The sequence below is a fragment of the Pseudomonas sp. DE0010 genome (assembly GCF_007680745.1).
Classification (GTDB): domain Bacteria; phylum Pseudomonadota; class Gammaproteobacteria; order Pseudomonadales; family Pseudomonadaceae; genus Aquipseudomonas; species Aquipseudomonas parafulva_B.
On sequence record NZ_VEJQ01000002.1, the window covers coordinates 172,361 to 228,217 of the forward strand.

Sequence of the window (55,857 nt, forward strand, 5' to 3'; positions counted from 1 at the left end):
CATGATCGAAAACGGCCGGGCCAGCCTGGGCGCCGTGCTGGTGCCGACCCCCGCAGGCCTGCACGCCCTGCGCAACCAGGGGCGGCGGGCCTTGGTCGACGCCCTGCGCAGCCACCTGGCAGGCCACTGCGAGGCGCTGGCACTGCCACGCCGTTGGCGCCTGGTGCAGCACTTGCCGCTCAACAACCAGGGCAAGCTGACCCAGGCTGCGCTGCAGGCATTGCTGCTGGCGCCTCGCAGCATGGCCCCGCATGTGCTGGAGCAGCACCGCGAAGGTGACGAGCTCCAGCTCAAGCTCGGCGTGCCCCTGGACCTTGCCTGTTTCCCAGGGCATTTTCCCCGCACGCCGGTGTTGCCCGGTGTGGTCCAGATCGACTGGGCCGTCGCGCTGGCCGCTGAGCTGACCGAGTCGCCGCTGCGCTTTGCAGGCATGGAGGTGCTCAAGTTCCAGCAGTTGGTGCGGCCCGGCGATGAGCTGGCGCTGAGCCTTCGCCTGGACACGTCACGCGGCAAGCTTTACTTCGCCTTCACCTGTGCCGGTCAACCGTGTTCGAGCGGCCGGGTTCTGTTGGAGAACGCCTGTGCATAAGCCCTGCGCGGTGATCCCGGTCTACAACCACGAACAGGCCGTCCCGGCGGTGGTGGACGATTTGCTGCGCGCGGGCCTGCCCTGCGTGCTGGTCGACGATGCCAGCGATGCAGGCTGCGCGCAGGTGCTCGCCCGGCTGGCCGAACAGAGGGATGTGTTCCTGGTCACCCTGCCTGTCAATCAGGGCAAGGGCGGCGCAGTCATGGCCGGCCTGCGCGAGGCGGCGCGACTGGGCTTCAGTCATGCGTTGCAGGTCGATGCCGATGGCCAGCACGACCTGGGCGATGTGCAGACGTTTCTGGAGCATTCCCGCCATGCCCCCCAGGCACTGGTGTGCGGTTATCCACAATACGACGCCAGTGTGCCCAAAGGGCGGCTGTACGCGCGTTACCTGACCCACGTCTGGGTGTGGATCAACAGCCTGTCGTTGCAGATTCCCGATTCCATGTGCGGGTTTCGGGTCTATCCGCTGCCAGCCACGCTGGCCCTGATCGACAACGTGCGCCTTGGCAAGCGCATGGACTTCGACCCGGAAATCCTCGTGCGCCTGGCCTGGCGCAACCAACCGATGCGCTGGTTGCCGACGCGGGTACATTATCCACAGGATGGCCTGTCACATTTTCGCCTGGTCCATGACAACGCACTGATCTCCAAGATGCACGCCAAGCTGTTCTTCGGCATGCTGGTGCGAGCACCTGCGATTCTCTGGCGACGGTGGCGGTCATGAGCACACCGTCACAGCACTGGGCCGACCACCAGGAGCGGGGCAGCTTCTGGCTGATGAAGCTGACCGCCACCCTGGTACGGTTGCTTGGCCGCCGTGTGCTCAGCCCATTGATCCACCTGATCGTCGCGTACTTCTTCCTGTTCGGTCGCCGCGCCCGCCGCAGCGCGTGGCAGTACCAGCAACGCTTGCACCAATGGAACGCCGGGCAGACGCCTGCCCCAAGCTCATGGCAGGTCTTTCGTCAGTTCATGGCCTTTGCCGAGGCCCTGCTGGACAAGCTTGACGTGTGGAACGGCAAGCTGCGCATCGAGGATATCGAAATCCACGACCCGGCCGGCTTGCGCCGGCAACTGCGCGGCGCTCGCGGGCAGATGCTGGTGGGTGCCCACCTGGGCAACCTGGAAGTCTGCCGGGCCCTGGCCGAAATCGGCGAGCAGGTGACCATGAACGTGCTGGTGCACACCCGCCATGCCGAGCGCTTCAACCGCCTGCTGGGCGAGGCTGGAGCCACCAACCTGCGACTGATCCAGGTCAGCGAGCTGGACCCTGCGGTGATGCTGCAACTGTCCGAGCGCCTGGAGCGCGGCGAATGGCTGGCAATCGCTGGGGATCGCGTGCCGCTGCATGGCGGGCGCACTGTCGAGGTGGACTTTCTAGGCCATCGCGCCGCCTTCCCGCAGGGCCCATGGTTACTGGCAGGCATGCTCGAGTGTCCGCTCAACCTGCTGTTCTGCCTCAAGCATGACGGCCGCTATCACGTCACCCTCGAGCCCTTTGCCGAACGCCTGCAATGGCGACGTGGCCAGCGCGATCAAGTCATCGCCCAATGGGCCGCCCGCTACGCCGATCGCCTGGGCCACTACTGCACGCGCGCGCCCCTGCAGTGGTTCAATTTCTACCCTTTCTGGAAGACCGATGACGATGCAAGCGCATGAACCTGTCACGTTCGGCGAATCGCCGCTGGCTATCGAAGACGTCGTGGCGCTGGCCGAAGGCCGTGCCACGGCGCACCTGCAGGACGATGCTGCCTACCGCGAGCGCATTGCCCGCGGGGCGCGCTTTCTCGACACCCTGCTCGACAAGGAAGGGGTGATCTACGGCGTGACCACCGGCTACGGTGACTCCTGTGTCGTGGCCGTGCCGCTTGAACACGTCGAGGCGCTGCCACGCCACCTCTACACCTTCCACGGTTGCGGCCTCGGCAAGCTGCTGGACGCCTCGGCCACTCGCGCAGTGCTGGCTGCACGCCTGCGTTCACTCAGCCACGGCGTATCGGGTGTTCGCCTGGAACTGCTCGAGCGCCTGCGCGACTTCATTGCCCACGACATCCTGCCGCTGATCCCCGAAGAAGGTTCGGTAGGCGCCAGTGGCGACCTTACCCCGCTGTCCTACGTAGCCGCGACGCTCTCGGGCGAGCGCGAGGTGATGTTCCAGGGTCAACGCCGCCGCAGCGCCGACGTGCACCACGAACTGGGCTGGCAGCCCCTGGTGCTCAGGCCCAAGGAAGCCCTGGCCCTGATGAACGGCACGGCAGTGATGACCGGCCTTGCGTGCCTGGCATTTGCCCGCGCCGATTATCTTCTGCACCTGGCAACCCGGATCACTGCATTGAACGTGGTTGCCTTGCAAGGCAACCCCGAGCACTTTGACGAGCGCCTGTTCGCCGCCAAGCCGCACCCTGGCCAGGCGCAGGTCGCCGCCTGGCTGCGCCAGGACCTGGCGATCGACGCCCCCCTGCCGCCCTTGCACCGCCTGCAGGACCGCTATTCGCTACGCTGCGCGCCGCATGTCCTGGGGGTGCTGGCCGACAGCCTGGGCTGGTTGCGCGGTTTCATCGAGACCGAGCTCAACAGCGCCAACGACAACCCGATCATCGACGGTGATGCCGAGCGCGTGCTGCACGGTGGGCATTTCTACGGCGGGCACATCGCCTTTGCCATGGACAGCCTCAAAACCCTCGTCGCCAACGTGGCCGACCTGCTCGATCGACAGCTCGCGCTGGCGGTGGATGTGCGTTACAACCACGGCCTGCCGAGCAACCTGTCGGGCGCACCGGCCGAGCGCGCCATGATCAACCATGGGTTCAAGGCTGTGCAGATCGGGGCCAGCGCGTGGACCGCCGAAGCGCTCAAGCAGACCATGCCCGCCAGCGTGTTTTCGCGCTCAACCGAATGCCACAACCAGGACAAGGTGAGCATGGGCACCATCGCCGCCCGCGATGCCCTGCGGGTCCTGGAGCTGACCGAGCAAGTCGCCGCCGCGGCACTGCTGGCCGCCAATCAGGGCGTTTGGTTGCGCAGCCAGCAGGCTCAGGCACACGCGTTGCCCCCTGCGCTGGCGCAGATGCACGAGGCGTTGCTGCAGGAGTTCGCGCCGGTCATCGAAGACCGCGCCCTTGAAGGCGACCTGCGCCACTGCCTGGTGCGCATCGGTCAACGTCACTGGAGGCTGCATGCGTAACCCTGGCGTTTTCCACGTCGACACCGAGGTCATCGTGCCGTTTTTCGATGTCGACAGCATGCATGTGGTCTGGCATGGCCATTATGTGAAGTACCTGGAAGTGGCACGATGCGCCCTGCTCGACCGCCTGGCGCACAACTATGTGCAGATGCAGGCCAGCGGCTATGCATGGCCGGTGATCGACCTGCAGCTGCGCTACATGCGCGGCGCCACCTTCGGCCAGCGCCTGATTGTGAGAGCCAGCCTGGTGGAATGGGAAAACCGCCTGAAGCTGCATTACCTGATCAGCGATGCCGTGACCGGGGAGCGCATGACCCGTGCCAGTACGGTTCAGGTGGCCGTGCACATCGACAGTGGCGAGATGCAGCTGGCCTCGCCGCAGGCCATGCTCGATGCCGTGCAGCAGGTGTTGCCATGACCCCTGCGCTAAAACGGCTGGCCCGCGTGCTGGCAACGTTGGCGGTGCTGATCGTCAGCCCCTTGAGCGCAGCCTTCGACCTGGACGACCTGCAACGCCAGCTCAGCGCACCTGCGGTGGTCAAGGGCCCATTCATTCAGGAAAAACACCTGCGTGCCCTGCCCCAGCCCTTGCTGAGCGAGGGTGAGTTCGTGCTTGCCCGTGATCATGGCCTGCTCTGGATGCTGCATACCCCCTTGCGTCAGGACTACCGGATCGACGCCCAGGGCATTGCCCGGCGCGACCCGAGCGGCTGGCAAGTGCTGCCAAGCCGCAGCGCCGGTGCGCAGCAAAACCAGCTGTTCTTTGCCGTGCTGCAAGGTGACAGCACCGGGCTGCAGCGTGATTTCGAACTGGCGTTGAGCGGCGATGCAACCCAGTGGCAGCTGCGTCTGACCCCACGCTCGTTGCTGCTCAAGCAAATCTTCAGCCGCATCGACATCAGCGGTGGGCGTTTCGTGCAGCGCATCGAGCTGAGCGAGACCCAAGGCGACAGCACGGTATTGCGCCTGCCTGAAAGCACCGGCGCGGCCGAGCTGAGCGACATGGAGCGCAGTGACTTTGCCGACTGAACGCCAGTTGCCACGCCTGTTCGTCTTCGTGCTGCTGATCATGCTGGCCATGGCCGGCTGGCAGTGGCACCGCGGCGCGCCCTTGTCTGCCGACTTGATGGCGCTGGTGCCCGGCGCGACCCAGGATCCTCTGGTGCAACAGGCCGAGCAGCGGATGCAGGAGCCACTGAACCGCGAGTTGCTGCTTCTGGTCGGCCACGCTCAGCGACCACAGGCAGTGGCGCTGGCACAACGGTTGGCGGATCAGTGGCAGGCCAGTGGCCTGTTCGAAAAGGTGCAGTGGAGCCTGGACACCGACCTGCAGGCGGTGCGAGACCAGTTGCTCAAAGGTCGCCTGGCCATGCTGCCGGCATCTGACCGGCAACAATTGCAGCAGCAGCCGGACGCCTTCGTGGCGCAGCGCGTCCAGAGCCTGGTCGACCCCTTCGCAGGGTTTAGCCTGGTGCCGGGCCAGGACGACTGGTTAGGGCTGACCGGGCGCATCCAGAATGCCCAGCCCAAGCCCGCGAACGTGGAACTGGACACCGCCAGCGGTGCCTTGATTGCCCAGGCCGAAGGGTATTACTGGGTGCTGGTGCGCGCGCGCACCCTGGGCAATGCCTTCGACATGCATCTGCCCCTACAGGTGGCGGATTTGCTGGCACAGGGGCGTGTGCAGGCAAGCGCCGTCGATGCGCGGTTGCTGGCCGCCAGCGGCCTGCTGCACGCCGCCGCCGGCCAGCAGCAAGCCAGCCGGGAGATCACCTGGGTAGGCGGCGGGGCAACGCTGGGTATCTTGCTGTTGCTATTGCTGGCCCTGCGCAGCGTGCGCGCGCTGCTGGCGTTCGTGCCCGTGCTGGTCGGCATGCTGTTTGGCTCAGTGGTGTGCGTGGCAGTGTTCGGCCAGATGCACGTCATGACCCTGGTCCTGGGCTCCAGCCTGATCGGCGTCGCGATAGACTATCCGCTGCATTATCTGACCAAGAGCTGGAGCCTCAAGCCCTGGCAAAGCTGGACGGCCGTGCGCCTGACCCTGCCAGGCATGAGCCTGAGCCTGGCCACCAGTTGCATCGGCTATCTGGCATTGGCCTTCACCCCATTCCCGGCGCTGACCCAGATTGCCGTTTTCTCCGCCGCTGGTCTGATGGGCGCCTACCTTAGTGCGGTGTGCCTGGTTCCGGCCCTACTGACCAGGGCTCAACTGCAACCCGCGGATTGGCCGATGCGTATCGCCCAGGCGCTCACCCGCTGGCGTGAGGCATTGCTGCGCAAAGTGCCGAGCGCAGCGTTGCTGGCCCTGCTACTGCTGTTCTGCGCCAGCGGCCTCTGGCACCTGCAGACCCACAACGATATCCGCCAATGGGTGGGCACGCCGCCGCAGCTGTTGCAGCAAGCCCAGGCAGTAGCACGCATCACCGGTTACCAGCCCACCAGCCAGTTCTACCTGGTGCGGGCTGCCGACCAGCAGCAATTGCTCGAACGCACCCAGCAGCTGGGGGCCAAGCTGGACGAGTTGGTGGCGCTGGACAAGCTCAAGGGCTACATGAGCCTCGGCCAACTGGTCGCTACCCCTGCCGAGCAAGCACAGGTGCGCGAGGCCTTGGCTGCGCTACCGGAGCACTGGCAGCCGCTGCTGGCGCTTGGCGTTCCCCAAGCGGCCCTAGAGGCTGAAGTCGCGCAACTGCGCGCACTGCCACTGCAGCGCATCGACGACGTGCTGGCAGGCCCGTTGGGCGAGGCATGGCGACCCTTGTGGCTGGGCAGCGCAGGTGACGGCGTTGCTGCCATCGTCAGCCTGCAAGGCTTGTCTGACGCCGCCCTGTTGCGGTTGCAGACGCAGGACCTGCCCGGTGTGCAGCTGGTTGATCGTCTCGGCGAGCTGAACCAGTTGTTCGCCGCCACCCAGGTCAGCGCAGCGGAGCTCAAACTGCTTTCGTGCGCGTTGATCTTGATGCTGCTGGCCGTGCCTTTCGGGTTGCGGGGCTCTTTGCGCATCGTGGCCCTGCCGCTGCTGGCTGCTCTGTGCAGCCTGGCGAGCCTCGGCTGGCTGGGCGAGCCGTTGACACTGTTCAGCCTGTTCGGGCTACTGCTGGTGACAGCCATCAGCGTCGACTACGCCATCCTCATGCATGAGCGCATCGGCGGCGCCGCGGTGAGCCTGCTCGGAACCTTGCTGGCTGCATTGACCACGTGGCTGTCGTTCGGCCTGCTGGCCCTGTCCAGCACGCCGGCCGTCAGCAACTTTGGCGTGGCGGTGAGCCTGGGGCTGGTGTTCAGCTTCCTGCTGGCGCCTTGGGCAGCGCCCCGCGAGGGAGCGCACGACCGCTCATGATGATCGTTATCTTCTGGGCGCTGGCGCTGGCGCTCTTCACCCTGGCCAACAGGCTGGGCAAGCGCCTCGGGTTGATCCCGATCGTCAGCCATCTGTTGCTGGCAGCGCTGGTGCTCCCTGCCTTGATGGGCCTGTGGGTGACGCCGCATTGGCGCTTGGAGGGCACTGCGCTGATCGCACCGGCATGGGTAAAAACGCTCTACGGCGGTAGTTTCGCCCTGTTGCTCGGCCACATTCTGATCGACGTGCTGGCGCTGCGCCCGGACCGCCAGGCGCTGAAACTTGCCGCACCCAGTTTCCTGCTGCCGTTCGCCTGCGGTATTGCCTGTGCCTTCTGGGTGATAGGGCTGAGCGGTGTCGGTGCACTGGCACTGGGGCTGGTGTTCGCGATCACCGCCATACCGGTGCTCTACCTGTATCTCCAGGCAATCGGTTATCCCCCGGCGGCCAGCCGGCGGTTGTTGCAGGCTGCCATCCTGATCGACCTGGCATGCTGGCTGTTGCTAGGGGTAGGCCAGGGCAGCCTAGACCCCGGCACACTGGCCTTGCCGCTATTGGCGGCACTGCTGCCGTGGCCGTTGCACGCACTGGGTTTGCGTGCGCCTTCGCTGTATGGCGCGTTGTTCCTGGTGCTGTTGTTCATTGCCGAACACTACAAGCTCAACGCACTGGTGCTGGGGGTTGGCTATCTGGCGTGCCTGGCCTGGCTGAAGGTGGCGGCGGCATTGCCGCTGCCAGAGCGGTACAATCGCCGCGTGCAGCAGGGTTTGGCGGTACCCATGATCCTGACCTACGGCGTGGTGCAGATCGATGCCCATCAAGCCTTGGGGCAGTTGGACGCGTGGCAGCTAGTTGCCCTGCTGGTGCTTCCGATCGTCAGCAAGTTGCTGGGCAACTGGCTGGGCCTGTGCTGGGCTGCTCCGTCGCCCGGCGCTGCCGGCAAATGGCGCGAGAGCCTGCTGCTGAACATTCGCGGCCTCAGTGAAATCGTTTTCCTCAACCTGCTGCTTTCCCAGCAGTTGATCACCCCAGCGGTGTACTTCGCGCTCATGCTGATGAGCCTGGTCGCCACCCTGATGCCGGCGCTGGCCGGCCTTCATCGCCTTCCACTCAACACAGAACCCATGGCAAGGAGCCCGCATGCCAAACCTTGAAACCCAACAACGCGAGGTCCTGGTCATCGGCGCCGGGCCTTCCGGCGCCATCGCGGCGGCCTTGCTCAAGCGCAGCGGGCACGACGTACTGGTGATCGAGCGTCAGCGTTTCCCGCGTTTTTCCATCGGCGAAAGCCTGCTGGCGCACTGCCTGGACTTCGTCGAAGATGCGGGCATGCTGGACGCCGTGCAGGCGGCAGGTTTCCAGTACAAGAATGGCGCTGCATTCGCCTGGGGCGACGAATACACCGCCTTCGACTTCGGGCAGACCTTCACGCCAGGCAAGACCAGCACCTTCCAGGTGCAGCGTGCCCACTTCGACCAGATACTGGCCGACCAGGCCCAGGCTCAGGGCGTGGAAATCCGCTACGAGCATGAAGTTGTCAGCGCCGACATGGGCGGGCCACAGCCGCAGGTGGTGGTGCGCCGGCCCGATGGCAGCGAGTACCTGCTCCAGGCCCAGTTCGTCCTGGATGCCAGCGGCTACGGCCGCGTGCTGCCGCGCCTGCTGGACCTTGAAGCCCCGTCCGCTTTCCCAGTGCGCAAAGCGGTCTTCACGCATATCGAAGACCGCATCGACCACCCCGGCTTCGATCGCGACAAGATCCTCATCACCACCCACCCCGAGCACCGTGACGTCTGGTTCTGGACCATTCCCTTCAGTGATGGCCGCACCTCGTTGGGGGTAGTGGCTGCCGCTGAGCGCTTTGCCGCTGCCCCTGACGACCTCGATGCGTGCCTGAAGCACTTCGTGGCGCAAGCGCCTGGCCTGGCCAAGGTGCTGGCCAATGCAGTCTGGGACACCCCGGCTCGCACCATCGGCGGCTATTCGGCCAACGTGAAGGCGCTGCATGGGCCGGGCTACGCCCTGCTGGGCAATGCAGCGGAATTCCTTGACCCGGTGTTCTCCTCCGGTGTCACCATCGCCATGCGCTCTGCCAGCATGGCTGCCGGCCTGCTGCACCGCCAACTGCAAGGGGAGGCAGTGGACTGGCAGAGCGCGTTTGCCGAGCCGCTGCAGCGTGGCGTGGATACCTTCCGTGTATACGTGGAAGGCTGGTACGACGGCAGTTTCCAGGATGTGATCTATCACCCCGGCAGCTCACCGGAGATTCGCGCCATGATCAGCTCCATACTGGCCGGGTATGCCTGGGATACACGTAACCCGTTCGTCGCCGAGCCGCGGCGCCGGCTGCGTACCCTGGCCGAACTGTGCGCAAGGGACACCCCATGACCCAGCGCCCGTTCTTGAGCGAGACTTATGTGGAAGAAACCCGCATCGGGTTTCGCTTCCTGAGCAGCCACACCTGGCAGCATCACGTGCTGCGGGTGGCGATCGATGACCTCGCCCGGCTCTTCGCAGGCGCCCTTCCCCAGGCGCCGGTTCTGCTCGATGCCGGCTGCGGGCAGGGCAAGTCGTTCAAGCACCTGCAGCGGGTATTCGCCCCCTCCAGGCTGCTGGGCACCGACGCCGATCCGCACAGCCTCGACCTCAGCGCAGCCGAGGCCAAGCGCCTCGGCATCGAGGTGGAGTTGTCAGGCGGTGACTGCGCCAACCTGCCCTACCCCGATGCCAGCATCGATGTACTGTTCTGCCACCAGACCTTCCATCACCTGGTCGAGCAGGAAAAGGCCCTGGCCGAGTTCTACCGCGTACTTAAACCAGGCGGCTACCTGCTGTTCGCCGAATCCACGCAAGCCTATATCGATACCTGGGTCATCCGCTGGTTCTTCCGTCACCCCATGCATGTGCAGAAAAGCGCCGAGGGCTATCTGCACATGCTGCGCGTGCAGGGGTTCGCGTTCGGGCCCGACAACGTGTCCTATCCCTACCTGTGGTGGAGCCGGGCCAAGGACTTCGGCCTGCTGGAGCGCCTGGGCCTGCGCAAGCCTCCACCGGTCGGCGAACGCGATGAAACGCTGGTCAATGTAGTGGCTCGCAAGCCCCTGGAGCACGCATGAAACCCTGGATGGCGCTTGCCGTTTGCCTGATGCTCGGTGCCTGCGCCGCCAGGGCACCACTGCCCGCATCCCTTCCGCCGCTTGCCCTGCCGCAGCAACTGCATGTTGAGCGCACCCAGGCCGGGCAGCGCCAGGACTGGCTACTGGTGATCCAGGATGAGGGCGGCCGTCTGCGCTGGTCGCTGCTCGACCTGCTGGGTATTCCCCAGGCGCGACAAGTGCTGGACGGCCAGCAATGGCAGGCCGACGGCTTGCTGCCACCCAACCCGGCGGCCCGCGAGTTGTTCGCCGCCATGCTGTTCGCCCTCACGCCCCAGGACCAGCTGGCCCGGTTGTATCCCCAGGCCCGGGAGCAGCAGGGGCAGCGTTGGCTGGGCGCGCGCTGGCGGGTAACCTACCGCACGGCCCACGCGTTTGACTTGCACCTGGACCAAGGCCTGCGCTATGTAATCGACCCCCTGCCCCGTGAGCACACACCATGACCGCCTACCTCAATGCCCTGGGCCTGATCTGCGCCCTGGGCCATGGCCAGGCCGACGTCGCCGCACGCCTGTTTGCCGGCGACTGTTCAGGGATGCGGCCCGCCGCAGGCTGGATTCCCGAGCGCCAGCCTCCGGTGGGCGCCGTGACGCAGCCGCTGCCAGCCGTCCCCTTGCCGGAGCAGCACAGCCGCAACAACCAGCTGTTGTACGCCGCCGCGCTGCAGATCGAGCCCGCCCTGCGCCAGGCGATCACGCAATACGGTGCCCACCGTGTCGGGGTGGTCCTGGGTACCAGCACCTCGGGCATCGCCGAAGGCAGTGCCGCCATTGGCCACTTCCTGGCGAGCGATCACTTCCCGGCCGATTATCACTATGCCCAGCAAGTGTTGAGCGCGCCGGCCGACTTTCTCGCCGACTGGCTGCAACTCGGCGGGCCGGCCTATGTGATTTCAACCGCGTGCACCTCCAGCGGCCGCGCGCTGCTGAGCGCTCGGCGTCTGCTGGACCTGGGCGTATGCGATGCGGTGTTGTGCGGCGGTGTGGACAGCCTCTGTCACCTCACGCTCAACGGGTTCAGCGCCCTGGAGGCGATCAGCGACCGCCGCTGCAATCCGTTCTCGGCCAACCGCGACGGCATCAATATCGGCGAGGCTGCCGCCTTGTTCTTGATGACCCGCGCGCCCGAAGCGCAAGGCGAGCGCATCGCCCTGCTGGGCGCAGGCGCCAGTTCCGACGCCCACCACATCTCCGCGCCCGACCCAACTGGCGCCGGTGCCTTGCAGTGCATGGGCAAAGCGCTGGACAATGCCGGGCTTGAGCCCGCGCACATCCATTACCTGAACCTGCACGGCACCGCCACGCCCCATAACGATGCCATGGAAAGCCTGGCCGTCGATACCCTGTTCGGCGCCGGCCTGCCGTGCTCATCCAGCAAGCCGATGACGGGCCATACCCTGGGCGCTGCCGGTGCGCTCGAGGCGGCGTTCTGCTGGCTGAGCCTGAGCAGGCACAACCCGTTGGGCTTGCTGCCGCCGCACTTGTGGGACGGCCAGCCCGACCCTGCCCTGCCTGAACTGACCCTGGTCGACGGCAGCCAGCGCCTGGCAACCCATGGCCCACGCCGACTGATGAGCAACTCGTTCGCCTTCGGCGGCAACAACGTCAGCCTGATTCTTGGAGACACCGCATGATCACCTGGCCCCTGGCCGAGCTGCTGCCCCATGCTGGCGACATGATCCTGATCGATCACATCGAGCACTGTGACGAGGAGCAGATCAGCACCCGCACCACCGTACGGCCCGGCGCACTGTTCAATCGCGCCGATGGCAGCCTGCCGGCCTGGTTCGGCATCGAGCTGATGGCCCAGAGCGTCGCCGCCTACGCCGGTTGCCGGGCGCGACGCAATGGCCAGGCCGTCGAGCTGGGTTTTTTGCTCGGTGCCCGCAAGTACACGTGCGATGTCGAGTCTTTCCCGGCCGGCGCCCAATTGCATGTCCATGCCCAACGCTCGCTCGAAGACGAGAACGGCATGGGCGTTTTCGAATGTCACCTGCGCGGCCCCGGCATCCACGCCACCGCCCGACTGAATGTGTACCGCCCGCCGCAAGCGGCCAGCTACCTGGCCGAAGCGGGCCCTGAGGAGCCCCTTTCATGACTGATACCATCCTGGTGACCGGTTCGAGCCGTGGAATCGGCCGTGCCATCGCCCTGCGCCTGGCACGTTCGGGTTACGACCTGGTACTGCATTGCCGCAGCGGCCGGGCCGAAGCCGACGTGGTGGCCGATCAAGTGCGTGCTCTGGGGCAGCAGGCGCGCGTATTGCAGTTCGACATCGGCGAACGCGCCGCCTGCCGCTTGGCGCTCGAAGCCGACGTGGAGGCGCACGGTGCCTACTACGGCGTGGTGTGCAATGCCGGCCTGACCCGCGATGGCGCTTTCCCCGCGCTGACCGACGAGGATTGGGACCAGGTGCTGCGGACCAACCTGGACGGTTTCTACAATGTGCTGCAGCCACTGACCATGCCCATGATCCGCCGCCGCGCGCCGGGCCGCATCGTCTGCATCACCTCGGTTTCAGGGCTCATCGGCAACCGCGGGCAGGTCAACTACAGCGCTTCGAAGGCGGGCCTGATCGGGGCGGCCAAGGCCCTGGCAATCGAACTGGGCAAGCGGCGCATCACCGTCAACTGCGTAGCGCCCGGGCTGATCGACACGGCCATGCTCGACGAACATGTGCCGGTGGACGAACTGATGAAGATGATCCCTGCCGGGCGCATGGGCACCGCTGAAGAGGTAGCAGGCGCCGTCAACTTCCTCATGTCGCCGGAGGCCAGCTACATCACCCGCCAAGTGCTGGCGGTCAACGGGGGGCTGTGCTGATGCGCCGCGTGGTCGTCACCGGCATGGCCGGCATCACCTCGCTGGGCAACGACTGGGCAACCATTGCCGGTCATTTCGCCAGCCAACGCAGTGGAATCCGCCGCATGGACGAGTGGGACCGCTTCGAGGAAATGAACACGCGCCTGGCCGGGCCCATCGATGATTTCAAGGTCCCGGCGCACTGGACGCGCAAGCAGCTTCGCAGCATGGGCCGGGTGTCGCGCCTGGCCGTTGGCGCTGCTGAACAGGCCCTCGCCGATGCAGGCTTGCTCGGCGACCCGAGCATTCGCGATGGCCGCATGGGCGTTGCCTGCGGTTCATCCACCGGCAGTACCGACGAGATCAAGGCGTTCGGCAACATGCTGCTCAACTCGGTGGCCGACGGGCTCAACGCCAATTCCTATGTGCGCATGATGCCGCATACGACCGCCGCCAACATCAGCATTTTCTTCGGCCTGACCGGGCGCCTGATCCCCACGTCCAGTGCCTGCACCAGCGGCAGCCAAGGCATTGGTTATGCCTATGAAGCCATCAAGTACGGGCGCCTGCCGATGATGCTGGCCGGCGGTGCCGAAGAACTGTGCCCGACCGAGGCCATGGTCTTCGACGCGCTCTATGCCACCAGCCTCAAGAACGACACGCCGCACCTCAGCCCGCGCCCCTACGACTGCGGCAGGGATGGCCTGGTGATCGGCGAAGGCGCCGGCATGCTGGTGCTCGAAGAGCTTGAGCATGCACGGGCGCGAGGCGCGAAGATTCATGCCGAGATCATCGGTTTCGGCAGCAACGCCGACGGCCAGCACACGACCCGACCCGAACAGTCGACCATGCGCCGGGCCATGGAACTGGCGCTCGAAGACGCAGGCCTGGCACCGGAGGCGATTGGCTATGTGAACGGCCATGGCACCGCGACCGAACAAGGCGATATCGCCGAAACCCTGGCCACCAGCAGCCTGTTTGGCCCACGCATGCCCCTCAGTTCGCAGAAGAGCTTCCTGGGCCATACCCTGGGGGCGTGCGGTGCGCTGGAGTCCTGGTTCAGCATCGAAATGATGAACAGCGACCGCTATGTGCACACGCTGAACCTGGACGCAGTAGACCCTCGCTGCGGCGAACTGGACTACCTGCGTGGTGAGTTCCGCCACATGAGCCACGGGTTCGTGATGAACAACAATTTTGCCTTCGGCGGGGTCAACACATCGCTGATCTTCCGCCGCTGGCCCTGACCCTCGATAGGAGCGCAAGGAATGTCCTCACTGCTACGCGCCGCTGCACTAGGGCTGGTACTGGCCGGCCTTGCCGGTTGTACCTCCAAACCGGTGCTCAACCCCTCGGAACAACTGGCTGCTGCCACCCCTTACACCCAGCAGCAGGTCCAGCAGGCGATCCTCAAGGCCATCGTCGAGCGTGGCTGGACGGCCCGTTCGGTGGGCGCCTCGGTCATTCAGGCCGACATCACCGTGCGCAATACCTTCTACGCCGCCGTGGATATTCACTACAGCGCCAGCCAGTTCCGCATCGATTACCGCGATAGCCGCGAACTGGGCTATGACGACGGCAAGATCCACCGCAACTACAACCGCTGGGTCTACAACCTGGACCGCAGCATCGTGCGCCAGCTCAACGCACTGTCCGCCGATCAGCTTCTGCAACGCAGCAACGCCTCATCCAACCACTGACCAAGGAAGACCCCGATGCGCTTGAAAACCCTGACCGCTGCCACCGCCCTGCTGCTCGCTGCCCTACCCGGCCTGAGCCAGGCTCGCGACACGGCGCTGTACCTGCCGTTCGAAAAGGTGGTGCAGCAGATGCTCGCCGAGAAGAAGCTCGATGGCTCGGTCAAATTCTACCTGGCCGGCGTAAAGCCGCGCGGCAAGGTCACCGTGATCAGCCCCAACTCGGTCACCAACAAGAAAACCAACGCCTTCAACAAGAGTGACGAGGCTGCCTGCGAGTGGGCCCTTCAATCCGCGTTGCTGACCTTGCAGGACGCTGCTCGCAAGGCCAACGCCAATGCCGTGACGAACATCGCCAGCTACTACAAGCGCAACGAGCGCAAGGACGCTTCCACCTACGAATGCCACGCCGGTGCAGTGATTGCCGGTGTTGCGCTCAAGGGTGACCTGGCCCGCGTCAACTGATGACCCGCCCCGCTCACCGGGCAGGTTTCATCCCTGAACCTGCCCGGTGAGCAGCTCGGCAAACGCCTCGGCCATCGCCGACCTGCGGCACTGGCGCTGTACCAGCCAGACCGCCGAGGTGGCCTGCTTGTCCAGCAAGGTGCGGTACACCACGCCCTCGATGCGCATGCGCTGATAGGACGCCGGCAGCACCGACACCCCAAGCCCCGCCGACACCAGGCCGATGATGGTCATGGCCTCCCCTGCTTCCTGCGCGAAATGGGGACTGAAACCCGCCTGGCGCGCCAGATCCAGTAACTGCGCGTACAAACCACTGCCGTAGCTGCGTGGAAAGAAAACGAAAGGCTCGTGGGCCAGCGCTGCCAGGTGCACACCCTGCTCGGCGCCGTTGGCCAGCGCATGGGAGGCGTTGATCACTGCCACCAAGGGCTCACGAAACAGTTCGGTCGCAACCAGGCCGTCGGCCAGCGGCATAGGGCGCATCAGCCCCACTTCGATGGACTCGTCGAATACGCCCTGCGCCACTTCGCGGCTGCTCATTTCCATGAGGTTCAGGTGCACGGCAGGGAAGCGCTGCCGGAACGCATGAATCGCCTTGGGAATTTTCGATGTGAACGGGGCCGAGGATGTGAAGCCGATCTTCATTTCACCCAGTTCGCCCAACTGTGCGCGGCGGGCGACATCGGCGGCCTTTTCGACCTGCGCCAACACCTGACGAGCCTCTTCCAAAAACAGTCGCCCGGCCTCGCTGAGCTCGACACGGCGGTTGGTCCGCTCGAACAGCCGCGCACCGAGTTCCTGCTCGAGCGCGAGGATCTGTTGGCTAAGCGGCGGCTGCGAAATGCCCAGTTGCTGGGCTGCCCGACCAAAGTGCAATTCCTCGGCAACCGCGACGAAATAGCGTAAGTGGCGCAGCTCCATCACCCACCTCTCATAGGTCGTGAAACGTCTTAATTAGGTCGAACAATATATTGGACCTAATTATTAGCCAGCTATATGATTTTTTCACTGCCTCTGAGGTACTTGCCCGTGAAAACCGCTGTAGCCCTCGTATCGACCAAACCCGAACCCGAGCCTGTCACCTCGCACGACGCCTGGATCGAAAAGGGCACCCCGGCGTTCATGAGAACGGTACTGGCGCTGTTCAGCGGCGGCTTCGCCACCTTTGCCCTGCTCTACTGCGTACAACCGATGATGCCCTTGCTGTCGAAGGAATTCGGCATCAACGCTGCACAGAGCAGCCTGGTGCTTTCGGTCTCGACTGGCATGCTGGCGCTTGGGCTGCTGGTCACGGGCCCGATCTCTGACCGCATCGGCCGCAAGCCAGTGATGGTGGCGGCCCTGGGCTGCGCGGCCTTGTCCACGATAGCCAGCGCGCTGATGCCGACCTGGGAGCTGGTCCTGGCAACTCGGGCCTTGGTCGGGTTGTCGTTGAGCGGGCTGGCGGCCGTGGCCATGACCTACCTCAGTGAAGAGATCCACCCACAGCACATTGGCCTGGCCATGGGCCTGTACATCGGCGGCAATGCCATCGGCGGCATGTGCGGGCGCCTGATCACGGGCGTGCTGATCGATTTCGTCAGCTGGCACGCGGCATTGCTCACCTTGGGAAGCCTGGCACTGCTGGCGGCCATCGTGTTCTGGAAGGCATTGCCCGAGTCGCGCAACTTCCAGCCTCAGACCCTGAACCCGCGCACGCTGGTCAACGGGTTCCTCATGCACTTCAAGGACGCCGGCCTGCCCTGGCTGTTTCTCGAAGCCTTCCTGCTCATGGGCGCCTTCGTCACGCTGTTCAACTACATCGGCTACCGCTTGCTGGCCGAGCCTTATCACATGAATCAAGCCCTGGTGGGTTTGCTGTCGGTCGTCTACCTGTCTGGCATCTACAGTTCGGCCCAGGTGGGCGCTCTAGCTGACAGGCTGGGACGGCGCAAGGTGTTCTGGGCCAGCATCGTGGTCATGGGCGGCGGCTTGCTCATGACCCTGACCCAGCCGCTGTCGCTGATCATCCTGGGCATGCTTGTCTTCACCTTCGGCTTCTTCGGGGCCCACTCGGTGGCCAGCAGCTGGATCGGGCGACGAGCGCTCAAAGCCAAGGGGCAGGCCTCCTCGCTGTACCTGTTCTGTTACTACGCCGGTTCAAGCGTGGCGGGCACGGCTGGCGGGGTGTTCTGGCACCATTGGGGCTGGAACGGCATCGGCCTGTTCATTGGATGCTTGCTGGCGGTGGCCCTGATGGTGGCGTTGCGCCTGAGCACCTTGGCGCCGAAGGCCGCCTGAAGGCAGGGGAACGCGGCAACGCAGGCAGGCTCGCAGTGGATCCGCCGCGAGCCTGCCTGCGACAGGATCACTGGATCAGTTGATGATCTCGACCCGGTCCACGTCCACCTCGCGGCTCATCAAGTGTTTTTCGACTTCACCGATCAGCTTGACCTTGGTCTTGTCATTGAATGGTGTGGGCGGCAGGTCCTCGTCATCGATCTCGACCGTAATGGTGCCGGTGCTGTCCTTGAATTCGTATTTGTCATCGTTGTCGAGCTTGCGGGTCACGTAGCCCTGCAAGACCACCGGCGTATCGTCCGCGGCCTCGCTGGCGGCGGCCACGGTGGCAATCGACTGCGCACCAGGGCCGGTGTAGCCGCCTGACGCTAGTGCAGCGGTGCTGAACAAGGGGGCAAGGATCAGGGCAAGGTAGCGTGCTTTCATGGGAGCGGGTCCTATCTCTGTTGGAGTAGGACCAGCCTAGCGAGCACCGCTGAATTGAAACTTAATGCGACAATCTCGCTGCACTCAGCCCCGGCCGGGCTACGCAGCGTCATGCGCTCTCACAACCGGCTTACAGGTGATACTGCGCCGACAGCTCGTGCACGGCGTGGATGAAAGCGCCCGCGTTTTCAGGATCGACCTCCGGCGTGATGCCGTGGCCCAGGTTGAACACATGGCCGCTGCCGTGGCCGTAGCTGGCCAGGATGCGTGCCACTTCCGCACGAATGGCCTGCGGCCGGGCATACAGGACGGTCGGGTCCATGTTGCCCTGCAAGGCGACCTTGTCACCCACCCGGCGACGGGCATCGCCGATGTCGCAGGTCCAGTCCAGCCCCAATGCATCGGCCCCGGCATCGGCAATGCTTTCCAGCCACAGGCCGCCGTTCTTGGTGAACAGGATCACCGGCACCTTGCGCCCGTCGTGTTCGCGAATCAGGCCGCTGACGATCTTGCGCATATAGGCCAGGGAGAACTCCTGATAGGCCGCCGACGACAGGTTGCCGCCCCAGGTATCGAAGATCTGCACGGCCTGGGCACCGGCCAGGATCTGCCCATTGAGGTAGGTGGTCACCGACTGCGCCAGTTTGTCCAGCAACAGGTGCAGTGCCTGCGGATTGTCATAGGCCATGGCCTTGGTCTTGCGAAAATCCTTGGAAGAGCCGCCTTCGACCATGTAGGTGGCCAGGGTCCAGGGGCTGCCGGAGAAGCCGATCAGCGGCACGCGACCATTGAGTTCGCGGCGGATGGTACTGACCGCGTCCATCACATAGCCCAGGTCTTTCTGCGCGTCGGGAACAGGCAGCGCCTCGATGTCGGCCGGGGTGCTGACCACCTTCCTGAAACGCGGGCCTTCACCGGTTTCGAAATACAGGCCAAGGCCCATGGCGTCCGGGATGGTGAGGATGTCCGAGAACAGGATCGCCGCATCCAGCGGGTAACGGTCCAGCGGTTGCATGGTCACTTCGCAGGCGAACTGCGGGTTCTTGCACAGGCTCATGAAGTCGCCGGCCTTGGCGCGGCTGGCGCGGTACTCCGGAAGATAGCGGCCGGCCTGGCGCATCATCCAGACCGGGGTCACGTCAACGGGTTGCTTGAGCAGAGCACGCAGGAAACGGTCGTTCTTCAGGGCAGTCATGTCGGCATCCGGAAAAATAGTGGGGGCATTTTCTCAGACACCGACACAAAAGGCACGGTCGGGGCCATGCGTTTTGTTTTTTGCGTGCTTCAGGTCAAGCATTCCCGGGCAGGTCTGGGCGCTTGTCCCTGGCAAATGAGGCCGCCTAGCGACCCCACGTGACCTGCCAGGGCGCGCTTAGACTTCCAGGTAGTCCAGGATGCCTTCGGCTGCGGTGCGCCCTTCGAAGATCGCGGTCACGACCAGGTCCGACCCGCGCACCATGTCGCCACCGGCGAACACTTTCGGGTTGCTGGTCTGGTGCTTGAACCTGCTCTTCTCCGGCGCCACCACACGGCCCTGGCTGTCGAGCTGGATATCGTGCTGCTCGAACCAGGAGGCAGGGCTGGGGCGGAAGCCGAACGCGATCACCACCGCATCGGCCGGCAGGATCTCTTCGGAGCCGGGGATCGGCTCCGGGCTACGGCGCCCACGCGCATCAGGCTCGCCCAGACGCGTCTCGACCACCTTCACCCCCTCGACCTTGTCCTCACCGACAATGGCGATGGGCTGGCGGTTGTAGAGGAACTTGACCCCCTCTTCCTTGGCGTTCTTCACTTCCTTGCGCGAACCCGGCATGTTGGCTTCGTCGCGGCGGTAGGCACAGGTCACCGACTGGGCACCCTGGCGAATCGAGGTACGGTTGCAGTCCATGGCCGTGTCACCACCACCCAGGACCACGACTTTCTTACCCTTCATGTCGACGAAATCTTCAGGCGACTTCTCGAAACCCAGGTTGCGGTTGACGTTGGCGATCAGGAAATCCAGAGCATCGTGCACCCCTGGCAGGTCCTCGCCAGGGAAGCCGCCTTTCATGTAGGTATAGGTGCCCATGCCCATGAAGACTGCGTCGTACTCAGCCAGCAACTGCTCCATGGTCACGTCCGTGCCCACATTGGTGTTGAGGCGGAACTCGATACCCATGCCGGTGAAGACTTCGCGGCGATTGCTGAGCACGCTTTTCTCGAGCTTGAACTCAGGGATGCCGAAGGTCAGCAAGCCGCCGATTTCCGGGTTCTTGTCGAACACCACGGGCGTCACGCCGGCGCGCACCAGTACGTCTGCGCAGCCCAGGCCAGCCGGGCCGGCACCGATGATGGCCACGCGCTTGCCGGTTGGCTTGACCTTGGACATGTCCGGGCGCCAGCCCATGGCGAAGGCCGTGTCAGTGATGTACTTTTCCACCGAGCCGATGGTCACGGCGCCAAAACCGTCGTTCAGGGTGCAGGCACCTTCGCACAGACGGTCCTGTGGGCATACGCGCCCACAGACTTCGGGCAAGGTGTTGGTCTGGTGCGACAGCTCGGCGGCCGCCAGGATGTTGCCCTCGGACACCAGCTTCAACCAGTTGGGAATGAAGTTGTGCACGGGGCACTTCCACTCGCAATACGGGTTACCGCAGCCCAGGCAACGGTGCGCCTGTTCCACGGACTGCTGCGGCTTGAAGGGTTCGTAGATTTCCACGAACTCTTTCTTGCGCTGGCGCAGCAATTTTTTCTTCGGGTCCTTGCGACCCACTTCGATGAACTGGAAGTCGTTGTTCAGACGTTCAGCCATTTTTCAAAACCTCTTAACAGCAGCCGCACGCTACACGCTGCAAGCCGCAAGACGATCACTTGAGCCGGGCAAACCCTGGGCTGCTCGGTTCGAGCGCCCAGGGTTGGTCACGTGCAGCTGTTTACTGCGGGTTGGCGCGGGTGCTGGACAGCAGTTGCTTGAGGTTGGCGGCCTTGGGCTTGACCAACCAGAAACGTCGTACGTAGTCGTCCAGGTTTTCGGAGAGCTCACGCCCCCACTCGCTGCCGGTTTCATCCACATACTCGGCAAGAACCCGCGCCAAGTGGCTGCGGTAAGCCTCCATCGCTTCACCACTGATGCGCTGGATTTCCACCAGTTCGTGGTTGAGCTTGTCGACGAAGCTGTTATCCATGTCGAGCACATAGGCGAAACCGCCCGTCATGCCAGAGCCGAAGTTGTAACCGGTCTTGCCCAGGACGCAGACGAAGCCACCGGTCATGTACTCACAGCAGTGATCACCAGTGCCCTCTACCACGGCGTGGGCACCAGAGTTGCGCACAGCGAAGCGCTCGCCCGCCGTGCCGGCAGCGAACAACCTGCCACCGGTGGCGCCGTACAGGCAGGTGTTGCCGACGATTGCACTGTGCTGGGTTTCGAACGGGCTGCCAGCCGGCGGCACGATGGTGACCTTGCCGCCGGTCATGCCCTTGCCGACGTAATCGTTGGCGTCACCCTCAAGGTACAGGTTCAGGCCGCCGGCGTTCCAGACGCCGAAGCTCTGGCCTGCGGTACCTTTGAAACGGAACGTGATCGGCGCACCGGCCATGCCCTGGTTGCCGTACAACCGGGCGATTTCACCGGAGACACGCGCACCGATGGAACGGTCGCAGTTGCAGATGTCGAGCGCGAACTCGCCACCGGCCTGGTCACGCACAGCCGGCATGGCCATTTCGACCATCTTCTCGGCAAGCTCGCCCTTGTCGAAGGGCGGGTTCCTGTCCACCTCGCAGAATTGCGGCTTGTCGGCCGCAATGTGCGAGCTGCCCAACAGCGGGGTCAGGTCCAGGTAGTGCTGACGCTCGGTGTCGCCCGGCAGTACCTCGAGCAGGTCGGTGCGCCCGATCAGCTCGCCAAGGCTGCGTACGCCAAGCCTTGCCAGCCACTCGCGGGTTTCCTCGGCAACGAAGGTAAAGAAGTTGACGACCATGTCGACCGTGCCGATGTAGTGATCCTTGCGCAGCTTGTCGTTCTGGGTCGCCACGCCGGTCGCGCAGTTGTTCAGGTGGCAGATACGCAGGTACTTGCAGCCCAGCGCGATCATTGGGGCGGTGCCGAAGCCGAAGCTCTCGGCACCCAGGATGGCAGCCTTGATGACGTCCAGGCCGGTCTTGAGGCCGCCGTCAGTCTGTACCCGGACCTTGCCGCGCAAATCGTTGCCGCGCAATGTCTGGTGAGTCTCGGCCAGGCCCAGTTCCCACGGCGCGCCCGCATACTTGATCGAGGTCAGTGGCGATGCGCCCGTGCCGCCGTCGTAGCCCGAGATGGTGATGAGGTCGGCATAGGCCTTGGCCACGCCAGCGGCGATGGTACCGACACCTGCCTCGGCCACCAGCTTGACCGAAACCAGCGCCTGCGGGTTGACCTGCTTGAGGTCATAGATCAACTGCGCCAGGTCTTCGATCGAGTAGATGTCGTGGTGCGGCGGGGGCGAGATCAGCGTCACGCCCGGTACGGCATAGCGCAGCTTGGCGATCAGGCCGTTGACCTTGCCGCCGGGCAGCTGGCCGCCCTCGCCGGGCTTTGCGCCCTGGGCCACCTTGATCTGCAACACTTCGGCATTGACCAGGTATTCAGGGGTCACGCCAAAGCGGCCGGTCGCCACCTGCTTGATCTTGGAACTCTTGAGGGTGCCGTAGCGGGCTGGGTCTTCGCCGCCTTCGCCGGAGTTGGAGCGCGCGCCCAGGCGGTTCATCGCCTCGGCCAAGGCTTCGTGAGCCTCTGGAGACAGCGCACCCAGCGAGATACCGGCAGAATCGAAGCGCTTGAGGATGGCGTCGAGCGGCTCGATCTGCTCCAGCGGCAACGGCTGGTCGGCCACCTTGACCTTCAACAGGTCGCGAATCATCGACACCGGACGCTGGTCGACCAGCGTGGTGTACTCCTTGAACTTGGCGAAGTCGCCCTGCTGCACGGCCGCTTGCAGGGTGTTGACCACGTCGGGGTTATAGGCGTGGTATTCGCCACCGTGGACGAACTTCAGCAAGCCACCCTGCTGAATCGGCTTGCGCACGCTCCAGGCCTCGGCAGCCAACAGCTTCTGGTCACTTTCCAGATCGACGAAGCGCGCACCCTTGATACGGCTCGACACACCCTTGAAGCTCAGCCCGACCACTTCTTCGGCAAGGCCGATGGCTTCGAACAACTGGGCGCCCCGGTAGGAGGCGACCGTGGAGATGCCCATTTTCGACAGGATCTTGAGCAGGCCTTTGGAGATGCCCTTGCGGTAGTACTTGAAGACCTCGTCCAGATCGCCCAGCACTTCGCCCGTGCGGATCAGGTCGGCCAGCACTTCATAGGCCAGGTACGGGTACACAGCCGAGGCCCCGAAGCCCAGCAGCACGGCGAAGTGGTGCGGGTCACGGGCAGTGGCGGTTTCCACCAGGATGTTGCTGTCGCAACGCAGGCCTTGCTCGGTCAAGCGGTGATGCACTGCACCTACGGCCAGCGAAGCATGCACCGGCAGCTTGCCGGGTGCAATGTGACGGTCGCTGAGCACCAGTTGCGTCTTGCCCGCGCGCACGGCCTCTTCGGCCTGGTCGGCGATGTTGCGGATAGCCGCTTCCAGCCCGACGGCCTCTTCGTAGTTCAGATCGATCAACTGACGCTCGAAGCCGTCGCGCTCCAGATTCATCAGCGAGCGCCACTTGGCCGGCGAAATGACGGGCGAGCTCAGGATGACGCGTGAGGCATGCTCCGGCGACTCCTGGAAAATGTTGCGCTCGGCGCCCAGGCAGATCTCCAGCGACATCACGATCGCTTCGCGCAGTGGGTCGATCGGCGGGTTGGTGACCTGGGCGAACTGCTGGCGGAAGAAATCGTACGGCGAGCGCACGCGCTGCGACAGCACGGCCATCGGCGTGTCGTCACCCATCGAGCCGACCGCCTCCTGGCCCTGTTCACCCAAGGGGCGCAGCACCTGGTCACGCTCCTCGAAGGTGACCTGGAACATCTTCATGTACTGCTTGAGCTGGTCAGCGTCGTAGCTGGCCACACCCTGGTCGTCGGTCAGGGTCGCCTGGATCCGCGTGGCATGCTGACGCAGCCAGCGCTTGTACGGGTGGCGAGACTTGAGACGGTCATCGATGGCATCGGTGTCGAGGATCTGCCCGGTCTCGGTGTCCACCGCCAGGATCTGCCCAGGCCCGACGCGGCCCTTGGCCAGTACTTCATCAGGCTGATAGCCCCACACCCCGATTTCCGAGGCAATGGTGATGTAGCCGTTGGTGGTGGTGACCCAGCGCGCCGGGCGCAGCCCATTGCGATCGAGCAGGCATACCGCGTGGCGGCCTTCGGTCATCACGATGCCGGCCGGGCCGTCCCATGGCTCCATGTGCATGGAGTTGTATTCATAGAAGGCGCGCAGGTCGGCGTCCATGGTCTCGACGTTCTGCCAGGCTGGCGGCACCAGCATGCGCACGCCACGGAACAGGTCGATACCGCCGGTCACCATCAGTTCGAGCATGTTGTCCATGCTCGAGGAGTCTGAGCCGACGCGGTTGACCAGCGGGCCGAGCTCTTCGAGATCGGGGATCTGGTCATTGGCGAACTTGGTCCGCCGGGCCATGGCCCAGTTGCGGTTACCCGTGATGGTATTGATCTCGCCGTTATGGGCGAGGAAGCGGAAGGGCTGCGCCAGCGGCCACTTCGGCAGGGTGTTGGTGGAGAAGCGCTGGTGGAACACGCAGATCGCGGTTTGCAGGCGCTCGTCGCTCAGGTCCGGGTAGAACGCAGCCAGGTCCCGCGGCATCATCAAGCCTTTGTAGATGATGGTCTTGTGCGAGAAGCTGCAAATGTAGTGGTCGGCGTCATGGGCGTTGGCTACCGACGAACGGCGACGGGCGCTGAACAGCTTGATGGCCAGTTCCTGATCGCTCAGGCCGTCGCCACCGATGAACACCTGCTCGATCTGTGGCAAGCGTTCCAGGGCCAGGCGGCCCAGCACGCTGGTGTCGATCGGCACCTTGCGCCAGCCCACCAGCTGCAGGCCAGCCGCGCGGATTTCACGGTCCATGTTGGCGCGAGCCGCTTCTGCCTTTATCGGGTCCTGGTTGAAGAACACCATGCCGACGGCGTACTGCCTGGGCAATTCGACGGCAAAATGTTCCTGGGCCATGGCACGCAGGAACTGATCGGGCTTCTGCATCAACAACCCGCAACCGTCGCCGGTCTTGCCGTCGGCGTTGATACCGCCGCGGTGCGTCATGCAGGTCAACGCCTGCATGGCGGTTTGCAGAAGGTGGTGGCTGGGCTCGCCCGTCATATGGGCGATCAGGCCGAAACCACAGTTGTCCTTGAATTCTTCGGGATGGTACAGACCTGTTTTCATAGACACATTCTCACCAGGTTCACCCCTCAACGGAGGCAAATCTCTTTTTTTAACAACCACTTACCATCCACGCCGATCAAACGCCAGCTTTTTTGCGGTGGCCATGGAAAACCATTGTTGCACAGCGACAGCGACACTCACAAATTTTCATGTCTCACCATTGAAAATTTATGTCGCATTTTTGAATGTATTGATGCCGCCAACCAGGTGGCGACTTCACTGGACTCTGAAGCGATTCAGCCAGAGCTGCGTGGGTGGCTTGTGGCCGACAGCCCGGGACAGAAAAGCCTGCCGCGCTTGGGCGCAGCAGGCTAGACGAAAACCAGAATTCGCTTGGCTACAGGGCAGCGGGGTGATGCTGCCCGGAAGGTATCAGCGGGCCGAAGCCAGCTCTTGTTGGACGCTGGCGACAGTACGTGGCCAAGGTTTACCAGCCTGGACCTTCGCTGGCAAGTTCTTGATGGCGGCCACAGCTGCATCGCGGTTGGCGAAGTTGCCGTAGGTGACCACGTACAGCGGCTTGCCCTGCAGGGACTTGCGGAAGTAGCGATAGTCGCCACCTTGGGCTTTCACAAAGGCCTGGGCCGACGCTTCGGAGCTGGTCCCCAGAATCTGCACCACGTAGTTGCCCGGCTTCTGGCCGGTGTACCAGGCGCTGTTGCCGCTGCCACCTGACGCTGATTTTTCAGTAGGTTTCTCGGCAGCCTTGGGCGCGGGCTTGGCCACCGCCACCTGGGTAGGTGCAGGCTCAGGCTTGGCCGGCGTGGTCTGCTTGGGCTGTTGCGTGACCGCCGGCTTGGGCGTGGAGGTAACCGGCTGGGCAGGCGCCGGCGCTGGGCCTGCAGACACGCCCTGTGGCGGTGCGATGGTGGTGACCGTAGGTGGCGGATTGCCCGGTTGCAGCGCTGTATCACCCGCCGGGCTGCCCTCTTCGCCCTCGCCCATGCCTGCTGCCTGGGCCAACGGTTCACGCATCACCGGTTGCGACTGCCCGCCCAACGGCAGGGGCTTGGGCTGGGACGAGCCGGAGAACTCGATTGCCGCGCTGGAATTGCCGTCGCCAAGGGGCAACTGGGCTTGGGCTGCAGGTGCATCTTCAGGGGCCTTGTCGCCCTTGCGGGGCATCAACACCGCTGCGGCCACGGCGACGACGACCACGGCGGATAGCGCGAGTACGTGTTTTTTAGGCATCTTGAACCCCATGGCTGGTCGCTTTGCCGGCGTGCGGCTGGCGATCATGGCTTCGATCAGAGTGTCACGGGCAACCTGGTTGATAGTGCCAGGCCACCCATCGGCATTTTCATGGATATCGGCGATCTGCTCCCGGCTGAACACCTCGATACCCCGGCCGGCACCCACCAGGCGCTGTTCGAGGTATTCGCGGGTTTCTTCCTCGCTGTACGGCGCAAGTTCGATGATGTGGAAGCGCTCTTCCTCGATATTCAACTCATCGAGCCCTGCGATCAGCGATGGCTCACCGAACAGGAATACATGCGGACGCCCTTCGGGAACGCCTGCCGCCAATTCCAGCAACGCTTGGAGTGCCGACTCGTCCAGTTGTTCCGCATCGTCCACCAGCAGATACACTTCCTGGCCAGTCAGGGCCAGTTGCACCATCTTGGACAGGATGCTCTGCACCTGCGGCTCGGCCACATCCAGGTATTGCGCGATCTGGCCGAGAATACTGGCAGCATCGCCGGCACTGCGGGCCGACACCACGACGCTCTGCACCGACTGCTTGTTGGTGCTGGCCGCCAGCGCTTGGCGCAGCAGGGTCTTGCCGCTGCCCAGAGGCCCGGTGACCACCAGCATCAGGTGGCTGTAGCGAGCCAGGTGGTGCAGCTGTGCCAGAACCGGCTTGCGCTGGGCGGGGAAGAACTTGAAGCCCGGTACGCGTGGTGCGAACGGGTCGTGGCTCAGTTGGTAATGGTCGAGAAAGGCCTCATCGGCGTGCAAACTGGTCATTGCGCTGTCACAACCTCAAAGCTGGGCCACGATCGCGCGGTAATCCGCCGACAGCGTGGCCTGAAGAATCTCATTGGGATAGTCGTCGGTGACCACGGCCTCGCCTAGCTGGCGCAGCAGCACCAAGCGCAGACGGCCGTCCAGCACCTTCTTGTCGACCGCCATGTGTTCCATGAAATGCGCCGGGGTCATTTCCTGTGGGGGCACCACGGGCAAGCCTGCTTCCAGCAGCAAGCCAATGCCGCGGTCGCGTTCGGCCTGAGTGATCCAGCCCAGCCGCATGGACATCTCCAGCGCCATGGCCGTACCTGCTGCCACGGCTTCGCCATGCAGCCAGACGCCATAGCCCATATGGGTTTCGATGGCGTGGCCGAAGGTATGGCCAAGATTGAGCGTGGCCCGAACACCCGACTCGCGCTCGTCAGCCCCTACGACGGCTGCCTTGGCCGCGCACGAGCGACGGATGGCTTCGGTCAACGCTACTGGGTCAAGACTGCGCAGCGCCGGCATATTTTCTTCGAGCCAGGCCATGAAAGGCTTGTCACAGATCAAACCGTACTTGATGACTTCGGCCAACCCGGCAGACAGCTCACGGGCTGGCAGGGTCCCGAGCGTCGTGGTGTCGATCACCACGGCGTTGGGCTGGTAGAACGCGCCGACCATGTTCTTGCCCAGTGGGTGATTGATGCCGGTCTTGCCGCCAACCGACGAATCCACCTGCGACAGCAAGGTGGTGGGCACCTGGATGAAATCCACGCCGCGCTGATAGCACGCCGCGGCAAAACCTGCCATGTCGCCGATCACGCCGCCACCGAGGGCCACGACGGTAGTGCGCCGATCGTGGCGGGCCGTCAGCAGGCCATCGAAGATCAGCTGCAACGTTTCCCAGTTCTTGTGGGCCTCACCGTCAGGCAGTACCACCGGCAGTACGCTGTAAGCCCCCAAGGTCTTGCTCAGGCGCTCCAGATAGAGCGGCGCCACAGTTTCATTGGAAACGATGGCAACCTGACGGCCCGCGATATGCGGCGTCAGCCACTCAGGCTGGTCAAGCAGGCCTTCGCCAATGTAGATCGGGTAGCTGCGCTCGCCCAGGTCGACCTTCAGTGTCTGCATGTATCCCCACAATGAGCTGGTGCACGGCGCCTTTGGCAGGCAAGCCACGCGGTATCGTTGAATCTCGCCTTGGCGCAGGAGGCCGAGAATAGTCCCGGGTTAACGGGGCGGCAACTGCTGCAGGCGCTCGAGAATGTCGATCACTACCATCCGCGGTGGCCGCTCGTCGGTTTGCACCACCAGATCGGCAATTTCACGGTAGAGCGGGTCTCGGGTTTCGAGCAAGGCGCGCAGTGTCGCCTCCGGGTTGGCGGTACGCAGCAATGGCCGGTTGCGATCCCGAGCGGTGCGGCCGACCTGCTGCTCGACCGAGGCATGCAGGTAGATCACCCGGCCGCCCTGGTGCAGCGCGCGGCGATTGGCCTCGCGCATGACAGCCCCGCCGCCTGTGGCAACGACCACGCCATCGAGGCTGCATAACTCGGCGATCATGGCCTGCTCGCGGTCACGGAAACCCGGCTCGCCTTCCTTGTCGAAGATCCACGGGATGTTGGCACCGCACCTCAGTTCGATTTCCTTGTCGGAATCCCTGAATGGCAGGCGCAGCTCTTTGGCCAATAGGCGCCCGATGGTGCTTTTACCAGCACCCATGGGCCCCACAAGTATCAAATTTCGCACAGAATCAACGACTCACAGCAATCGTCTGGTCACTCATGATACGCGGAGTCAGGAAGACCAGCAGCTCGGATTTTTTCTCTTGTAGTACATCGCGTCGAAACAGCCGTCCAACATACGGCAGATCGCCAAGAAATGGCACCTTGTCCACCACATTGTTTTGCGTGGTCGAGTAGACGCCTCCGATCACGATCGTCTGCCCGTTCTCGACCCTGACCTTGGCATTGACCTCGTTCTTGCGAATGGGCGGGACGTCATTCAGGGCATTGACGTAGTCAGGTTCGTCCTTGGTCACTCTCACGGTCATGACGACACTGTCATCGGGCGTGATCTGCGGCGTTACTTCCAGTGAAAGCGAAGCCTCGCGAAACGACACGGTTGTCGCGCCGTTCTTGTTGGACTGCTGGTAAGGCACCTCGGTACCTTTGAGTATCCGCGCCGTCTCCTTGTCAGCGGTCACTACCTTGGGCTGCGAGATGATCTCGCCCTCACCGCTCTTTTCCATGGCGCTGAGCTCAAGATCAAGGAGCACGTCGCCGCGCAACAGACCGACGCCAAGGCTGCTGCTGCCCCGCTCGACGCCCAGGTCTACGAACAGGTCCTTGCCCGGTCTCGGCACGGCGCTGTAGAGGTCGCCGCCCCATCGCACCCCCAGGCCTTTCTGGTAGTCGACGTTGGCCTCCACGATACGGGCTTCGATCGCGACCTGACGCACGGGCACATCCAACTGGGCGATCAGTTGCCGAATCTCGGCAAGTCGATTCGCCGGCTGGTGGACAACCAGCGTGTTAGTACGCTCATCCACACCCAGGCTGCCCCTGCCGGCAAGGATGCCGTCCTCAGACAGGCTCGCCAACAACAGCTCGGACAAATCTGCGGCCTTGGCATAGTGGATACGCATCAGTTCTCGACGCATGGGCTGTTGTTGTACGTCGAGTGAATTTGCGGTGCCCTCGAACGACTGCGCGTTCAGGGTCGAAAGCGGTGCGATCAGCAGTACATTGCCTTCCTGGCGTCGACCCAGGCCCTTGCTGCGCAATACCAGGTCGATCGCTTGATCCCAGGGGACATCTTCCAGCCGCAAGGTGACGCTCCCTTGGACGTCGTCGCTGGCGACCAGGTTGATACCGGCATGGTCGGCAAGCACCTGCAGCACGGCGCGTACCTCGACATCCTGAAAATTCAGTGACAATTGTTCACCCTGGTAGGGGGCGGCCATTGCCGTCAACGGCAACAGCAGGGTTGCGAGTAGCCATTTCCATGTCTTGCTCATCCAGGATCAGGGCCTCCTTGCCCGCAGGTGTTGCCATAGAGATAAACGCAACGCGCTCGTGCCATGCACCGTCCATGAACCAGTGTTCGCGAATTTCCACCTGACCCGAATCGATATGCGCAACGACCCCTTGATCGCGCCCGACCCGGTCACCCAGGCGTACTCGATGAACCCTACCGGCTGCCATCAACAGCGCTTCGTGAGCCTGTGCCCGCGACAGACTGCCAACCATGCGCACCTGGGACAGCCGCACGCCTGCCAGCCCGCGATCAGGCAGCTGGTCCTGCGGCGGCCTGAATGGATCGACGTGCGGTGCCGCCACGGGCATGCGTGCCGGCAGCTGGGCCAATGCCTGTGCCGGCAGCGTTGGGACGGTTGCCTGGAAGGCATCGACCTGCAGCCGCATTTGCACCATGCCAGGCTGCCCGGTGACAGGATCCAGGCTCATGTCGCCAGTGCGCAGCAGCCGAGCCTGGCCAAGCCACTCGAACAACCATTGCCGCACGCCGGCATAATCGCCTTTGACTCGCAGCTCCAGCGGCACCTGTTGGTAATCACCGTGGGTTTGCGCCTCTTGCACCCGCAGCAGCTCGATGAGCAAGCCGTGGGCGCGGCCCAACGCCGCGATGTGATCCACCAGGTCGCTCATGTTCTGGCCGGCTGCCATGTTCCACTGGGCCACCTGCAGGCGTTGCTCGGCCTCAGCCACCGCGGCGCGCAGGCTGTCGAGCCCCGCGCGTTCTGCATTCAAGGCCGATTGCCGCTCATCCAGCGCCTGGGCCCTGGCCTGCTCCCGGTCCATTTGCTGCAGCGCTGCTGGCAAGCGTATCGCGCAGCCCAAGGCGAACAGACAACAGGCCAGCAGCACTGGCGCCATGCGCTTGGCCCGCACGGACTGCCCGAACGCCGACGCGCGCTCAAAGGCCGCCTGCAGTTTCATGACCAGGACGCCGCGACGCGTGCTGTCAGCAGGAACTGATCGGCACGGGGCAGGCTTTTGATCTGCTTGAGTTGCAGGTCGATCAACATGCCCGAGCGACCCAGGTCCCGCATGAACTGGGCGATCACGGCGCCAGAGGGAGCCAGGCCCGTTATCTGCAGGTGGCTGGCTTCAAATTGCAAGCCCAACAACTGCACAGTAGTTGGCAGGGAGCGCTCAAGGTCCATGAACAACCCCTCCAGGATGCGCTGCTCAGCGCGCAGCGTCTCAAGCCGGGAAAGCTGGCTCGACGACTTGGCGTGCTGGTCCTGCAGCTTTGCCCTGGACGCTGTCGGCTCACTCAGGATCGCCAATTCAGCCGCACGCTGCTTGTTATCAGCCGCCTGCAAGTGGGCCCGTTGACGCGCCAGCTGATCGACTGTTGTCACGGCGCACAGGGCTGCCAATGCGCTTGCCAACAGCTGGTTGCGAAAGCGCCGAATGGCCGCTTGCCGCTGCCGCTCGCGCCAAGGCAGCAGGTTGAACCGGATCATGCCCGCAACCCTCCTGCCGCCAGCGTGCTGGCAAGCAGCATGGGGCCGCCGAGACATTCGAGCCCGCCGGGTGCAGGCAACGGCCGGCAACGTACGTTGAGCCTTTCGCTCATCGCCTGCAGGTGCCGATGGGTCATGCAGGCACCGCTTGACACCCACAGGTCTGCCGGCAACCCCTGCGACACGAGCGCCGCGGCAACCTGCTCTGGCAACTCGCCCGGCAGCAGGGGTTCAGTCGCCGTCCACTCCCATCGCTGGCAGACGCCCTGGGGTTGCCAGCGATGCAGCACAATGTTTTGCCGATCGATCCGCAACAAGGCGGCCTGATCCGAAAATGCAAGCGGTAACAGGCGGGTAAGGGCGATTGTGTCGACCTCGACGGCTTCCAATTGCAGCCCCGCTTGCGTCACCATCGATTGCACCAGTGCCAGCGTGCTTTGCCGGCAAGCCGCCACCATCACGTCGATACTGTTCGGCTCATCAAGGCTAGGACCCAGCACATGAAAATCCATGGCCAAGTCATCCAGTGCAAAAGGCAGTAGCCGCTCGGCTTCGGCGAGCAACTGCGCTTCGATCTGTTCCTCACAAGCCTGGCGCGGCAGGCGGCACGGCTTGCAGATCACCTGGTCGGCTGGCAGCGCCATGGCCACTCGATGCTGGCGTAGACCGTGACGTTCGAAGGCGCGCCGCAGCGCAGCTGCAGCATGTGCTGGCTGGGCCATCCAGGTGGTGGCCGCTGGCTGTCGGTAGGATTCCTGTGTCTGGCACAGCACCTCAAAGCCCCGCTTGCGCTTGCGCAACTGAACCACCCGCACCGCATTCTCGACGATTTCAATCCCTGTAAATGAACCGGCATCCTTGCTAAAGCGTCCAAGCATCGCGGCCTCCCTGCGCTCGATACCCCCTGGGGCGTTCCCTGAACCCGGCCGCCGCCAGACGACGAGCAGCCCGGGCGGTAACCCCGGCGTGGCGAAAAATGCTTATAATGCCCGGCGTTTTCCGGCCCGCCGGGCCTGCGTGCAATCCATTCACAACCTGGACACCGAAAAGCCTTGATACGTCTGCTTAAGTTCTTCTGGTGGTCTTCCGTCGCAGCCATCTGCGCGCTCGTACTCGGTGTGAGCGGTGCGTTTCTGTATCTTAGCCCCAACCTGCCTTCGGTCGATTCGCTCAGAAGCATCCAGTTGCAGATCCCCCTCAAGGTGTTCAGCAGCGACGGTAAGCTGATCGCCGAATTTGGCGAAATGCGCCGCTCCCCGATCCGCTTCTCGGAAATTCCGCCACAGTTCATTCAGGCACTTCTGTCGGCCGAGGACGACAATTTCCTCAACCACTATGGCGTCGACCCCAGCAGCCTCATGCGCGCGGCCACACAGCTGGTCAAGACCGGCCACATCCAGACCGGCGGCAGCACCATCACCATGCAGGTGGCGAAGAACTTCTTCCTGACCAGCGAACGCAGTTTCTCGCGCAAGACCAACGAGATTTTGCTGGCACTGCAGATCGAACGCGAGCTGACCAAGGACGAAATTCTTGAGCTGTACGTAAACAAGATCTACCTGGGCAACCGCGCGTACGGCATCGATGCCGCCGCCCAGGTTTACTACGGCAAGTCGATCCGTGACGTGAGCCTGGCGCAGATGGCGATGATTGCGGGCCTGCCCAAGGCGCCGTCACGCTTCAACCCGCTGGCCAACCCGGTCCGCGCCAAGGAGCGCCGTGACTGGATCCTGGGCCGCATGTACAAGCTCGGCAAGATCGACGAGGCAAGCTACCAGGCCGCCCTGGCCGAACCGCTGAACGCCCGCTATCACGTGCCCACGCCGGAGGTGAATGCGCCCTTCGTCGCCGAAATGGCCCGCGCCGAGATGGTCGGCCGCTACGGCAGCGACGCCTACACCGAAGGCTTGCGCGTGACCACCACCGTGCCGAGCGACACCCAGGAAATCGCCAACAAGGCGGTGCTCAAGGGGTTGACCGACTACGATCAGCGCCATGGCTACCGCGGCCCCGAGGCCCGATTCCCTGGGCGCACCGTGGCGGCCTGGAGCCACGAACTGGCCAGGCAGCGCACACTGGGTGGACTGGAACCGGCCATCGTTACCCGCGTCGAGAAGACCGGCATTCAAGTGCTGACCCGCAACGGCAAGGAACAGACCGTGGCCTGGGACACCATGAAGTGGGCGCGTCCGTTCATCAACACCAATGCCCAGGGCCGTGCACCTCAGTCGCCGGCAGACGTTGCCCAGGTCGGCGATCTGGTGCGCCTGCAGCGCCTGGATGACGGGTCGTTGAAATTCAGCCAGGTGCCCAGCGCCCAGAGCGCGCTCGTCACCCTGGACCCAACCAGCGGCGCCATCCGTGCACTGGTCGGCGGCTTCTCGTTCGAGCAGAGCAACTATAACCGTGCCATGCAGGCCAAGCGCCAGCCTGGCTCGAGTTTCAAGCCCTTCATCTACAGCGCAGCGCTCGACAGCGGCTACACCGCTTCCAGCCTGGTCAATGACGCGCCGATCGTGTTCGTCGACGAATCGGTGGACAAGGTCTGGCGCCCCAAGAACGACACCAATACGTTCCTCGGCCCGATTCGCATGCGCGAAGCCCTGTACAAGTCACGCAACCTGGTTTCGATCCGGTTGCTGCAGGCCATGGGCATCGACCGCACCATCGACTACATCGCCAAGTTCGGTTTCAACAAGCAGGACCTGCCACGTAACCTGTCGCTGGCACTGGGTACCGCCACACTGACGCCGATGGAGATCGCCACCGGCTGGAGTACGTTCGCCAACGGCGGCTACAAGATCTCGCCCTACCTGATCGACCGTATCGAGAGCCGCAATGGCGAGACGCTGTTCACAGCCAACCCGCCACGCGTTCCCCAGGGTTCGGAAGACAATGCCGGACTAGCCGCTCCCGAGCAGCCCATCAGCACTGGGCAGATGCCGGGTGAGCCCCCTGCCGCGCTCGATCAGGCGCCCGCACCACAAGCCCCGGCAGTGGCCGAGCGCATCATCGACGGCCGTACTACCTACATCCTCACCAGCATGCTGCAGGACGTCATCAAGCGCGGTACGGGCCGCCGAGCCCTGGCACTGGGACGCACCGACCTGGCAGGCAAGACCGGTACCACCAACGAATCCAAGGATGCCTGGTTCTCGGGCTACAACGCCGATTACGTGACCACGGTATGGGTTGGTTTCGATCAGCCCGAAACCCTGGGTCGTCGGGAATACGGTGGCACTGCCGCACTGCCGATCTGGATGGGCTTCATGGGCCCTGCCCTGCAAGGCCGGCCGGAGCACCCGCCTGCGCAGCCTGAAGGCATCCTGAGCCTGCGGGTCGATCCGGTCAGTGGCCGTGCTGCCTCGGCAAGTACGCCCAATGCCTATTTCGAGCTGTTCAAGGCAGAGGACTCGCCACCCTCGGTGGATGAACTGGGTAACGGGACTGCACCGGGTAGCCCGCTTCCAGCCGATGAAGCAACGCCAATGGATCTCTTCTGATATCCAACCGGAACCCTGACAGGGCTGCAATGCGGCCCTGGCTTTATGGCGCGATGCCGGCGATTTCCCGCGAACCCTTCGTTTTACAGCCATGAAAAAACCCGGCAGTCATGGCTTGATGCTGTCTTGATATCGTTGGAGCCGCTTCGCAGCCCCACGTATACAGCATCAGGCCATGACAGCCGGGTTGGTTAGTGCAGAACGACGATCAGCCGTTGAACACGTCGTTAACATTCTTGAGCGGGTAATGCTTCGGATACGGCAGCGTAGCGACGCCCGACTCGATGGCAGCCTTGGCCACGGCGTCGGAGACGACTGTGATCAGGCGTGCATCCAGCGGCTTGGGAATGATGTACTCACGGCCGAATTCCAGGCCATCCACACCGTAGGCTTCGCACACTTCCTTGGGAACCGGCTGCTTGGCCAGGTCTTTCAGGGCGATGGCAGCGGCGATCTTCATTTCTTCGTTGATACGCTTGGCTCGAACGTCCAGCGCGCCGCGGAAGATGAACGGGAAGCCCAGTACGTTGTTGACCTGGTTCGGATAGTCGGAACGACCGGTGGCCATGATCACGTCGTCGCGCGTGGCATGGGCCAACTCGGGGGCGATCTCGGGATCGGGGTTCGAGCAGGCGAACACGATCGGGTTGGCGGCCATCGACTTCAGGCCTTCAGCGCTCAACAGGTTCGGACCGGACAGGCCCACGAACACGTCAGCACCCTCGAGGGCATCGGCCAGGGTACGCTTGTCGGTCGCGTGCGCGAACTGCGCCTTGTACTGGTTCAGGTCGTCACGGCCAGCGTGGATAACGCCGCTGCGGTCGATCATGAAGATGTTCTCGACCTTGGCACCCATGCTGACCAGCAGCTTCATGCAGGAAATGGCCGCTGCACCAGCGCCCAGGCAGACGATCTTGGCGTCTTCGAGGGTCTTGCCGGCGATTTCCAAGGCGTTGATCATGCCGGCGGCCGTTACGATGGCGGTGCCGTGCTGGTCATCGTGGAAGACCGGAATGTCGCACTGCTCGATCAGGGTGCGTTCGATCTCGAAGCACTCTGGCGCCTTGATGTCTTCAAGGTTGATGCCACCGAAGGTGATCGAAATGCGGCGTACGGTATCGATGAAGGCTTGCGGGCTCTCGGACTCGACTTCGATGTCGAACACGTCGATACCGGCGAAACGCTTGAACAGAACACCCTTGCCTTCCATGACAGGCTTGGACGCCAGCGGACCCAGATCGCCAAGACCGAGAATGGCAGTACCATCGGAAATCACGGCAACCAGGTTGCCTTTGCCGGTGTACTTGTAGGCCAGCTCCGGATCACGACCGATCTCGCGCACAGGCTCTGCCACACCTGGGCTGTAAGCCAAGGCGAGGTCACGGGCGGTGGCGGTGGGCTTGGAGAGCTCGACGCTCAGTTTCCCTGGACGAGGGTGAGCGTGATATTCGAGAGCGGCGGTTTTCAGGTCTGACATGTTGGGCATTCCGCTATTGGCTGTTCTGACGGACCGCCGAGGATACGCAAAGAGTCCAGCCGTCACAAGACTGGCCGGTCACTCGTGTCAAGGCCTCTAGCCTAAGACTTTATGCTACAACCCACGGGGCATGCAGGCTTCAGTGTGTACAATCTGCTGTAGAAATGTCTACATTTTTTATCTCTGTACACGGTCGAGCATGCTGACGTCTGTGAGAGTCAGCTGCCAGCGTCGCTGACCTGACGTGTAGGAAGCCTTACGTGATCCGCTGCGAATCCAACCCCTGGCCTCGACCTTTTGCCCCTTGAGGTTATCGAAGAAACCTGTGGGGAATGCACGGCGCAGACGAGCGGGTATGTGAAGCGTCATGGCGCTGTCGAGGGTCACTCGAATGCCCGCGCGGCTCCGTTCGATGGCGGTGACGCGGCCTGACACCAGCGCAAAACCTGGCCTGCGCACTGCATGGGCGGGCACCACCGGTGAGCGCTTCCACACACCGACAGCCGCCTGACGCGCAATTGACTCGGCACTTTGCTGGCAGCGGCTGAGCTCAGTATTGGGTGCAAAGGCGATACGGTATGCAAGGCCTTCGCTGAGCAGCTGCGCCTCTAAGTTATGCCCCTCACGGCTGTACAGGTGGGCCAGCGTGCGACCGTACCGGTCTTTGCCTTCCTTACCGCGTACCAAGCCAACGCGCCCGTCACTGGCCTTGATCAATGCTTGCAAGTGTTTTCGGGCAGCCTGGGCAAAAGGCTCATCCGCTTGCCCCTTGCGGCCGATTTCGGGGGCATTGATCCCGATCAGACGCACACTGCGGCCATCGACCAAACGCACGGTGTCGCCATCGACCACATGCCGTACGGCGACCCATTGCGCACGTGCCGGGGGCGGGCAGAAAGCCAGCGCCTGGGATGCCCAGCAAACGAGCATAAAAAAAGCGCCCACAAGGGGCGCTTTTTTCTGCAACGCTACGAAACCCAAAGGGTTCGCCACGCGCATCAGTCTTTCTTGGTACCGAACATGCCGAAGCGATCGGCGAACTTCTGTACGCGGCCGCCGGTGTCCAGGACTTTCTGCTTACCGGTGTAGAAAGGGTGGCACAGGTTGCAAACGTCGATCGACAGGGTATCGCCCAGGGTCGAACGGGTTTCGAATTTGTTGCCGCAGCTGCAGGTGACAGCAACTGCTTCGTAGTTCGGATGGATATCAGCTTTCATGGTCACTTCCTCGAGCTGCGTGCCGCCACCCAACACCAATTGTTGAATACCGCACGTAATTAGGCGGCAAATAATACCAGAGCATGGCGCCAGCGCAAGTTGTCGCTTGTACCGACCGTCGTCTGCTAGGCTCGCCAGTTCTGAAACGCCCCCCGAGACCATTCGCGTGCCCGACGTCATCCTGCGCCTTGCCCTGCCCTCTCCGCTGCGCCGCCTGTTCGACTACAAGGCGCCGGTCGGCATGGCGAACCAGACATGGATGCCTGGCATGCGCCTGCGCGTGCCGTTCGGGCGGCGCGAGATGATCGGCGTCCTGGTAGAAGTGTGTGCCGAAAGCGAGGTGCCGGCTGACAAGCTCAAGCCAGCCAGCGCCCTGCTCGACCCGGTATCGCCCATTCCAGCCTCGCTGTTCAAGCTGTGCCTGTGGACCGCCCAGTACTACCAGCACAGCCTGGGTGACACCTTGAGCTGGGCGCTTCCTACCCTGCTGCGTCAGGGTGAACCTGCCGAGATGCGCCAGGAACGTTTCTGGCATGCAGCGCCGGGCGCTCGCCTTGAAGACCCGCGCATCGCGCGTGCACCTCGCCAACGCGATGCGCTCAAGACCCTGGCTCAGCATCCGCATGGGGTGGCCCACAGCGTGCTGTCGAAGCTCAACCTCAACAAGGACAGCCTTGACCTGCTGTTGGCCAAGGAGCTGGTGTGCGTCGAAATACGCCGTCAGCGCCCGGCCGAACGGCGTGAGCATTGGCTGGCGCAGTCGGAATTGCCCCTGAACGAAGAACAGCGTGATGCCTTCGATGCGGTGCTCGGCGGTTTCGGGCAGTTCGGCGCTTTTCTGCTGGCGGGCGTCACAGGAAGCGGCAAGACCGAGGTTTACCTGCAACTGATTCGCGAAACGCTCGAAGCAGGCAAGCAAGCCCTGGTACTGATCCCGGAGATCAACCTGGGGCCGCAGACACTGGCGCGTTTCGAGCAGCGCTTCAACGCCCGCATTGCCCTCGTGCACTCGAACGTCAGCGACCGTGAGCGCCTCGATGCCTGGCTGGCGGCGCGTGACGGCGAGGCAGACATCATCATCGGCACACGCTCGGCCTTGTTCACGCCCATGAAGAACCCGGGCCTGATCATCATCGACGAGGAACACGACGGCTCTTATAAGCAGCAGGAGGGCCTGCGCTACCACGCCAGGGATCTGGCGCTGGTGCGCGCGCATCAGGAGAACGTGCCGATCGTGCTTGGCTCGGCCACACCCTCCCTGGAAACCCTGCACAATGCAGTAAGCGGCCGCTATCGGCTACTGCACATGACCCAGCGCGCAGGCGGTGCGCGTGCACCACGCATGTTGCGCCTGGACGTGAAAAGCCTGCCGCTGGACAGCGGCATCAGCGGCCCGCTGCAGCAGGCCATTGGCCAGACCCTGGAGGCGGGACAGCAGGTACTGGTGTTCCTCAATCGCCGTGGCTTTGCGCCAACCCTGTTGTGTCACGATTGCGGCTGGCTGTCCGAATGCCCACGGTGCGATGCGCGCATGACGGTCCACCAGCGCTCCGGCGTGCTGCGCTGCCACCACTGCGGCTACGACGAGCGGCTGCCGCATCACTGCCCACAATGCAAGCACGTGGACCTGCGCCCTGTCGGGGCCGGCACCGAGCGCGCCGAAGAGCGCCTGAAGGTGTTGTTCCCGGATTATCCCGTGCTGCGCGTGGACCGCGACAGCACCTCGCGCAAGGACGCGATGCACCAACTGTTCACAACCATTCAACGCGGCCAGCCAAGCCTGCTGGTCGGTACGCAGATGCTCGCCAAAGGGCATCACTTTCCCCGGGTGACGCTGGTTGCCATTCTCGATGCCGATGGCGGTCTGTTTTCCGGGGACTTCCGCGCCAGTGAACGCATGGCCCAATTGATCGTACAGGTCGCTGGCCGTGCAGGACGGGCGGAAGAGCCTGGCAAGGTCATCATCCAGACGCACTTGGCAGACCACCCTTTGCTGGTTCAACTGACCGAGCAGGGCTATTTTGCCTTCGCCAAACAGGCGCTCGACGAACGCCGCGCCGCCGGTTTGCCGCCCTTTTCGCACTTGGCCCTGCTGCGCGCCGAAGCGCACAAGCCAGGGCAGGCCGAGGCGTTTCTGGATGAAGCCTGCACAGCGGCCGAGCGCCTGATGGCGCAGCAGTGCCTGCCCGGCATCGAACTGCTTGGCCCGGTACCGGCGCCCATGGAGCGTCGAGCGGGGCGCTTTCGCGCACAACTGTTGCTGCAGGCCAGTACCCGTGCCCCTCTGCACCGCCTCATCAGCGCCTGGCTACTGGTGCTGGAGCAACTGCCAAGCGGGCGCCAGGTACGCTGGTCGGTGGACGTCGACCCGGTGGATCTTTACTGAAGGCACGTTTGAAGCGCCACGCCGCGCGCGGCTGCATCAGGCCCAGCGAAGGCTTTCAAGTTGCCCCGTGCCTGGGCACGTGCCTGCCAAAGGTTGGCAACGCGCGCCCAGCCACGGATAATGCCCAGTTTTTCCACCAGCGCATCCAGGCGCCCGCCGCGCTTGCGGTCGAAAAGAGATTCCTATGAAAGACACCATTCGCCAGCTGATCCAGCAAGCCCTCACCCAACTCGTCAACGACGGTGTGTTGCCTGACGGGCTGTCGCCGGCGATCCAGGTGGAAAACGCCAGGGACAAGACCCACGGCGATTTCGCCAGCAACATTGCCATGATGCTGGCCAAGCCGGCCGGCATGAAGCCGCGTGACCTGGCCGAAAAACTGATCCAGGCCCTGCCGGCCAGCGCCGACATCAGCAAGGTCGAGATCGCAGGTCCGGGCTTTCTGAACTTCTTCCAGAACACCGCTGCGTTGGCCGCCCGCCTGGACGCAGCGCTTGATGATCCTCGGCTTGGCGCGCGCAAGGCTGGCCCTGCGCAGAAGGTGGTAGTCGACCTGTCGGCGCCGAACCTCGCCAAGGAAATGCACGTTGGTCACCTGCGCTCGACCATCATTGGCGACAGCGTGGCGCGGGTACTCGAGTTCCTGGGTGACCAGGTGATCCGCCAGAACCACGTAGGCGACTGGGGCACCCAGTTCGGCATGCTGCTGGCATACCTCGAAGAAAACCCGATCACCAGCGACGAACTCTCCGACCTGGAAAACTTCTACCGTGCGGCCAAGAAGCGCTTCGACGAATCCGAAGCCTTCGCCACGCGCGCGCGCGGGTTGGTGGTCAAGCTGCAGGCGGGTGACCCTGACTGCCTGGCCCTGTGGACACGGTTCAAGGACATCTCGCTGTCGCACTGCCAGAAGACCTACGAACTGCTCAACGTCAAGCTGACCATGGCCGACGTCATGGGCGAAAGCGCCTACAACGATGACCTGGCCAATGTCGTCGCCGAACTCAAGGCCAAGGGCCTGTTGGTCGAAGACCAGGGTGCCCAGTGCGTGTTCCTGGAGGAGTTCAAGAACAGCGAAGGCGAACCGCTGCCCGTGATCGTGCAGAAGGCCGATGGTGGCTACCTGTACGCGACCACGGACCTTGCCGCGGTGCGCTACCGCAGCAATGTGCTCAAGGCAGATCGCGCCCTGTATTTCGTCGACCAACGCCAGGCACTGCACTTCAACCAGGTATTCGAAGTCGCTCGCCGCGCCGGCTTCCTCGGGCACCCGATGCAGATGGAGCACATGGGCTTCGGCACCATGAACGGCGCCGACGGCCGCCCGTTCAAGACCCGTGACGGCGGCACGGTCAAGTTGATCGACCTGCTCAACGAAGCCAAGGACCGTGCGTATGCGCTGGTGAAGGAAAAAAACCCAGGCCTGCCCGAAGACGACCTGCGTCGCATCGGTGAGGTGGTGGGTATCGGTGCGGTGAAATATGCCGACCTGTCCAAGCACCGTACCAGCGACTACAGCTTCAACTTCGAGTTGATGCTCAACTTCGAAGGCAATACGGCCCCCTACCTGCTGTACGCCTACACCCGTGTGGCCGGGGTGTTCCGCAAGCTGGGCAAGGGCTTTGACGAAGTCGAAGGCACTATCGTGCTGCAAGCGCCTCACGAGCAGGACTTGGCCGCGCGCCTGGCCCAGTTCGGGGAAATTCTCAACAACGTAGCCGACAAGGGCACGCCACACGTCTTGTGCAGCTACCTGTACGACCTGGCAGGCCTGTTCTCCAGCTTCTATGAAAATTGCCCGATCCTGGCTGCCGAGACGCCCGAGCAGCAACAAAGCCGCCTGCGTCTGGCAGCGCTGACCGGGCGCACCCTCAAGCAAGGTCTGCAACTGCTCGGCCTGGAAACTCTGGAGCGCATGTAAGGTGGCTGCCAAGAAGAAACCTGCCCCCAAACGTGGCGCCAGTCGTCAGACGGCGCCCGCCAAGCAGCCCATGCCCGGCTGGGTATGGCTGGCAGTCGGCCTGACCATCGGTGCGTTCATCGTGTTTCTGATGAAGCTCGAACCCGGTGGCGGCGATATCAAACGCACCAAGCCCGAGCAGCAGAAAACCGAAAAGACGGTCGAAGCCGGGAAGTCGACCCAGGCCACCCCGCAACAGCCGGTAAAGCCCAAGTACGATTTCTACACCTTGCTGCCGGAGTCGGAAGTCATCGTGCCGCCTGAGGCAGTGCCGGAGAAGACGCCACCTGTACCAGCCCAGCCAGTCACCCCAGTGACCCCGGCAGAGGCCGCCAAGATTGACACCGCACGCGCCCAAGCTGCATTGCTGGGCCAGACGCCACCGCCTGCCCCTCCGGTGATCAAGCCGGCGGCAACCACGCAGTTCTTCCTCCAGGCAGGCTCGTTCCGCAAGCAGGCCGATGCGGACAAGGTGCGCGCGCAGATCATCCTGCTGGGGCAGAGCGTGAAAGTGGAGTCCGGCACGGTGAAGGACGAAACCTGGTACCGGGTGCTGGTCGGGCCGTTCAGCAACCGCGAGCAGTTGACCGTCGCCCAGAAGCAATTGGCTGGCGCGGGCTTCAGTAACCTGCTGTTGCAACAGCGTCAAACCCGTCAATAGCAGTCAGTGCCCAGAGGTTGGCGCGGCCTGGCCAGGCCGCGCCAGAGGGGCTAACGGTCAGCGCTGGCTGGCATTGCGCTCGGACACCTGCCCGTTCAACGTCCAGAAGTCATACAGAACGCCCACCAGGAACAAGCCGCCTGTGCAGAAGTAGATGATGGCGGTGATCCACTTGCCTTGATAAAGACGGTGCAGGCCGAAGATGCCCAGGAACGTCAGCAGTATCCAGGCGATGTTGTAGTCGATTCGGCCAGAGTGGAAACGCAGGTCGGCTTCGCGGTCCATGGCCGGGATCAGGAACAGGTCGATGAGCCAGCCAATGCCCAGCAGCCCGAAGGTGAAGAACCAGATCGTCCCGGTGATGGGCTTGCCGTAATAGAAACGGTGCGAGCCGGTGAAACCGAAAATCCATAGCAAGTAGCCGATCACCTTGCTGTGGGTGTCGTGGAAGGGCGCGCCCTGTTGATAAGTGTTCATGCATGGCCCTCGTGGGTTGCTGATTAAATTTCCTAAAAAAAGTTGTGACTTTTTCCGCCAAGGCCGACGGATGGTAAGCAAGAATCGACCAGCGGATCAAAATTTGATCAAAAAGCTGTTATAAAGTTGCGCGCCCAACACACAACTATTCATAAGAGCTTCATCTATGCCGCCTTTGATCAAGACATGGCTGACCCTCTGCCTACTATTGCCCCTGGCCGCCCACGCCACCAACCGTGAGCAACGTCTTCCCAACGGCTTTACCGGTTACACCACCAACGCTTCGGTAAAGCGCACGCCCATCAAGCAGACCACCCTGCACGCCCGCCCTGGCAACGCTGCCAGTAAGTCGCGTGGCAAGACGGTGGCGGCTGCTTCGAGCAAGCAAAGCAGCGCCGTGCTCGATCGTGCCGTGAACATGCTCGGCACCCCTTATGTTTGGGGCGGTACCAGCCCGAAAAAAGGGTTCGATTGCAGCGGCCTGGTTCGCTATGCCTTCAACGACGTGGCTGAGGTCAACCTGCCTCGCACTTCCAGCGCCATGGCCAGCGGTCACGGCACCAAGGTCGCCAAGGGCGACCTCAAGCCGGGCGACCTGATCTTTTTCAACATCAAGAGCCGCCGCGTCAACCATGTTGCCATCTACCTGGGCAATGACCGCTTCATTCATGCGCCGCGTCGCGGCAAGCGGGTGAGCATCGATAACTTGAGCAAGCCCTATTGGCAGAAACACTACGTGGTCGCCAAACGCGTACTGCCCAAGGAAAAGCAACAGCTTAGCCTGGCCAAGCGTTAACCCTGCCTCATGACAACCCCATGGAGGGCCGCTCCCTTGCCAACCCTAGGTGGTGGGTAGCGGCCCTGGTTGCATCACTCAGCGAGCAGCCCGCGCGCTTGAAGTTGCCTAATGGCCCCGGCCAGGGTTTGCATACCCTCTGCCGCGCCGGTCTGCATCACCGAATGGAGCTGGGCCATGCGCCCTTCCCGGATCAGATTGCGGACTGCATCCGTCACCACCAGCACTTCTCGCGCCGCGACCCTCCCACCGCCCCGGCGGCCAACCAGCACTTGCGCCACTACCACTCGCAGCGAGTCTGCCAGCATCGCGCGCACCCATGCCTTTTCCTGCGCAGGGAATACCTCTACTACCCGGTCGATGCTGTTCACCGCTGAGCGTGTATGAACGGTTGCCAGTACCAGATGACCCGTTTCGGCGGCACGCAGTGCAAGACGAATGGTTTCCAGGTCCCTCAACTCGCCCAGCACAATCACGTCGGGGTCCTGACGCAACGCACTGCGCAGGCCTTGGGCAAAGCTGCAGCAATCTCTGCCCACCTCACGCTGGTTGACCACGCCCTGATGGCTGGCATGGACGACCTCGATCGGATCCTCGAGGGTGACGATGTGCAGCGCGCGCTCGCGGCTCATCTGATCGAGCAGGGCTGCCAATGTGCTCGTCTTGCCACTGCCCGTCGGCCCACCTATGAGCACCAGACCGTCACGGTATTGGCCAATGGTTTGGGCAATCTCGCCCAGGCCGAGCGCTTCGGCGCAGGCGATCCGCGCGGGGATCAAGCGGAACGTGAGCGCAGGGCCGTTCATCTGCTTGAACAGGTTCACGCGAAACCGCCCAAGCGCGGGCAGCTCCAGTGCCACATCCAGGTCGTGACCGGCGGCCCACTGTCGATATGGGTCGGCGTCGAGTAACGATTCCATGCTTTGCATCAATCCATCCGGCGTTGCTATCGGCACGGGCAGGCGCTGCAGCACGCCATGCACGCGCACCGTCGGCGCCTGGCCTGCAGCCAAGTGCAGGTCGCTGGCACCTGCCTTCAAGGCAAGCGCCAGCAGGTCTGTCACATCCATGAGACTCCCCATCTGCCTTCAACCAGGTAAAATGCGGCGAAACTTCAGCTGCCGGCCTCGATCTATGTCCACCCTAGCAGACAACCTTTCCTCGATTCGCGACCGCATCAACCGGGGTGCCCAGGTTGCCGGGCGTAATCCCGCCGACGTCCGGTTGCTGGCCGTCAGCAAAACCAAGCCGGCCGCCGCCATACGCGAACTCCATGCCGCAGGCGTGCAGGATTTCGGGGAAAACTACCTACAAGAAGCGCTGAATAAACAACAGCAACTCATCGACCTGCCTCTGACCTGGCACTTCACTGGCCCTATTCAGTCGAACAAGACCAAGGCCATTGCCGAGCATTTCGACTGGGTGCATTCCGTGGATCGCCTGAAAATCGCCCAACGCCTTTCAGAACAGCGCCCAGTTGGCCTGGTGCCGCTCAACATCTGCCTTCAGGTGAACGTCAGCGGTGAAGCCAGCAAGGCCGGTTGCGCACCCGCGCAACTGCCCGCACTGGTGGAGGCCGTGGCTGCCCTGCCCAACCTGCGTTTGCGTGGGCTGATGGCAATCCCCGAACCTACCGCCGATCGCAACGCCCAGGAAGCAGCCTTCGCCCAGTTGCGCCAATTACAGGAGGCGCTGGGGCTGGGCCTGGACACCCTGTCCATGGGCATGAGCCATGACCTGGAAGCGGCAATTGCTCAAGGCGCGACCTGGGTCCGTATTGGCACCGCCTTGTTTGGTGCCCGCGACTACGGCAACGCTTGATGACATGCTTAACTCACTTTTCCTAACAAGGACCTGACATGAGCAAGACACGTATTGCCTTTATCGGCGCCGGCAACATGGCCGCAAGCCTGATCGGCGGTCTGCGTGCCCAGGGCGTGGAGGCGACGCACATCCGCGCCAGCGACCCCGGTGCCGAAACCCGTACTCGCCTCCAGGCTGAACAGGGCATCGAAACCTTCGAGCACAATGCACAGGCCATCGAAGGCGCCGATGTGATCGTGCTGGCGGTCAAGCCGCAGGTGATGAAGACCGTGTGCCTGGCCTTGCGCGATGACCTGAAGGAAGGCCAGCTGATTGTGTCCATCGCTGCGGGCATCACCTGCGCCAGCCTGCAGAGCTGGATAGGCAGCCACCCGGTGGTGCGCTGCATGCCCAACACGCCGTCGCTGCTGCGCCAGGGCGTCAGTGGCCTGTACGCCACAGCCGAAGTCACGGCCGCGCAACGCCAGCAGGCCGAGCAACTGTTGTCGGCGGTAGGGACGGCGCTCTGGCTCGAACAGGAGCAGCAACTGGATGCAGTGACCGCCGTCTCCGGTAGCGGCCCTGCGTATTTCTTCCTGCTGATCGAGGCCATGACTGCGGCGGGCGAGAAGCTCGGCCTGCCTCGGGAGACCGCCACCGAGCTGACCTTGCACACGGCGTTGGGCGCCGCCCGCATGGCGGTTGCCAGCGATGTGGACGCCGCCGAATTGCGCCGCCGCGTGACATCACCTGCCGGCACCACCGAAGCCGCTATCAAATCGTTCCAGGCCAGTGGTTTCGAGGCCATCGTGGAGCAGGCGCTGCACGCTGCAGCCACACGCTCCGCTGAGCTGGCCGAGCAACTGGGCAAATAAGGAGTTTCAAATGAATGCACTGTCCGGCGCCGCGATTTTCGTGGTGCAAACACTGGTCAGCCTGTACCTGGTGATCGTCCTGTTGCGCTTTGTGCTGCAACTGGTCAAGGCCAACTTCTACAACCCGCTCAGCCAGTTCACGGTGCGCGCGACCCAACCGCTGCTCAAGCCGATCCGCCGGATCGTACCCAGCATCGCCGGGCTGGATACCTCATCGCTGCTGCTGGCCGTGCTCATCCAGGCCCTGCTGATGGGGTTCGTGCTGATGGTGACCTACGGCACCTTCGGTGATGTGCTGCACCTGCTGTTGTGGGCCATCATCGGCATCACCTCGCTGTTCCTGAAAATCTTCTGGGTGGCAATGATCGTCATGGTGATCGTTTCCTGGGTAGCGCCCAACAGTCACAACCCGGCGGCCGAGCTTGCGTATCAGATCAGCGAGCCGGTGCTGGCGCCGTTCCGCCGTATCGTGCCAAACCTGGGGGGCATGGATATTTCGCCGATCTTCGCGTTCCTGGCCATTCAGGTCATCCAGTCGTTCGTCATGCCACCACTGGCTGCCTACGCTGGCATGCCGCAGGAGCTGTGGCGGATGATCTGACCCGGCAGCACCCTGGCGACAAGCCTGCGCTTGCCGCTGGGGGTGGTGCTCTTTAGACTTACGCCTCCGTCAAGCGTGAGCAGGGTCGATGTCCACTGTCTTTCCAGAAGATTCCGTCGGTCTGGTCGTACCCCAGACCGCCCGGTTCGACGAGCCGCTGGCTCTGGCCTGCGGCCGTTCGCTGAGCAGCTACGAGCTGGTCTACGAAACCTATGGCACGCTGAACGCCAGCGCGAGCAATGCAGTACTGATCTGCCATGCCCTGTCTGGGCACCACCATGCCGCGGGCTACCACGCCGCCACTGACCGCAAGCCGGGTTGGTGGGACAGCTGCATCGGCCCAGGCAAGCCCATCGACACCAACCGCTTCTTCGTGGTCAGCCTGAACAACCTGGGCGGCTGCAATGGCAGCACCGGGCCAAGCAGCATCAACCCGGCCACTGGCAAGGCCTATGGCGCCGACTTCCCGATCCTGACCGTCGAAGACTGGGTTCACAGCCAGGTCCGCCTGGCAGAGCGCCTGGGCATCGCGCAGTGGGCCGCCGTGGTGGGTGGCAGCCTGGGCGGCATGCAAGCGCTGCAGTGGACCATCAGCTATCCCGAGCGCGTGCGCCACTGTGTCGATATCGCCTCGGCGCCCAAGCTGTCCGCGCAGAACATCGCGTTCAACGAGGTGGCGCGCCAGGCCATTCTCACCGACCCCGAATTCCATGGCGGCTCGTTCCAGGACCAGGGCGTGATTCCCAAGCGGGGGCTGATGCTGGCACGCATGGTCGGGCATATCACCTACCTGTCGGATGACTCGATGGGTGAGAAATTTGGCCGCGAGCTCAAGAGTGACAAGCTCAACTACGACTTCCACAGTGTGGAGTTCCAGGTCGAAAGCTACCTGCGCTACCAGGGCGAAGAATTCTCCGGGCGCTTCGATGCCAACACGTACCTGCTGATGACCAAGGCACTGGACTACTTCGACCCGGCGGCGGCGCACAATGGCGATCTGGCCGCGACCCTGGCCCATGTCAAAGCCAACTACTGCATCATGTCGTTCACTACCGACTGGCGCTTCTCGCCGGCGCGCTCGCGGGAAATCGTCGATGCCCTGATGGCGGCGCGCAAGAACGTCTGCTACCTGGAAATCGACTCGCCCTACGGCCACGATGCCTTCCTGATTCCCACGCCTCGCTACATGCAGGGTTTCTCGAACTACATGAACCGTATTACCCTCTGAGGACAGCATGAGAGCCGATCTGGAAATCATCCACGACTGGATTCCCGCCGGCAGCCGGGTACTGGACCTGGGCTGTGGTACCGGCGAGCTGCTGGCTTCGCTGCGCGACCGCAAGCAGGTCACCGGCTACGGCCTCGAAATCGACGGGGACAATATCGCCGCCTGCGTGGCCAAGGGCGTGAACGTCATCGAGCAGGACCTGGACAAAGGCCTGGGCAATTTCGCCAGCGACAGTTTCGACGTGGTGATCATGACCCAGGCCTTGCAGGCGGTGGAGTACCCCGACCGCATCCTGGACGAAATGCTGCGCGTCGGTCGCCAGTGCATCATCACCTTCCCCAACTTCGGTCACTGGCGCTGCCGGTGGTACCTGGCGACCAAAGGCCGCATGCCCGTCTCGGACTTCATGCCGTACACCTGGTACAACACCCCTAACATCCACTTCTGCACCTTCGCCGACTTCGAAGAGCTGGTCCACGAGCGCAAGGCCAAGGTGCTGGACCGACTGGCGGTGGATCATATGCACCGCAACGGTCTGGGCGGCCGGCTCTGGCCTAACCTTTTGGGCGAAATCGGTATCTACCGGGTCAGCAGCCCCGGCCTGCAGGCACATCAACTCGCGGTCTGACCCAGGAGAATCTGCACCATGCGTCGCCTTGCCCTGCTTTTGATCAGCCTGTGTCTGGCAATGCCAGCACTGGCAGCCGATACTGCACGCGCTGCTCGCAAAGAGGTATTTGGCGATATCACGGTGCACTACGGCGCGTTTACCTCAAGCATGCTCACCCCGCAGGTCGCAGCGGCCACAGGCCTGGTCCGCAGCCGTAACCAGGGCGTGCTCAGCCTCACCGTACTCAGAGCCGGCAAACCCATCACGGCCGTGGTCAGCGGCGCGGTCAAGGACCTGACCGGGCGCGAGCAGCCCCTGGCCTTCAAGCAGGTCACCGACCACGGCACCGCGTCTTACGTCGCCCAATTCAAGATCGAACACCCTGAGACCGTCGTCTTCGAGCTAGGTGTCCAAGCCGGTGGTGTCAGTCACTCCTTCAGCTTCAACCAGGACGTTTTCCCAGGCGAATGATGAATTTCCAGCAACTCGTATTGGCCAGCCATAACGCCGGCAAACTCAAGGAACTGCAGGCGATGCTCGGTCAATCCGTGCAATTGCGATCGATTGGCGAGTTCAGCCAGGTCGAGCCGGAAGAAACCGGCCTCTCGTTCGTCGAGAACGCCATCTTGAAAGCGCGCAATGCCGCGCGCATTTCCGGGCTGCCCGCCTTGGCGGACGATTCCGGTCTGGCCGTGGATTACCTGGGAGGTGCACCTGGCATCTACTCGGCGCGTTATGCCGACGGCCAGGGCGATGCCGCCAACAACGCCAAGTTGCTCGACGCGCTGAAGCACGTACCCGAGGCCGAGCGCGGTGCGCAGTTCGTCTGTGTATTGGCGCTGGTGCGGCACGCCGATGATCCGTTGCCAATCCTGTGCGAAGGCCTGTGGCACGGTCGCATCCTGCTCAAGGCAAGCGGCGAACACGGGTTTGGCTACGACCCACTGTTCTGGGTGCCAGAACGTGATTGCTCAAGCGCCGACCTGACCCCGGCTGACAAGAACCAGATTAGCCATCGTGCCCGCGCCATGGCGCTGCTGCGTCAACGTCTGGGCCTGGCATGACCCTGACGTCGTCGCTCATCCAGGCACCGGGCATCAGCCAGCTGCCGCCGTTGGCGTTGTACATCCACATCCCGTGGTGCGTGCGCAAATGCCCCTACTGCGACTTCAATTCCCATGCCGCAGGGCCTGAGTTGCCCGAAGCGGCCTACGTTGCGGCGCTGCTGACCGACCTTGACCAGGAACTGGCCGCAGTCCAGGGCCGCGCCATCACCTCGATCTTCTTCGGTGGTGGCACACCAAGCCTGTTCAGTGCCGATGCCCTGGGCCGGTTGCTGCGCGGCGTCGAGCAACGCATCCCATTCGCTTCGGACATCGAGATCACCCTGGAAGCCAACCCGGGAACGTTCGAACAGGACAAGTTCAAGGCCTATCGCCAGACCGGCATCAACCGCCTGTCCATTGGCGTGCAGAGTTTCCAACCGGCCAAGCTGCAAGCGCTGGGCCGCATCCACAATGGCGAGGAAGCGATCCGCGCTGCTGGCATGGCAAGGGCCGCAGGCTTCGACAACTTCAACATGGACCTGATGCATGGCTTGCCCGACCAGTCGATGGACGACGCCTTGGGCGATCTGCGTCAGGCAATCGAGCTCGGGCCCACGCACCTGTCCTGGTATCAACTGACGGTAGAGCCCAACACCGTATTCTGGAACCAGCCGCCCGAGCTGCCCGAGGACGATATCCTCTGGGACATCCAGGAAGCCGGCCAGGGCCTGATGGCGGCCAACGGGTTCGGCCAGTACGAGGTGTCTGCCTACGCTCAGCCCGAGCGCGCTGCCCGCCACAACCTCAACTACTGGCGCTTCGGAGACTTCATCGGCATTGGTGCCGGGGCCCATGGCAAGCTCACCTATGCGCACGGCCGTATCGTACGCACCTGGAAAACCCGGCTGCCCAAGGACTACCTGAACCTGGCCAAACCGTTCAAGGCCGGCGAAAAACAGTTGCCCGAGGACGAGCTGCCCTTCGAGTTCCTGATGAACGCGCTGCGCCTGACCCAGGGTGTGGAAGCGCAGCTGTTCACCGACCGCACCGGGTTGCCGCTCGCACGGCTCGCCCAAGCTCGTCGCCTGGCAGAACAAAGAGGGCTTTTGCAGGTCGAACCGGATCGACTGGTGGCAACGCCCAGGGGCCAACTGTTCCTCAATGACTTGCTGCAGTATTTCTTGACCTAAGGATGACCCATGGATCTGGTACTCGACCTGCTCGCGACGATTTCCCGCTGGAGCCGCAGCAACTTGTCGGAGATTTCTCTGGCGTTGGTAGGCTGTCTGCTGGTGCTGTTCGGGACGGACATCAATGCCTGGGCCGAGCAGCGCCTGGGCGGGCTGACAGGGGCCCTGCGGGTGCCGCTGATGGCATTGCTGGTGATGATCGGCAGCGGCGCGGCCTTGATCTACGCCACACCCTGGGTTTTGAAGGGGCTGAGCCAGTTCAACAACTACGCGTTGGCGCCTGTGCTTCTGGTGGTCCTGGCGCTGATCGGCGTAGTGGCGGACCGTCGCGGCTGAAGCTGTAACAGTCCGGCCGCCTTTTACGTAACGCCTTGGCGTTAGCCCCCGTGGTTGTCGGCACTCAAAAACCGACCTTGCAGAGTGATGCTGTTCATCAAGATCGCTGGGGCCGCGCCGTGGCCCCAAATAACAGCGCTTGCAAGGCAGCTTTTTGTCCATCCGCACAGCGTCCGGCTTAGCGGATCACGCGGTCTTTTCGAATTTCAGGTCCCAGACACCATGGCCCAAGCGCTCGCCGCGGCGTTCGAACTTGGTGATCGGCCGCTCGGTCGGCCGCGGCACGTAGGTACCGTCCGCTGCTTGATTGCGATAGCCAGGGGCTGCATTCATCACTTCCAGCATGTACTCGGCATAGGGTTCCCAGTCCGTGGCCATGTGGAACACGCCGCCGGGCTTGAGCTTGCGCCGTACCAACTCGGCGAACGCCAGCTGGACGATGCGGCGCTTGTGGTGGCGCGCCTTGTGCCAAGGGTCAGGGAAGAACAGCATCAGGCGGTCAAGGCTGTCGTCGGCCACGCAACGGTTCAATACCTCGATGGCATCGCAATCGTATACCCGCAGGTTGGTCAGCCCTTGGGTGAGCACGCCATTGAGCAGCGCCCCAACGCCTGGGCGATGGACCTCGACACCGATGAAGTCCTGCTCAGGCGCAGCGGCGGCCATTTCCAGCAGGGAATGACCCATGCCGAAGCCGATTTCCAGCGTGCGCGGTGCCGAGCGGCCGAAGACCTGGTCGTAGTCGACCGGGCTGTCCGCCAGCGGCAGGATGTACAGCGGCCCACCCTGGTCCAGGCCGCGCTGCTGGCCTTCGGTCATGCGCCCGGCACGCATCACGAAGCTCTTGATGCGGCGGTGTGGGCGGGCGTCGCCGTCGGCGGCGTTCGGCAGATCTTGCGAATCAGTCATCAGGGGCTCTTACTTGATCAGACCATCCAGCGGCGAAGAGGCGCTGGCATAGAGTTTCTTGGGCATGCGACCGGCCAGGTACGCCATGCGACCCGCCACGATGGCGTGCTTCATGGCCTCGGCCATCAATACCGGTTGCTGGGCATGGGCGATGGCCGAGTTCATCAGCACCGCCTCGCAGCCCATTTCCATGGCGATAGTGGCGTCGGAGGCAGTGCCTACGCCAGCATCCACCAGCACCGGTACTTTGGATTCTTCGAGGATGATCTGCAGGTTGTAGGGGTTGCAGATGCCAAGCCCCGTACCGATCAGGCCAGCCAGGGGCATGACGGCGATACAGCCGGCTTCGGCCAGTTGGCGGGCGATGATCGGGTCGTCGCTGGTGTAGACCATCACGTCGAAGCCATCCTTGACGAGCACCTCGGCGGCCTTGAGGGTTTCGATTACGTTGGGGAACAGGGTTTTCTGGTCGGCCAGCACTTCCAGCTTGACCAGGTTATGCCCATCGAGCAGCTCCCGGGCCAGGCGGCAGGTACGCACCGCTTCGACGGCGTCATAGCAGCCGGCAGTATTGGGCAGAATGGTGTAGCGGTCCGGTGGCAGTACGTCCAGCAGGTTCGGCTCGCCCGGGTTCTGACCAATGTTCGTGCGGCGCACCGCGACAGTCACGATCTCGGCACCCGAGGCCTCGATGGCCTGGCGGGTTTGCTCCATGTCACGGTACTTGCCGGTGCCTACCAGCAGGCGCGACTGGAAGGTACGCCCGGCCAGGGTGAAGGGCTTGTCGCTGCGAACGTTGCTCATCGTTGTTCCTCGGGAAAAGGTTGCTGGGCCTGCGGTTGGGTTGCCGACAGCGGTCAGCCGCCGCCGATCGCGTGCACCACTTCGACCTGGTCGCCATCGCTCAGCGCGGTGGTGTCATGCTGACTGCGCGGCACGATGTCCTGATTCAGCTCCACCGCCACGCGGCGGCCAGCCAGCTCAAGGCGGGCCAGTAGCCCGGCGACGCTTTCGCCAGCAGGCAATTCGTAGGGTTCACCGTTCAGTTGGATACGCATGCTCACGGCCACCATTGTTCTTTGGGGCCCGCATTCTAGCGCCGAAAGGCCGCGCAACCCAAGGCCACCGCACGCCATTAGTCGTTAATGTGGACTGGGCAGTCAGCCCAGTCGCCACGCGGCGAGCCCAAGGCAAAGCCACCCTGCCAGGAAGCACAGGCCACCGATGGGCGTGATCATGCCCAGCTTGCTGATGCCGGTCAGCGTCAGCAGGTACAGGCTGCCGGAGAACAGCACGATACCCAGCACGAACAGATAACCGGCCCAACCCACCAGCCGGCCAGGCAGATGGACCGCCAGCAATGCCACGCCAAACAGCGCCAGCGCGTGAACCAGTTGGTAGGTGACACCGGTGTGGAAAATAGCCAGGTAGTCAGCGCTAAGTCGATTTTTCAGGCCGTGGGCTGCAAAGGCGCCCAGGGCCACGCCGGTAAAGCCGAAAAAAGCGGCAAGCATCAGGAAGCTGCGAAGCATGGGACGACTCCTCGAATCGGGTCTGTATAATGGCCCTTCCCAAACGTCCGGCCAAGCCACCCTATGCTGCGAAACCTTCTCCGACGTCTTCTGCGCGCCCTGCTCTGGTTTGCTGCCGTCAGTATCGTGCTGGTTATGGTGTTTCGCTGGGTGCCCCCGCCCGGTACGGCGTTGATGCTCGAGCGCAAGGTGCAATCGTGGGTGAGCGGCGAACCGATTGACCTGCAGCGCGAATGGGTGGGTTGGGACCATATCTCCGATGACCTCAAGGTGGCGGTCATCGCTGGCGAAGACCAGAAGTTCGCCAACCATTGGGGGTTCGACATACCCGCCATCCAGGCAGCCCTGGCTTTCAACGAGCGTGGCGGTAGCGTGCGCGGGGCCAGCACCCTGACCCAACAGGTGGCCAAGAATCTGTTCCTGTGGCCGGGGCGCAGCTGGCTGCGCAAGGGGCTGGAAGCATGGTTCACCGGCTTGATCGAGCTGTTCTGGACCAAGCAGCGCATTCTTGAGGTCTACCTGAACAGTGCCGAGTGGGGCCAGGGTGTGTTCGGCGCCCAGGCAGCCGCTCGCCATCACTTTGGTGTGGAAGCCAGTCAACTCAGCCGGCAACAAGCCGCGCAACTGGCCGCGGTGCTGCCCAGCCCTCTCAAGTGGAATGCTGGCAAGCCAAGCCCCTACGTGGCCAGCCGCGCTGGCTGGATTCGCCGCCAGATGAGCCAGCTGGGTGGGCCCAGCTACTTGATGCAATTGGACACATCACGCAGGCCCTGAGCCTGGCACCGCGTACAGGGCAGCCATGAAAAAAGCCGCTGTCCCCTTGCAGGGCAGCGGCTTTTTGTCGAGCAGAGAACGATCAGGCAGCGATCAAGGCCTTGACCTTGTTCATCGCGTTCTTCTCCAACTGGCGAATGCGCTCGGCCGACACGCTGTATTTCTCGGCTAGCTCGTGCAGGGTGGCTTTCTCTTCGGCCAACCAGCGCTGGTACAGAATATCCCGGCTACGGTCGTCCAGACCCTGCAAGGCCTCATGAAGGTTGCTGGTGGAGTTGTCGCTCCAGTCTGCATCTTCAAGCTGTACCGCCGGGTCGTAACGGTGGTCTTCCAGGTAATGCGCAGGCGACTGGAAGGCACTGTCGTCATCGGCTTCGGCTGCTGGATCGAACGCCATGTCGTGACCGCTCAGACGGCTTTCCATCTCGCGGACTTCACGAGGCTCGACCCCCAGGCTTTCGGCAACCCGATGCACTTCGTCGTTGTTCAACCAGGCCAGACGCTTTTTCTGGCTGCGCAGGTTGAAGAACAGCTTGCGCTGGGCCTTGGTGGTCGCCACCTTGACGATACGCCAGTTGCGCAGGATGAACTCGTGAATCTCGGCCTTGATCCAGTGCACGGCGAACGACACCAGGCGCACGCCCATTTCCGGGTTGAAGCGCTTGACGGCCTTCATCAGGCCCACGTTGCCTTCCTGGATCAGATCGGCCTGGGCCAGCCCATAACCGGCATAGCTACG

General features: G+C 63.3%; 54 protein-coding genes and 1 pseudogene (2 of these 55 only partly in view). 33 read left to right on the plus strand and 22 right to left on the minus strand.

Annotated elements, in window-relative coordinates; genetic code table 11:
* The 17 genes in view from FS767_RS02365 to FS767_RS02445 are tightly spaced (at most 21 nt apart) and all read left to right on the plus strand, a layout consistent with a single transcriptional unit that may run on beyond the window.
* Positions 1–589: the final stretch of an AMP-binding protein gene (locus FS767_RS02365; protein WP_144964053.1), read on the plus strand. It extends 1,091 nt beyond the left edge of the window; the window shows 589 of its 1,680 coding nt (coding positions 1,092–1,680); its start codon lies beyond the left edge, outside the window; its stop codon occupies positions 587–589.
* Positions 582–1,316 carry a glycosyltransferase family 2 protein gene (locus FS767_RS02370; RefSeq protein WP_144964054.1) on the plus strand — a complete coding sequence of 245 codons (735 nt, stop codon included), beginning with the start codon at positions 582–584 and terminating at the stop codon, positions 1,314–1,316. Before FS767_RS02365 ends, FS767_RS02370 begins: the two co-directional genes overlap by 8 nt.
* Positions 1,313–2,251, plus strand: coding sequence for a glycosyl transferase (locus tag FS767_RS02375; protein ID WP_144964055.1), 939 nt, complete (start codon positions 1,313–1,315; stop codon positions 2,249–2,251). Before FS767_RS02370 ends, FS767_RS02375 begins: the two co-directional genes overlap by 4 nt.
* Positions 2,232–3,776: a histidine ammonia-lyase gene (gene hutH / locus FS767_RS02380; protein WP_371921572.1), complete on the plus strand. Its 1,545-nt coding sequence runs from the start codon at positions 2,232–2,234 to the stop codon at positions 3,774–3,776. The genes FS767_RS02375 and hutH overlap by 20 nt, the downstream gene beginning before the upstream one ends.
* On the plus strand, positions 3,769–4,194 hold the full coding sequence (locus FS767_RS02385) for a thioesterase family protein (protein ID WP_144964056.1): 426 nt from the start codon (positions 3,769–3,771) through the stop codon (positions 4,192–4,194). The genes hutH and FS767_RS02385 overlap by 8 nt, the downstream gene beginning before the upstream one ends.
* Complete coding sequence (locus tag FS767_RS02390; protein WP_058602937.1) at positions 4,191–4,805, plus strand: outer membrane lipoprotein carrier protein LolA; 615 nt, start codon at positions 4,191–4,193, stop codon at positions 4,803–4,805. Before FS767_RS02385 ends, FS767_RS02390 begins: the two co-directional genes overlap by 4 nt.
* Positions 4,795–7,116: an MMPL family transporter gene (locus FS767_RS02395; protein WP_178102702.1), complete on the plus strand. Its 2,322-nt coding sequence runs from the start codon at positions 4,795–4,797 to the stop codon at positions 7,114–7,116. Before FS767_RS02390 ends, FS767_RS02395 begins: the two co-directional genes overlap by 11 nt.
* Positions 7,113–8,270, plus strand: coding sequence for a sodium:proton antiporter (locus FS767_RS02400; RefSeq protein ID WP_144964058.1), 1,158 nt, complete (start codon positions 7,113–7,115; stop codon positions 8,268–8,270). Before FS767_RS02395 ends, FS767_RS02400 begins: the two co-directional genes overlap by 4 nt.
* Positions 8,257–9,504 (plus strand): NAD(P)/FAD-dependent oxidoreductase, encoded by a 1,248-nt coding sequence (locus tag FS767_RS02405; RefSeq protein ID WP_144964059.1) that lies wholly within the window; start codon positions 8,257–8,259, stop codon positions 9,502–9,504. Before FS767_RS02400 ends, FS767_RS02405 begins: the two co-directional genes overlap by 14 nt.
* On the plus strand, positions 9,501–10,232 hold the full coding sequence (locus FS767_RS02410) for a class I SAM-dependent methyltransferase (RefSeq protein WP_144964060.1): 732 nt from the start codon (positions 9,501–9,503) through the stop codon (positions 10,230–10,232). Before FS767_RS02405 ends, FS767_RS02410 begins: the two co-directional genes overlap by 4 nt.
* Positions 10,229–10,714, plus strand: a complete 486-nt coding sequence (locus tag FS767_RS02415; RefSeq protein ID WP_144964061.1) for a DUF3261 domain-containing protein — start codon at positions 10,229–10,231, stop codon at positions 10,712–10,714. The genes FS767_RS02410 and FS767_RS02415 overlap by 4 nt, the downstream gene beginning before the upstream one ends.
* On the plus strand, positions 10,711–11,904 hold the full coding sequence (locus tag FS767_RS02420; protein WP_144964062.1) for a beta-ketoacyl-[acyl-carrier-protein] synthase family protein: 1,194 nt from the start codon (positions 10,711–10,713) through the stop codon (positions 11,902–11,904). Before FS767_RS02415 ends, FS767_RS02420 begins: the two co-directional genes overlap by 4 nt.
* Positions 11,901–12,368 carry a hotdog family protein gene (locus FS767_RS02425; RefSeq protein ID WP_023532704.1) on the plus strand — a complete coding sequence of 156 codons (468 nt, stop codon included), beginning with the start codon at positions 11,901–11,903 and terminating at the stop codon, positions 12,366–12,368. Before FS767_RS02420 ends, FS767_RS02425 begins: the two co-directional genes overlap by 4 nt.
* Complete coding sequence (fabG, locus tag FS767_RS02430) at positions 12,365–13,093, plus strand: 3-oxoacyl-ACP reductase FabG (protein ID WP_144964063.1); 729 nt, start codon at positions 12,365–12,367, stop codon at positions 13,091–13,093. The genes FS767_RS02425 and fabG overlap by 4 nt, the downstream gene beginning before the upstream one ends.
* Positions 13,093–14,319: a beta-ketoacyl-ACP synthase gene (locus FS767_RS02435; protein ID WP_058638110.1), complete on the plus strand. Its 1,227-nt coding sequence runs from the start codon at positions 13,093–13,095 to the stop codon at positions 14,317–14,319. Before fabG ends, FS767_RS02435 begins: the two co-directional genes overlap by 1 nt.
* Positions 14,320–14,340: 21 nt before the next feature.
* On the plus strand, positions 14,341–14,772 hold the full coding sequence (locus FS767_RS02440; RefSeq protein WP_058638111.1) for a hypothetical protein: 432 nt from the start codon (positions 14,341–14,343) through the stop codon (positions 14,770–14,772).
* Positions 14,773–14,787: 15 nt separating this feature from the next.
* Positions 14,788–15,234 (plus strand): hypothetical protein, encoded by a 447-nt coding sequence (locus FS767_RS02445; protein WP_027913518.1) that lies wholly within the window; start codon positions 14,788–14,790, stop codon positions 15,232–15,234.
* 27 nt (positions 15,235–15,261) lie between these two features.
* Here FS767_RS02445 and FS767_RS02450 read toward each other — a convergent pair whose 3' ends face one another.
* Positions 15,262–16,155 (minus strand): LysR family transcriptional regulator, encoded by an 894-nt coding sequence (locus FS767_RS02450; RefSeq protein ID WP_144964064.1) that lies wholly within the window; start codon positions 16,153–16,155, stop codon positions 15,262–15,264.
* A gap of 201 nt (positions 16,156–16,356) precedes the next feature.
* Between FS767_RS02450 and FS767_RS02455 the strand changes: the two genes are divergently transcribed.
* Positions 16,357–17,514, plus strand: coding sequence for an MFS transporter (locus tag FS767_RS02455; protein ID WP_241493063.1), 1,158 nt, complete (start codon positions 16,357–16,359; stop codon positions 17,512–17,514).
* Positions 17,515–17,589: 75 nt separating this feature from the next.
* On the opposite strand, the gene FS767_RS02460 is transcribed toward FS767_RS02455, so the two are convergent.
* From FS767_RS02460 to pilM, 11 genes are all read right to left on the minus strand, one after another.
* Complete coding sequence (locus FS767_RS02460; protein WP_058602925.1) at positions 17,590–17,940, minus strand: YgiW/YdeI family stress tolerance OB fold protein; 351 nt, start codon at positions 17,938–17,940, stop codon at positions 17,590–17,592.
* A gap of 130 nt (positions 17,941–18,070) precedes the next feature.
* Complete coding sequence (hemE, locus tag FS767_RS02465; protein WP_144964065.1) at positions 18,071–19,135, minus strand: uroporphyrinogen decarboxylase; 1,065 nt, start codon at positions 19,133–19,135, stop codon at positions 18,071–18,073.
* A 177-nt stretch (positions 19,136–19,312) separates the two neighbouring features.
* Positions 19,313–20,731 (minus strand): FAD-dependent oxidoreductase, encoded by a 1,419-nt coding sequence (locus FS767_RS02470; RefSeq protein ID WP_058602923.1) that lies wholly within the window; start codon positions 20,729–20,731, stop codon positions 19,313–19,315.
* 121 nt (positions 20,732–20,852) lie between these two features.
* Positions 20,853–25,298, minus strand: a complete 4,446-nt coding sequence (gene gltB / locus FS767_RS02475; RefSeq protein WP_144964066.1) for a glutamate synthase large subunit — start codon at positions 25,296–25,298, stop codon at positions 20,853–20,855.
* A 372-nt stretch (positions 25,299–25,670) separates the two neighbouring features.
* On the minus strand, positions 25,671–27,263 hold the full coding sequence (locus FS767_RS02480) for an SPOR domain-containing protein (RefSeq protein WP_144964067.1): 1,593 nt from the start codon (positions 27,261–27,263) through the stop codon (positions 25,671–25,673).
* Between the two features lie 15 nt (positions 27,264–27,278).
* Entirely contained in the window at positions 27,279–28,376 is a 1,098-nt protein-coding gene (aroB, locus tag FS767_RS02485; RefSeq protein WP_058602920.1) for a 3-dehydroquinate synthase, read from the minus strand.
* Positions 28,377–28,475: 99 nt separating this feature from the next.
* A complete protein-coding gene (gene aroK, locus FS767_RS02490) occupies positions 28,476–28,994 on the minus strand; it encodes a shikimate kinase AroK (RefSeq protein ID WP_027913510.1) in 519 nt (172 codons plus the stop codon).
* A gap of 4 nt (positions 28,995–28,998) precedes the next feature.
* The gene (locus FS767_RS02495) at positions 28,999–30,264 is read right to left on the minus strand and encodes a type IV pilus secretin PilQ (RefSeq protein ID WP_144964068.1); all 1,266 of its coding nucleotides are present in this window, start codon (positions 30,262–30,264) and stop codon (positions 28,999–29,001) included.
* Positions 30,188–31,204: a pilus assembly protein PilP gene (locus FS767_RS02500; protein ID WP_144964069.1), complete on the minus strand. Its 1,017-nt coding sequence runs from the start codon at positions 31,202–31,204 to the stop codon at positions 30,188–30,190. Before FS767_RS02500 ends, FS767_RS02495 begins: the two co-directional genes overlap by 77 nt.
* Positions 31,201–31,737 (minus strand): PilN domain-containing protein, encoded by a 537-nt coding sequence (locus tag FS767_RS02505; RefSeq protein ID WP_144964070.1) that lies wholly within the window; start codon positions 31,735–31,737, stop codon positions 31,201–31,203. Before FS767_RS02505 ends, FS767_RS02500 begins: the two co-directional genes overlap by 4 nt.
* Complete coding sequence (pilM, locus tag FS767_RS02510) at positions 31,734–32,615, minus strand: type IV pilus biogenesis protein PilM (protein WP_144964071.1); 882 nt, start codon at positions 32,613–32,615, stop codon at positions 31,734–31,736. Before pilM ends, FS767_RS02505 begins: the two co-directional genes overlap by 4 nt.
* 174 nt (positions 32,616–32,789) lie before the next feature.
* Between pilM and FS767_RS02515 the strand changes: the two genes are divergently transcribed.
* Positions 32,790–35,240, plus strand: a complete 2,451-nt coding sequence (locus FS767_RS02515) for a penicillin-binding protein 1A (RefSeq protein WP_144964072.1) — start codon at positions 32,790–32,792, stop codon at positions 35,238–35,240.
* Between the two features lie 208 nt (positions 35,241–35,448).
* On the opposite strand, the gene FS767_RS02520 is transcribed toward FS767_RS02515, so the two are convergent.
* The 3 genes from FS767_RS02520 to rpmE all read right to left on the minus strand — a co-directional run bounded on the left by FS767_RS02520 (position 35,449) and on the right by rpmE (position 37,934).
* A complete protein-coding gene (locus tag FS767_RS02520) occupies positions 35,449–36,717 on the minus strand; it encodes a malic enzyme-like NAD(P)-binding protein (protein WP_144964073.1) in 1,269 nt (422 codons plus the stop codon).
* 177 nt (positions 36,718–36,894) lie between these two features.
* Positions 36,895–37,716, minus strand: coding sequence for a thermonuclease family protein (locus FS767_RS02525; RefSeq protein WP_144964074.1), 822 nt, complete (start codon positions 37,714–37,716; stop codon positions 36,895–36,897).
* The gene (rpmE, locus tag FS767_RS02530) at positions 37,716–37,934 is read right to left on the minus strand and encodes a 50S ribosomal protein L31 (RefSeq protein ID WP_144964075.1); all 219 of its coding nucleotides are present in this window, start codon (positions 37,932–37,934) and stop codon (positions 37,716–37,718) included. Before rpmE ends, FS767_RS02525 begins: the two co-directional genes overlap by 1 nt.
* Before the next feature lie 166 nt (positions 37,935–38,100).
* Between rpmE and FS767_RS02535 the strand changes: the two genes are divergently transcribed.
* The 3 genes from FS767_RS02535 (at position 38,101) to FS767_RS02545 (ending at position 42,941) form a co-directional block, all read left to right on the plus strand.
* Positions 38,101–40,320 carry a primosomal protein N' gene (locus FS767_RS02535; RefSeq protein ID WP_144964076.1) on the plus strand — a complete coding sequence of 740 codons (2,220 nt, stop codon included), beginning with the start codon at positions 38,101–38,103 and terminating at the stop codon, positions 40,318–40,320.
* 184 nt (positions 40,321–40,504) lie between these two features.
* Positions 40,505–42,241: an arginine--tRNA ligase gene (argS, locus tag FS767_RS02540; RefSeq protein WP_058602910.1), complete on the plus strand. Its 1,737-nt coding sequence runs from the start codon at positions 40,505–40,507 to the stop codon at positions 42,239–42,241.
* 1 nt (position 42,242) lies between these two features.
* The gene (locus tag FS767_RS02545) at positions 42,243–42,941 is read left to right on the plus strand and encodes an SPOR domain-containing protein (protein WP_023532748.1); all 699 of its coding nucleotides are present in this window, start codon (positions 42,243–42,245) and stop codon (positions 42,939–42,941) included.
* A gap of 57 nt (positions 42,942–42,998) precedes the next feature.
* Here FS767_RS02545 and FS767_RS02550 read toward each other — a convergent pair whose 3' ends face one another.
* The gene (locus tag FS767_RS02550; protein WP_144964077.1) at positions 42,999–43,418 is read right to left on the minus strand and encodes a TM2 domain-containing protein; all 420 of its coding nucleotides are present in this window, start codon (positions 43,416–43,418) and stop codon (positions 42,999–43,001) included.
* 166 nt (positions 43,419–43,584) lie between these two features.
* On the opposite strand from FS767_RS02550, the gene FS767_RS02555 reads away from it, so the two are divergent.
* Entirely contained in the window at positions 43,585–44,214 is a 630-nt protein-coding gene (locus FS767_RS02555) for a C40 family peptidase (RefSeq protein WP_058602908.1), read from the plus strand.
* A gap of 74 nt (positions 44,215–44,288) precedes the next feature.
* Here FS767_RS02555 and FS767_RS02560 read toward each other — a convergent pair whose 3' ends face one another.
* Entirely contained in the window at positions 44,289–45,284 is a 996-nt protein-coding gene (locus FS767_RS02560; RefSeq protein WP_144964078.1) for a type IV pilus twitching motility protein PilT, read from the minus strand.
* A gap of 64 nt (positions 45,285–45,348) precedes the next feature.
* On the opposite strand from FS767_RS02560, the gene FS767_RS02565 reads away from it, so the two are divergent.
* The 9 genes and pseudogenes from FS767_RS02565 to FS767_RS02605 all read left to right on the plus strand — a co-directional run bounded on the left by FS767_RS02565 (position 45,349) and on the right by FS767_RS02605 (position 51,903).
* The gene (locus tag FS767_RS02565) at positions 45,349–46,035 is read left to right on the plus strand and encodes a YggS family pyridoxal phosphate-dependent enzyme (protein WP_144964079.1); all 687 of its coding nucleotides are present in this window, start codon (positions 45,349–45,351) and stop codon (positions 46,033–46,035) included.
* Positions 46,036–46,073: 38 nt separating this feature from the next.
* Complete coding sequence (gene proC, locus FS767_RS02570; protein ID WP_144964080.1) at positions 46,074–46,892, plus strand: pyrroline-5-carboxylate reductase; 819 nt, start codon at positions 46,074–46,076, stop codon at positions 46,890–46,892.
* A gap of 10 nt (positions 46,893–46,902) precedes the next feature.
* Positions 46,903–47,493 carry a YggT family protein gene (locus FS767_RS02575; protein ID WP_058602904.1) on the plus strand — a complete coding sequence of 197 codons (591 nt, stop codon included), beginning with the start codon at positions 46,903–46,905 and terminating at the stop codon, positions 47,491–47,493.
* Between the two features lie 88 nt (positions 47,494–47,581).
* Entirely contained in the window at positions 47,582–48,721 is a 1,140-nt protein-coding gene (locus FS767_RS02580) for a homoserine O-acetyltransferase (protein WP_144964081.1), read from the plus strand.
* A gap of 7 nt (positions 48,722–48,728) precedes the next feature.
* The gene (metW, locus tag FS767_RS02585) at positions 48,729–49,349 is read left to right on the plus strand and encodes a methionine biosynthesis protein MetW (protein WP_058602902.1); all 621 of its coding nucleotides are present in this window, start codon (positions 48,729–48,731) and stop codon (positions 49,347–49,349) included.
* An 18-nt stretch (positions 49,350–49,367) separates the two neighbouring features.
* The gene (locus FS767_RS02590) at positions 49,368–49,802 is read left to right on the plus strand and encodes a DUF4426 domain-containing protein (RefSeq protein WP_144964082.1); all 435 of its coding nucleotides are present in this window, start codon (positions 49,368–49,370) and stop codon (positions 49,800–49,802) included.
* Entirely contained in the window at positions 49,799–50,395 is a 597-nt protein-coding gene (gene rdgB, locus FS767_RS02595; RefSeq protein WP_058602900.1) for an RdgB/HAM1 family non-canonical purine NTP pyrophosphatase, read from the plus strand. Before FS767_RS02590 ends, rdgB begins: the two co-directional genes overlap by 4 nt.
* Before the next feature lie 35 nt (positions 50,396–50,430).
* Positions 50,431–51,567: pseudogene (hemW, locus tag FS767_RS02600) on the plus strand (radical SAM family heme chaperone HemW); the annotation flags it as partial.
* A gap of 9 nt (positions 51,568–51,576) precedes the next feature.
* Complete coding sequence (locus FS767_RS02605; RefSeq protein WP_144964084.1) at positions 51,577–51,903, plus strand: DUF3392 domain-containing protein; 327 nt, start codon at positions 51,577–51,579, stop codon at positions 51,901–51,903.
* 186 nt (positions 51,904–52,089) lie between these two features.
* On the opposite strand, the gene trmB is transcribed toward FS767_RS02605, so the two are convergent.
* The 4 genes from trmB to FS767_RS02625 all read right to left on the minus strand — a co-directional run bounded on the left by trmB (position 52,090) and on the right by FS767_RS02625 (position 54,344).
* Positions 52,090–52,812, minus strand: a complete 723-nt coding sequence (gene trmB / locus FS767_RS02610; RefSeq protein ID WP_058602898.1) for a tRNA (guanosine(46)-N7)-methyltransferase TrmB — start codon at positions 52,810–52,812, stop codon at positions 52,090–52,092.
* 9 nt (positions 52,813–52,821) lie between these two features.
* Positions 52,822–53,616, minus strand: coding sequence for a thiazole synthase (locus FS767_RS02615; protein WP_023532295.1), 795 nt, complete (start codon positions 53,614–53,616; stop codon positions 52,822–52,824).
* Between the two features lie 53 nt (positions 53,617–53,669).
* Positions 53,670–53,870 carry a sulfur carrier protein ThiS gene (gene thiS, locus FS767_RS02620; protein ID WP_033728350.1) on the minus strand — a complete coding sequence of 67 codons (201 nt, stop codon included), beginning with the start codon at positions 53,868–53,870 and terminating at the stop codon, positions 53,670–53,672.
* Positions 53,871–53,972: 102 nt separating this feature from the next.
* Positions 53,973–54,344, minus strand: coding sequence for a DUF423 domain-containing protein (locus FS767_RS02625; RefSeq protein WP_027913492.1), 372 nt, complete (start codon positions 54,342–54,344; stop codon positions 53,973–53,975).
* Between the two features lie 63 nt (positions 54,345–54,407).
* Here FS767_RS02625 and mtgA point away from each other — a divergent pair, with 63 nt between their 5' ends.
* Positions 54,408–55,118 (plus strand): monofunctional biosynthetic peptidoglycan transglycosylase, encoded by a 711-nt coding sequence (mtgA, locus tag FS767_RS02630; RefSeq protein ID WP_144964085.1) that lies wholly within the window; start codon positions 54,408–54,410, stop codon positions 55,116–55,118.
* Between the two features lie 82 nt (positions 55,119–55,200).
* Here mtgA and rpoH read toward each other — a convergent pair whose 3' ends face one another.
* Positions 55,201–55,857, minus strand: partial view of an RNA polymerase sigma factor RpoH gene (gene rpoH, locus FS767_RS02635; RefSeq protein WP_023532728.1) — the 3' portion only. It continues 198 nt past the right edge of the window; only the last 657 of its 855 coding nucleotides appear in the window; the start codon falls outside the window, past its right edge; it ends in the stop codon at positions 55,201–55,203.

What these genes read in the sequence shown, in the direction of transcription:
- FS767_RS02375 (WP_144964055.1), top strand. Translation starts at nt 1,313, where the DNA reads ATGAGCACACCGTCACAGCACTGGGCCGACCACCAGGAGCGGGGCAGC.
- hutH (WP_371921572.1), top strand. Translation starts at nt 2,232, where the DNA reads ATGACGATGCAAGCGCATGAACCTGTCACGTTCGGCGAATCGCCGCTG.
- FS767_RS02385 (WP_144964056.1), top strand. Translation starts at nt 3,769, where the DNA reads ATGCGTAACCCTGGCGTTTTCCACGTCGACACCGAGGTCATCGTGCCG.
- FS767_RS02390 (WP_058602937.1), top strand. Translation starts at nt 4,191, where the DNA reads ATGACCCCTGCGCTAAAACGGCTGGCCCGCGTGCTGGCAACGTTGGCG.
- FS767_RS02400 (WP_144964058.1), top strand. Translation starts at nt 7,113, where the DNA reads ATGATGATCGTTATCTTCTGGGCGCTGGCGCTGGCGCTCTTCACCCTG.
- FS767_RS02405 (WP_144964059.1), top strand. Translation starts at nt 8,257, where the DNA reads ATGCCAAACCTTGAAACCCAACAACGCGAGGTCCTGGTCATCGGCGCC.
- FS767_RS02410 (WP_144964060.1), top strand. Translation starts at nt 9,501, where the DNA reads ATGACCCAGCGCCCGTTCTTGAGCGAGACTTATGTGGAAGAAACCCGC.
- FS767_RS02415 (WP_144964061.1), top strand. Translation starts at nt 10,229, where the DNA reads ATGAAACCCTGGATGGCGCTTGCCGTTTGCCTGATGCTCGGTGCCTGC.
- FS767_RS02420 (WP_144964062.1), top strand. Translation starts at nt 10,711, where the DNA reads ATGACCGCCTACCTCAATGCCCTGGGCCTGATCTGCGCCCTGGGCCAT.
- FS767_RS02425 (WP_023532704.1), top strand. Translation starts at nt 11,901, where the DNA reads ATGATCACCTGGCCCCTGGCCGAGCTGCTGCCCCATGCTGGCGACATG.
- fabG (WP_144964063.1), top strand. Translation starts at nt 12,365, where the DNA reads ATGACTGATACCATCCTGGTGACCGGTTCGAGCCGTGGAATCGGCCGT.
- FS767_RS02435 (WP_058638110.1), top strand. Translation starts at nt 13,093, where the DNA reads ATGCGCCGCGTGGTCGTCACCGGCATGGCCGGCATCACCTCGCTGGGC.
- FS767_RS02440 (WP_058638111.1), top strand. Translation starts at nt 14,341, where the DNA reads ATGTCCTCACTGCTACGCGCCGCTGCACTAGGGCTGGTACTGGCCGGC.
- FS767_RS02445 (WP_027913518.1), top strand. Translation starts at nt 14,788, where the DNA reads ATGCGCTTGAAAACCCTGACCGCTGCCACCGCCCTGCTGCTCGCTGCC.
- FS767_RS02450 (WP_144964064.1), bottom strand. Translation starts at nt 16,155, where the DNA reads ATGGAGCTGCGCCACTTACGCTATTTCGTCGCGGTTGCCGAGGAATTG.
- FS767_RS02455 (WP_241493063.1), top strand. Translation starts at nt 16,357, where the DNA reads ATGAGAACGGTACTGGCGCTGTTCAGCGGCGGCTTCGCCACCTTTGCC.
- FS767_RS02460 (WP_058602925.1), bottom strand. Translation starts at nt 17,940, where the DNA reads ATGAAAGCACGCTACCTTGCCCTGATCCTTGCCCCCTTGTTCAGCACC.
- hemE (WP_144964065.1), bottom strand. Translation starts at nt 19,135, where the DNA reads ATGACTGCCCTGAAGAACGACCGTTTCCTGCGTGCTCTGCTCAAGCAA.
- FS767_RS02470 (WP_058602923.1), bottom strand. Translation starts at nt 20,731, where the DNA reads ATGGCTGAACGTCTGAACAACGACTTCCAGTTCATCGAAGTGGGTCGC.
- gltB (WP_144964066.1), bottom strand. Translation starts at nt 25,298, where the DNA reads ATGAAAACAGGTCTGTACCATCCCGAAGAATTCAAGGACAACTGTGGT.
- FS767_RS02480 (WP_144964067.1), bottom strand. Translation starts at nt 27,263, where the DNA reads ATGACCAGTTTGCACGCCGATGAGGCCTTTCTCGACCATTACCAACTG.
- aroB (WP_058602920.1), bottom strand. Translation starts at nt 28,376, where the DNA reads ATGCAGACACTGAAGGTCGACCTGGGCGAGCGCAGCTACCCGATCTAC.
- FS767_RS02495 (WP_144964068.1), bottom strand. Translation starts at nt 30,264, where the DNA reads ATGAGCAAGACATGGAAATGGCTACTCGCAACCCTGCTGTTGCCGTTG.
- FS767_RS02500 (WP_144964069.1), bottom strand. Translation starts at nt 31,204, where the DNA reads ATGAAACTGCAGGCGGCCTTTGAGCGCGCGTCGGCGTTCGGGCAGTCC.
- FS767_RS02505 (WP_144964070.1), bottom strand. Translation starts at nt 31,737, where the DNA reads ATGATCCGGTTCAACCTGCTGCCTTGGCGCGAGCGGCAGCGGCAAGCG.
- pilM (WP_144964071.1), bottom strand. Translation starts at nt 32,615, where the DNA reads ATGCTTGGACGCTTTAGCAAGGATGCCGGTTCATTTACAGGGATTGAA.
- FS767_RS02520 (WP_144964073.1), bottom strand. Translation starts at nt 36,717, where the DNA reads ATGTCAGACCTGAAAACCGCCGCTCTCGAATATCACGCTCACCCTCGT.
- FS767_RS02525 (WP_144964074.1), bottom strand. Translation starts at nt 37,716, where the DNA reads ATGCGCGTGGCGAACCCTTTGGGTTTCGTAGCGTTGCAGAAAAAAGCG.
- rpmE (WP_144964075.1), bottom strand. Translation starts at nt 37,934, where the DNA reads ATGAAAGCTGATATCCATCCGAACTACGAAGCAGTTGCTGTCACCTGC.
- argS (WP_058602910.1), top strand. Translation starts at nt 40,505, where the DNA reads ATGAAAGACACCATTCGCCAGCTGATCCAGCAAGCCCTCACCCAACTC.
- FS767_RS02550 (WP_144964077.1), bottom strand. Translation starts at nt 43,418, where the DNA reads ATGAACACTTATCAACAGGGCGCGCCCTTCCACGACACCCACAGCAAG.
- FS767_RS02555 (WP_058602908.1), top strand. Translation starts at nt 43,585, where the DNA reads ATGCCGCCTTTGATCAAGACATGGCTGACCCTCTGCCTACTATTGCCC.
- FS767_RS02560 (WP_144964078.1), bottom strand. Translation starts at nt 45,284, where the DNA reads ATGGATGTGACAGACCTGCTGGCGCTTGCCTTGAAGGCAGGTGCCAGC.
- FS767_RS02565 (WP_144964079.1), top strand. Translation starts at nt 45,349, where the DNA reads ATGTCCACCCTAGCAGACAACCTTTCCTCGATTCGCGACCGCATCAAC.
- proC (WP_144964080.1), top strand. Translation starts at nt 46,074, where the DNA reads ATGAGCAAGACACGTATTGCCTTTATCGGCGCCGGCAACATGGCCGCA.
- FS767_RS02575 (WP_058602904.1), top strand. Translation starts at nt 46,903, where the DNA reads ATGAATGCACTGTCCGGCGCCGCGATTTTCGTGGTGCAAACACTGGTC.
- FS767_RS02580 (WP_144964081.1), top strand. Translation starts at nt 47,582, where the DNA reads ATGTCCACTGTCTTTCCAGAAGATTCCGTCGGTCTGGTCGTACCCCAG.
- metW (WP_058602902.1), top strand. Translation starts at nt 48,729, where the DNA reads ATGAGAGCCGATCTGGAAATCATCCACGACTGGATTCCCGCCGGCAGC.
- FS767_RS02590 (WP_144964082.1), top strand. Translation starts at nt 49,368, where the DNA reads ATGCGTCGCCTTGCCCTGCTTTTGATCAGCCTGTGTCTGGCAATGCCA.
- rdgB (WP_058602900.1), top strand. Translation starts at nt 49,799, where the DNA reads ATGATGAATTTCCAGCAACTCGTATTGGCCAGCCATAACGCCGGCAAA.
- FS767_RS02605 (WP_144964084.1), top strand. Translation starts at nt 51,577, where the DNA reads ATGGATCTGGTACTCGACCTGCTCGCGACGATTTCCCGCTGGAGCCGC.
- trmB (WP_058602898.1), bottom strand. Translation starts at nt 52,812, where the DNA reads ATGACTGATTCGCAAGATCTGCCGAACGCCGCCGACGGCGACGCCCGC.
- FS767_RS02615 (WP_023532295.1), bottom strand. Translation starts at nt 53,616, where the DNA reads ATGAGCAACGTTCGCAGCGACAAGCCCTTCACCCTGGCCGGGCGTACC.
- thiS (WP_033728350.1), bottom strand. Translation starts at nt 53,870, where the DNA reads ATGCGTATCCAACTGAACGGTGAACCCTACGAATTGCCTGCTGGCGAA.
- FS767_RS02625 (WP_027913492.1), bottom strand. Translation starts at nt 54,344, where the DNA reads ATGCTTCGCAGCTTCCTGATGCTTGCCGCTTTTTTCGGCTTTACCGGC.
- mtgA (WP_144964085.1), top strand. Translation starts at nt 54,408, where the DNA reads ATGCTGCGAAACCTTCTCCGACGTCTTCTGCGCGCCCTGCTCTGGTTT.